The 57,671-nt window shown below is 47.5% G+C and carries 55 protein-coding genes (1 of these 55 running past the window's edge); 29 read left to right on the forward strand and 26 right to left on the reverse strand.

Annotation, left to right across the window (positions count from 1 at the left end; genetic code table 11):
• The 3 genes from ACQY6Q_RS12700 to ACQY6Q_RS12710 form a co-directional block, all read left to right on the forward strand.
• The coding region (locus ACQY6Q_RS12700) for a zinc-binding dehydrogenase (protein WP_427981930.1) at window positions 1-635 on the forward strand (635 nt) is incomplete at its 5' end.
• Between the two features lie 83 nt (window positions 636-718).
• On the forward strand, window positions 719-1,771 hold the full coding sequence (locus tag ACQY6Q_RS12705) for a polysaccharide pyruvyl transferase family protein (RefSeq protein WP_427981932.1): 1,053 nt from the start codon (window positions 719-721) through the stop codon (window positions 1,769-1,771).
• Window positions 1,772-1,783: 12 nt separating this feature from the next.
• Entirely contained in the window at window positions 1,784-2,893 is a 1,110-nt protein-coding gene (locus ACQY6Q_RS12710; RefSeq protein WP_427981934.1) for a glycosyltransferase family 9 protein, read from the forward strand.
• Window positions 2,894-2,933: 40 nt separating this feature from the next.
• Here the strand turns inward: ACQY6Q_RS12710 and ACQY6Q_RS12715 are convergent, their stop codons facing one another.
• Window positions 2,934-4,709 (reverse strand): polysaccharide deacetylase family protein, encoded by a 1,776-nt coding sequence (locus ACQY6Q_RS12715; protein WP_427981936.1) that lies wholly within the window; start codon window positions 4,707-4,709, stop codon window positions 2,934-2,936.
• A gap of 120 nt (window positions 4,710-4,829) precedes the next feature.
• Here ACQY6Q_RS12715 and ACQY6Q_RS12720 point away from each other — a divergent pair, with 120 nt between their 5' ends.
• Together ACQY6Q_RS12720 and ACQY6Q_RS12725 are read left to right on the forward strand one after the other, a co-directional pair.
• Window positions 4,830-8,000 carry an ABC transporter substrate binding protein gene (locus ACQY6Q_RS12720; RefSeq protein ID WP_427981938.1) on the forward strand — a complete coding sequence of 1,057 codons (3,171 nt, stop codon included), beginning with the start codon at window positions 4,830-4,832 and terminating at the stop codon, window positions 7,998-8,000.
• Window positions 8,001-8,045: 45 nt separating this feature from the next.
• Entirely contained in the window at window positions 8,046-8,804 is a 759-nt protein-coding gene (locus tag ACQY6Q_RS12725) for a class I SAM-dependent methyltransferase (protein WP_427981940.1), read from the forward strand.
• Between the two features lie 394 nt (window positions 8,805-9,198).
• Here ACQY6Q_RS12725 and ACQY6Q_RS12730 read toward each other — a convergent pair whose 3' ends face one another.
• From ACQY6Q_RS12730 to ACQY6Q_RS12775, 10 genes are all read right to left on the reverse strand, one after another.
• Window positions 9,199-9,612, reverse strand: a complete 414-nt coding sequence (locus ACQY6Q_RS12730; protein ID WP_427981942.1) for a GNAT family N-acetyltransferase — start codon at window positions 9,610-9,612, stop codon at window positions 9,199-9,201.
• Entirely contained in the window at window positions 9,609-10,802 is a 1,194-nt protein-coding gene (gene fabV, locus ACQY6Q_RS12735) for an enoyl-ACP reductase FabV (protein ID WP_427981944.1), read from the reverse strand. The genes ACQY6Q_RS12730 and fabV overlap by 4 nt, the downstream gene beginning before the upstream one ends.
• Window positions 10,803-10,895: 93 nt before the next feature.
• On the reverse strand, window positions 10,896-12,533 hold the full coding sequence (locus ACQY6Q_RS12740; RefSeq protein WP_427981946.1) for a diguanylate cyclase domain-containing protein: 1,638 nt from the start codon (window positions 12,531-12,533) through the stop codon (window positions 10,896-10,898).
• Window positions 12,534-12,710: 177 nt separating this feature from the next.
• Window positions 12,711-14,183, reverse strand: coding sequence for a dihydrolipoyl dehydrogenase (locus ACQY6Q_RS12745; protein ID WP_427981948.1), 1,473 nt, complete (start codon window positions 14,181-14,183; stop codon window positions 12,711-12,713).
• A gap of 76 nt (window positions 14,184-14,259) precedes the next feature.
• Window positions 14,260-14,988: a glutathione peroxidase gene (locus ACQY6Q_RS12750; RefSeq protein ID WP_427981950.1), complete on the reverse strand. Its 729-nt coding sequence runs from the start codon at window positions 14,986-14,988 to the stop codon at window positions 14,260-14,262.
• A gap of 255 nt (window positions 14,989-15,243) precedes the next feature.
• The gene (locus ACQY6Q_RS12755; protein ID WP_427981952.1) at window positions 15,244-16,101 is read right to left on the reverse strand and encodes an ABC transporter permease; all 858 of its coding nucleotides are present in this window, start codon (window positions 16,099-16,101) and stop codon (window positions 15,244-15,246) included.
• A 2-nt stretch (window positions 16,102-16,103) separates the two neighbouring features.
• Window positions 16,104-17,345, reverse strand: coding sequence for an ABC transporter permease (locus tag ACQY6Q_RS12760; RefSeq protein ID WP_427981954.1), 1,242 nt, complete (start codon window positions 17,343-17,345; stop codon window positions 16,104-16,106).
• A 24-nt stretch (window positions 17,346-17,369) separates the two neighbouring features.
• Window positions 17,370-18,416 carry an ABC transporter substrate-binding protein gene (locus ACQY6Q_RS12765; RefSeq protein ID WP_427981956.1) on the reverse strand — a complete coding sequence of 349 codons (1,047 nt, stop codon included), beginning with the start codon at window positions 18,414-18,416 and terminating at the stop codon, window positions 17,370-17,372.
• Between the two features lie 18 nt (window positions 18,417-18,434).
• Window positions 18,435-19,544 (reverse strand): ABC transporter ATP-binding protein, encoded by a 1,110-nt coding sequence (locus tag ACQY6Q_RS12770; protein ID WP_427981958.1) that lies wholly within the window; start codon window positions 19,542-19,544, stop codon window positions 18,435-18,437.
• Between the two features lie 195 nt (window positions 19,545-19,739).
• Complete coding sequence (locus ACQY6Q_RS12775; RefSeq protein WP_427981960.1) at window positions 19,740-20,648, reverse strand: LysR substrate-binding domain-containing protein; 909 nt, start codon at window positions 20,646-20,648, stop codon at window positions 19,740-19,742.
• Window positions 20,649-20,766: 118 nt separating this feature from the next.
• Between ACQY6Q_RS12775 and ACQY6Q_RS12780 the strand changes: the two genes are divergently transcribed.
• Window positions 20,767-21,762, forward strand: a complete 996-nt coding sequence (locus ACQY6Q_RS12780; RefSeq protein WP_427981962.1) for an NADP-dependent oxidoreductase — start codon at window positions 20,767-20,769, stop codon at window positions 21,760-21,762.
• A 47-nt stretch (window positions 21,763-21,809) separates the two neighbouring features.
• Here ACQY6Q_RS12780 and ACQY6Q_RS12785 read toward each other — a convergent pair whose 3' ends face one another.
• Window positions 21,810-22,427 (reverse strand): glutathione S-transferase family protein, encoded by a 618-nt coding sequence (locus tag ACQY6Q_RS12785; protein ID WP_427981964.1) that lies wholly within the window; start codon window positions 22,425-22,427, stop codon window positions 21,810-21,812.
• A gap of 105 nt (window positions 22,428-22,532) precedes the next feature.
• Here ACQY6Q_RS12785 and ACQY6Q_RS12790 point away from each other — a divergent pair, with 105 nt between their 5' ends.
• The 9 genes from ACQY6Q_RS12790 (at window position 22,533) to ACQY6Q_RS12830 (ending at window position 29,556) form a co-directional block, all read left to right on the forward strand.
• Complete coding sequence (locus tag ACQY6Q_RS12790; RefSeq protein WP_427981966.1) at window positions 22,533-23,414, forward strand: LysR substrate-binding domain-containing protein; 882 nt, start codon at window positions 22,533-22,535, stop codon at window positions 23,412-23,414.
• A gap of 28 nt (window positions 23,415-23,442) precedes the next feature.
• Entirely contained in the window at window positions 23,443-24,387 is a 945-nt protein-coding gene (locus tag ACQY6Q_RS12795; RefSeq protein WP_427981968.1) for a chemotaxis protein, read from the forward strand.
• A gap of 147 nt (window positions 24,388-24,534) precedes the next feature.
• Window positions 24,535-25,188, forward strand: a complete 654-nt coding sequence (locus ACQY6Q_RS12800) for a substrate-binding periplasmic protein (protein WP_427981970.1) — start codon at window positions 24,535-24,537, stop codon at window positions 25,186-25,188.
• 78 nt (window positions 25,189-25,266) lie between these two features.
• A complete protein-coding gene (locus ACQY6Q_RS12805; RefSeq protein ID WP_427981972.1) occupies window positions 25,267-26,085 on the forward strand; it encodes a DUF2797 domain-containing protein in 819 nt (272 codons plus the stop codon).
• Between the two features lie 23 nt (window positions 26,086-26,108).
• Window positions 26,109-26,396 (forward strand): hypothetical protein, encoded by a 288-nt coding sequence (locus ACQY6Q_RS12810; RefSeq protein ID WP_427981974.1) that lies wholly within the window; start codon window positions 26,109-26,111, stop codon window positions 26,394-26,396.
• Between the two features lie 87 nt (window positions 26,397-26,483).
• Complete coding sequence (locus ACQY6Q_RS12815) at window positions 26,484-27,134, forward strand: DUF2796 domain-containing protein (protein ID WP_427981976.1); 651 nt, start codon at window positions 26,484-26,486, stop codon at window positions 27,132-27,134.
• Window position 27,135: 1 nt separating this feature from the next.
• Entirely contained in the window at window positions 27,136-27,852 is a 717-nt protein-coding gene (locus ACQY6Q_RS12820; protein WP_427981978.1) for an ABC transporter ATP-binding protein, read from the forward strand.
• Window positions 27,839-29,065: an ABC transporter permease gene (locus tag ACQY6Q_RS12825; protein ID WP_427981980.1), complete on the forward strand. Its 1,227-nt coding sequence runs from the start codon at window positions 27,839-27,841 to the stop codon at window positions 29,063-29,065. The genes ACQY6Q_RS12820 and ACQY6Q_RS12825 overlap by 14 nt, the downstream gene beginning before the upstream one ends.
• A gap of 11 nt (window positions 29,066-29,076) precedes the next feature.
• The gene (locus ACQY6Q_RS12830; protein ID WP_427981982.1) at window positions 29,077-29,556 is read left to right on the forward strand and encodes a DUF3299 domain-containing protein; all 480 of its coding nucleotides are present in this window, start codon (window positions 29,077-29,079) and stop codon (window positions 29,554-29,556) included.
• Here ACQY6Q_RS12830 and ACQY6Q_RS12835 read toward each other — a convergent pair.
• A complete protein-coding gene (locus ACQY6Q_RS12835; protein WP_427981984.1) occupies window positions 29,553-29,798 on the reverse strand; it encodes a DUF6868 family protein in 246 nt (81 codons plus the stop codon). The genes ACQY6Q_RS12830 and ACQY6Q_RS12835 overlap by 4 nt on opposite strands.
• Window positions 29,799-29,856: 58 nt before the next feature.
• The gene (locus tag ACQY6Q_RS12840) at window positions 29,857-30,753 is read right to left on the reverse strand and encodes a DUF2914 domain-containing protein (RefSeq protein ID WP_427981986.1); all 897 of its coding nucleotides are present in this window, start codon (window positions 30,751-30,753) and stop codon (window positions 29,857-29,859) included.
• A 299-nt stretch (window positions 30,754-31,052) separates the two neighbouring features.
• Between ACQY6Q_RS12840 and ACQY6Q_RS12845 the strand changes: the two genes are divergently transcribed.
• Window positions 31,053-31,799, forward strand: coding sequence for a gamma-glutamyl-gamma-aminobutyrate hydrolase family protein (locus tag ACQY6Q_RS12845; RefSeq protein WP_427981987.1), 747 nt, complete (start codon window positions 31,053-31,055; stop codon window positions 31,797-31,799).
• A gap of 11 nt (window positions 31,800-31,810) precedes the next feature.
• A complete protein-coding gene (locus ACQY6Q_RS12850; protein WP_427981989.1) occupies window positions 31,811-33,088 on the forward strand; it encodes an NAD(P)/FAD-dependent oxidoreductase in 1,278 nt (425 codons plus the stop codon).
• A 10-nt stretch (window positions 33,089-33,098) separates the two neighbouring features.
• Here ACQY6Q_RS12850 and ACQY6Q_RS12855 read toward each other — a convergent pair whose 3' ends face one another.
• Complete coding sequence (locus ACQY6Q_RS12855) at window positions 33,099-34,094, reverse strand: substrate-binding domain-containing protein (RefSeq protein WP_427981991.1); 996 nt, start codon at window positions 34,092-34,094, stop codon at window positions 33,099-33,101.
• Window positions 34,095-34,357: 263 nt separating this feature from the next.
• Here ACQY6Q_RS12855 and hemB point away from each other — a divergent pair, with 263 nt between their 5' ends.
• The gene (gene hemB, locus ACQY6Q_RS12860) at window positions 34,358-35,359 is read left to right on the forward strand and encodes a porphobilinogen synthase (protein ID WP_427981993.1); all 1,002 of its coding nucleotides are present in this window, start codon (window positions 34,358-34,360) and stop codon (window positions 35,357-35,359) included.
• An 86-nt stretch (window positions 35,360-35,445) separates the two neighbouring features.
• Here the strand turns inward: hemB and ACQY6Q_RS12865 are convergent, their stop codons facing one another.
• The 4 genes from ACQY6Q_RS12865 to purE all read right to left on the reverse strand — a co-directional run bounded on the left by ACQY6Q_RS12865 (window position 35,446) and on the right by purE (window position 39,160).
• On the reverse strand, window positions 35,446-36,345 hold the full coding sequence (locus ACQY6Q_RS12865) for a DMT family transporter (RefSeq protein WP_427981994.1): 900 nt from the start codon (window positions 36,343-36,345) through the stop codon (window positions 35,446-35,448).
• Between the two features lie 49 nt (window positions 36,346-36,394).
• On the reverse strand, window positions 36,395-37,468 hold the full coding sequence (locus tag ACQY6Q_RS12870) for a GGDEF domain-containing protein (protein WP_427981996.1): 1,074 nt from the start codon (window positions 37,466-37,468) through the stop codon (window positions 36,395-36,397).
• A gap of 104 nt (window positions 37,469-37,572) precedes the next feature.
• Window positions 37,573-38,649 (reverse strand): 5-(carboxyamino)imidazole ribonucleotide synthase, encoded by a 1,077-nt coding sequence (gene purK, locus ACQY6Q_RS12875; RefSeq protein WP_427981998.1) that lies wholly within the window; start codon window positions 38,647-38,649, stop codon window positions 37,573-37,575.
• 13 nt (window positions 38,650-38,662) lie between these two features.
• Window positions 38,663-39,160 (reverse strand): 5-(carboxyamino)imidazole ribonucleotide mutase, encoded by a 498-nt coding sequence (gene purE / locus ACQY6Q_RS12880; protein WP_427982000.1) that lies wholly within the window; start codon window positions 39,158-39,160, stop codon window positions 38,663-38,665.
• A 271-nt stretch (window positions 39,161-39,431) separates the two neighbouring features.
• Here purE and ACQY6Q_RS12885 point away from each other — a divergent pair, with 271 nt between their 5' ends.
• On the forward strand, window positions 39,432-40,226 hold the full coding sequence (locus ACQY6Q_RS12885) for a hypothetical protein (protein WP_427982002.1): 795 nt from the start codon (window positions 39,432-39,434) through the stop codon (window positions 40,224-40,226).
• Between the two features lie 6 nt (window positions 40,227-40,232).
• Here the strand turns inward: ACQY6Q_RS12885 and gppA are convergent, their stop codons facing one another.
• Both gppA and rhlB read right to left on the reverse strand, forming a co-directional pair.
• Complete coding sequence (gene gppA, locus ACQY6Q_RS12890; protein ID WP_427982004.1) at window positions 40,233-41,720, reverse strand: guanosine-5'-triphosphate,3'-diphosphate diphosphatase; 1,488 nt, start codon at window positions 41,718-41,720, stop codon at window positions 40,233-40,235.
• Between the two features lie 25 nt (window positions 41,721-41,745).
• Entirely contained in the window at window positions 41,746-43,032 is a 1,287-nt protein-coding gene (gene rhlB / locus ACQY6Q_RS12895; RefSeq protein WP_427982006.1) for an ATP-dependent RNA helicase RhlB, read from the reverse strand.
• A gap of 191 nt (window positions 43,033-43,223) precedes the next feature.
• Here rhlB and trxA point away from each other — a divergent pair, with 191 nt between their 5' ends.
• The 6 genes from trxA to fre all read left to right on the forward strand — a co-directional run bounded on the left by trxA (window position 43,224) and on the right by fre (window position 48,428).
• Entirely contained in the window at window positions 43,224-43,550 is a 327-nt protein-coding gene (trxA, locus tag ACQY6Q_RS12900) for a thioredoxin TrxA (RefSeq protein ID WP_427982008.1), read from the forward strand.
• Window positions 43,551-43,750: 200 nt separating this feature from the next.
• Complete coding sequence (gene rho, locus ACQY6Q_RS12905) at window positions 43,751-45,016, forward strand: transcription termination factor Rho (protein WP_427982010.1); 1,266 nt, start codon at window positions 43,751-43,753, stop codon at window positions 45,014-45,016.
• A 38-nt stretch (window positions 45,017-45,054) separates the two neighbouring features.
• Window positions 45,055-45,957, forward strand: coding sequence for a hypothetical protein (locus ACQY6Q_RS12910; RefSeq protein WP_427982011.1), 903 nt, complete (start codon window positions 45,055-45,057; stop codon window positions 45,955-45,957).
• A gap of 32 nt (window positions 45,958-45,989) precedes the next feature.
• Complete coding sequence (gene ubiD / locus ACQY6Q_RS12915) at window positions 45,990-47,456, forward strand: 4-hydroxy-3-polyprenylbenzoate decarboxylase (RefSeq protein WP_427982012.1); 1,467 nt, start codon at window positions 45,990-45,992, stop codon at window positions 47,454-47,456.
• Window positions 47,456-47,728 (forward strand): 2Fe-2S iron-sulfur cluster-binding protein, encoded by a 273-nt coding sequence (locus ACQY6Q_RS12920; RefSeq protein WP_427982014.1) that lies wholly within the window; start codon window positions 47,456-47,458, stop codon window positions 47,726-47,728. The genes ubiD and ACQY6Q_RS12920 overlap by 1 nt, the downstream gene beginning before the upstream one ends.
• Window positions 47,729-47,732: 4 nt before the next feature.
• Window positions 47,733-48,428, forward strand: coding sequence for an NAD(P)H-flavin reductase (gene fre, locus ACQY6Q_RS12925; RefSeq protein WP_427982016.1), 696 nt, complete (start codon window positions 47,733-47,735; stop codon window positions 48,426-48,428).
• 55 nt (window positions 48,429-48,483) lie between these two features.
• On the opposite strand, the gene ACQY6Q_RS12930 is transcribed toward fre, so the two are convergent.
• From ACQY6Q_RS12930 to hemC, 4 genes are read right to left on the reverse strand one after another with little or no spacing between them, the layout of a single operon-like run.
• Complete coding sequence (locus ACQY6Q_RS12930) at window positions 48,484-49,653, reverse strand: heme biosynthesis HemY N-terminal domain-containing protein (protein ID WP_427982018.1); 1,170 nt, start codon at window positions 49,651-49,653, stop codon at window positions 48,484-48,486.
• Window positions 49,646-50,824 (reverse strand): uroporphyrinogen-III C-methyltransferase, encoded by a 1,179-nt coding sequence (locus ACQY6Q_RS12935; RefSeq protein ID WP_427982020.1) that lies wholly within the window; start codon window positions 50,822-50,824, stop codon window positions 49,646-49,648. The genes ACQY6Q_RS12930 and ACQY6Q_RS12935 overlap by 8 nt, the downstream gene beginning before the upstream one ends.
• Window positions 50,811-51,581: a uroporphyrinogen-III synthase gene (locus tag ACQY6Q_RS12940; RefSeq protein WP_427982022.1), complete on the reverse strand. Its 771-nt coding sequence runs from the start codon at window positions 51,579-51,581 to the stop codon at window positions 50,811-50,813. Before ACQY6Q_RS12940 ends, ACQY6Q_RS12935 begins: the two co-directional genes overlap by 14 nt.
• A 10-nt stretch (window positions 51,582-51,591) precedes the next feature.
• Window positions 51,592-52,524 (reverse strand): hydroxymethylbilane synthase, encoded by a 933-nt coding sequence (gene hemC, locus ACQY6Q_RS12945; RefSeq protein WP_427982024.1) that lies wholly within the window; start codon window positions 52,522-52,524, stop codon window positions 51,592-51,594.
• A 244-nt stretch (window positions 52,525-52,768) separates the two neighbouring features.
• Here hemC and ACQY6Q_RS12950 point away from each other — a divergent pair, with 244 nt between their 5' ends.
• Window positions 52,769-55,249: a class I adenylate cyclase gene (locus ACQY6Q_RS12950; protein WP_427982026.1), complete on the forward strand. Its 2,481-nt coding sequence runs from the start codon at window positions 52,769-52,771 to the stop codon at window positions 55,247-55,249.
• Here the strand turns inward: ACQY6Q_RS12950 and cyaY are convergent.
• The gene (gene cyaY, locus ACQY6Q_RS12955) at window positions 55,246-55,566 is read right to left on the reverse strand and encodes an iron donor protein CyaY (RefSeq protein ID WP_427982028.1); all 321 of its coding nucleotides are present in this window, start codon (window positions 55,564-55,566) and stop codon (window positions 55,246-55,248) included. The genes ACQY6Q_RS12950 and cyaY overlap by 4 nt on opposite strands.
• A gap of 80 nt (window positions 55,567-55,646) precedes the next feature.
• Here cyaY and lptM point away from each other — a divergent pair, with 80 nt between their 5' ends.
• The 3 genes in view from lptM to dapF are tightly spaced (at most 27 nt apart) and all read left to right on the forward strand, a layout consistent with a single transcriptional unit that may run on beyond the window.
• Window positions 55,647-55,775 (forward strand): LPS translocon maturation chaperone LptM, encoded by a 129-nt coding sequence (gene lptM, locus ACQY6Q_RS12960; RefSeq protein WP_427982031.1) that lies wholly within the window; start codon window positions 55,647-55,649, stop codon window positions 55,773-55,775.
• A 27-nt stretch (window positions 55,776-55,802) separates the two neighbouring features.
• The gene (gene lysA, locus ACQY6Q_RS12965) at window positions 55,803-57,056 is read left to right on the forward strand and encodes a diaminopimelate decarboxylase (RefSeq protein ID WP_427982032.1); all 1,254 of its coding nucleotides are present in this window, start codon (window positions 55,803-55,805) and stop codon (window positions 57,054-57,056) included.
• A gap of 4 nt (window positions 57,057-57,060) precedes the next feature.
• Window positions 57,061-57,671 carry the 5' portion of a diaminopimelate epimerase gene (gene dapF / locus ACQY6Q_RS12970; protein WP_427982033.1) on the forward strand. 220 nt of this gene lie beyond the right edge of the window, so the window shows 611 of its 831 coding nt (coding positions 1-611); it begins with the start codon at window positions 57,061-57,063; the stop codon falls past the right edge of the window.

Below are 57,671 nucleotides of genomic sequence, written 5' to 3' on the forward strand. Positions count from 1 at the left end.
ACGCCTTTAAGCTTCCCGATGAAATTAGCGACGACTTAGCGGCGATTTTTGACCCCTTCGGTAATGCTGTGCACAGCGCTTTGTCTTTTGACCTAGTGGGCGAAGATGTCTTGATTACCGGTGCAGGCCCAATTGGCATAATGGCGGCGGCTATTTGCAAGCACGTGGGGGCACGCCATGTGGTGGTCACCGACGTAAATGACTACCGCTTGGATTTGGCTAAACAAATGGGCGCGACGCGAGTTGTTAACGTGGCCAAGGAATCGCTAAAAGACACCATGGCTGAACTGAACATGACCGAAGGTTTTGACGTAGGCTTAGAGATGTCGGGCGTACCCAGTGCCTTTAGTTCGATGCTGGAGTTGATGAATCACGGCGGAAAAATTGCCATGTTGGGCATTCCCCCTAGCGATATGGGCATCGATTGGAGTCAGGTGATTTTCAAGGGTTTGGTGATCAAAGGTATTTATGGCCGTGAGATGTTTGAGACGTGGTATAAAATGGCATCTTTGATACAATCTGGCCTCGATTTAAGTCCGGTTATTACTCATCACTACTCGGTGGATGAGTTCCAACAAGGCTTTGATGCGATGCGCTCGGGGCAAAGTGGCAAAGTGATCCTCGATTGGTCGTGATTGTTATACACTAGTCTCTGCTTATCGGCTTAGCTCAAATGCTTGCTTGGTGCTGACTTACAGATAAATGAATTTGGTAATAAATGATGAATATAGTTTTTTCGACTACTCGCCAATGGAACCCCGGTGATGAGTTCATTTTAATGGGTACTGAGTACCTGTTGAGCAAGGTTGTAGGTAAATATAACCCGATAATTTTTAACCGTAATCCTCAGATTCGACGAGCTCGGAAATACGATTTCATCAAAGCCGTAGACAACGCTTTGGGTAAAGACTTTGCTGAGAAATTCTTGGATAACTCGGTAAAAGAGCGCTTACCTATGGACTACGCCGATATGGCGGTATTCGCCGGCTCGCCAGAGTGGCGCGGCATTCGCACACGTAAGCTTTATGAGTCGATTCGCGAATATAAAATTCCCACGGTTTTTCTAGGTTTAGGCACCAGTGGACCATTTGAGTACAACGCCGAGCAGTTTTCAGAAGATGAGCGTTATGCTTTTGATAATGCCAAATTGATTACTTGTCGCGATGAGGTGTGCCATGCCGCACTGGCCCCGATTGGTGCGCATTACTTGCCTTGTCCGGCTCTGTTTTCAAGCCCGACTTTCCGTCAAGTTAAGCAGGTGAAAAAAATCGGTATTCTTTACGGTACCAATAGCGCGGTGGCTTGTAATAATGTTTCTGATGATACCTATCAATTTATGATGCGTAATTACAAGGCGATGATCGAGCAATTATCGGCTGACTATGAAATTGAATTTGTCGCTCATTACATCGACGAATTGTCTGACTTTAAGAAAGACTTCCCAGGTCATACTTTACGTTATTCCTTCGACGCTAAGGATTATCGAGACATCTTCAGTGAGTACGATTTAATGGTGGGGTATCGCGTTCATGGTATCGGTATGTGTGCCTCACAGGGGACGCCTGGTGTGATGATTGCCCATGATCCGCGCGCTAGCACGGTGAAAGGTTTCTTAGCTGATATGGTGACTTTGGATGCCAGTACCGACGAGTTCATGGCGGTAGTGCGTTCGGCCATTGAAAACGTGGAGCAACGTAGCCAAGCCCTGATTGAGCATCGCCAAGCAACAGAAGCGAAATACCTTGAGCTACTAAAAACCGCTTTGGCTTAATTCGGATACGCCATGGCTATTAGTGACTACTTACACGGCGTTCGTCGCTCAAGAGATAAGTTTAACTTTGCACTTGGGCGCAGCTTGTTCGACCGCAACTTGCCGCCACTAGAAAGGCTAGAGTCTTGCGACAGTGTCTTGATCGTGCGTAGTGACGGAAAGATAGGCGACAGCTTAGTGGCGTCGTTTATCTATCCAGAACTAAAAAAAGCCAATCCGAATATGACCATTGGGGTGCTTTGCACCGCCAACACCGCGGCGATGTATGAAAGTAACCCCGCTATTGACCATGTTCATCATTATCCTAAACGCGCCAAGCTGTGGCAGGTGAAAAAACTCATCTCCCGGCTACCTTATTATCAAGCGGTAATATTTCTGCCCGAAACGGTAAAAGCACGAGACTTCTTGATGCTAGGCTGCTTAAAGGCGCAGCTTAACATCGGCATTGCTCAAGGCGTTGGTTTAATTAACTGCAACATTCGTGAGCAGGTGTTGGGTAAACCTAGTCAGCAATATTTTATCGAAGCCGCTAAGCGTTTAGGCGTTACGGTGGAAGATGCCAATTATCGCTATACTTTGCCAGCGGAAACCGAGCAAGCCGTATTGGGTTTTTTAGCTGAAATGCGTGGCCAATATATTGCGCTTAACCCTTTTGGCAATGCTGGTAAGCGCTCATTTACCGAGGAGCGACTTATACAAGTGGCTGCGGGCTTAAGAGAAGCCTTTCCGGAGTTCTCTTTAGTGATTCTGGCTTCGCCCAGTAACCAAGCTTTGGTAAGCCGAGTCGCCGAGCCCTTGGCCGGAGTGCATTGCTTAGCACAAACTCAAAGCATCGACCAAAATGCGGCGCTGATTAAACACAGTAAGTTGTTTATTAGTGTGGATACCGCCACCGTGCACTTAGCCCGTTGTTTTGCGAGTCCTATGGTGGCAATTTATCGTCCCGACCCCGCCAATTTCGCCATGTGGCAGCCTAACTATCAACCCACCGAAGTGGTGTTTTCTCGTGAACCGAGCAATTCGCAGGAAGAAGTCAACATCGGTGAGTTTGACTTGGCCGAATTACTGCAGAAGTGTCGCCAGCTTTTAGCTAGGCTTACTACCGAGTCGGCGCAAGCTTAATATTACCAAACCCAGTTTGCTAAGAGGCTAAAGCTGGTTGTTATTTGGCTTTTCTTAGGGTGTAGTTGCCCTTAATTTTTCGCCATAGGCCAAATCTACTGGTACTGGGGAACATCACTATGCGGCGGATCTGCTGCAAGTCTTCATGCATCGCTACAGGGCCTGAATCGGTGGCTACGGTAAATTGATAGCCTGCCTGTTTCACTATCTCTTTGCTTTGCTGGTTGTGGTTACCGTAGGGGTAAGCAAAGGTGTTTAGCTGCCGCCCTAGCAAGTTTTCTAGATCCAGTTTGTTTTGCTGTATTTCATGGCGTTGTTCTGCGTCACTCAGTTCAGCCAATTTAGGGTGGTTAAGGGTATGTCCACCAATTTCAACGTAGCCGCTTCGGTCGATATCGCGCAGGGTTTCTGGGCTCATTAGCTCAAAGCGTTGTTCGGGTTTGCTGGGGTGCTCTACATCCCAACGGTTGTGATCAGTACCACTGACAGCATAGATGACTGCTTTGAACTGGTATTTTTTAAGTAAGGGCAACAGCAAGTCGTAATTGTCCTGATAGCCATCGTCAAAGGTCAAAATAATATAACGTTTGCCCGGATTAAAGCGATGCTCTAGGCCTATCTCGGCTAATTCACTGAAGGTAATCGGAGTTAAACCCATGCGTTTAATGGTTTGGAAATGCTGCTCTAGGCGCTCAGTGGTCACGTAGGTACCATAGGTGCCGGCCAAGCTGTCATCTTTAGTCACGCGGTGGTACATGATGATGGGGATTTCCCTTTGCTTGGTATAAACATAGGCCCGTTGATAGAGCTTGAGCACTTGTTCACATACACCATCGAGATCGTACTCGGCTTTGACAGCTGTCACCAACTGGTCACTCACTGGGGCCTGCTGCTGAATTTGGGCTAATTGTTTGGCCAAGCTCGAGTAATCTATATCGAGTTCGGTTCTGCCATCATCGGCCACATCGCCAAAGTTACTAGCCAGCGCTGCTGGCAGGTTGGCTTCGGTGATATAGCCTAGAGCCTTCGCTTCACCCACGGCAAAGACCTGTTTTTGGCACAGTAGTGCTTCCATGGCCACGCGACCGGCTCCTATCACTAAGTCGGCTTGTTGGATGGTTTCTCGAATATTGCTGCTGTAACCACAAAACTCGACCTTGGACTCAAACTCAGCAAAGCGGGCATCGGGTTGACTGCCGCTAATCACTTGTACACGATAAGCATCTAAGTCGATGCATTGTTTCAATAGCTGGTAAACCAACTCACCTTTGGGGCCGGTGAGGCGGCCGATGATTTGAATCATTGGCTGAGGATTATTGGCAGCAGGCAAGGGATAGAACTCTTGGCTGTTGATGCCATTGCGCAGCACGCTCACCTGCTCTGCGGGTACGCCTAAGTCACGAATAATTTGTTGAGCAATATTTTCACATACTGCTAGAGCGTGGTAACCCAAGGCATGAAATTTTTTGCGCGAACGGTGTACGGGTTGCCGGCCGTGTACGGTGGTAACCATGGGGGTATGGGTGAGTTTGCAGGCGATGTAGGCAGACCAACCCGAGGCTCGGCTATGGGCGTGAACTAACTGAATTTTGTATCTAATAATTAAGTAGATAAGATAGAATACATGCCAAAATCGGCGCGGCAGACTACGTTTATTGAAACGCAACTTAAAATGTGGCCCTTGATGGGGGCAACTTAAAGTATCGGATACGTAAAATACTTGATGGCCACGTTGGCTGAGTCGGTTGCCAAGTTGAGTCGCGTAGACTTCGGCTCCAGTTACCTCTAGTTGCGATAGAGCCATCAAAATATTCATAAATATGATAAACCTTGCTGTAGTTTGGTAGCATATTCTACAGAACTGGAATGACTAAGCCTAGTGCTGGTAATCACGCGGGGCTGGATGATAAAAATGGATAAAAAATGACGAAGGTGGATGAATATTTTGCTGAATAATTTATTCATTCGGGGCTATTCACTCAGCGCTTTATTTAAGCTGCTATTGGTATTGTTGTGTCTGAGTAGCAGTTTTAACGCCCAAGCCCGAACCGCCCGTGTTTTAGTATTAAACTCTTATCCGGCAGGGCCACAATGGTATGCCGAGTTTGATCGAGGCTTACGCCAAGCGACAGCCGAACAGTCAGTATGGCTGTTTAATCGACAACTCTCACCCTCGGCGAACCCCGATGCAGGTTACCGCATGGCCCAAGATGAGCTGTTGAAGCAAGTTTTGCTCTATTACCAGTTTGATTTAGTGGTTAGCGTTGGTGAGCAGTCTTTGGCTCAACTGGTAGCTCTGCAGGACCAAGAGCTATTACAGGTTCCGGTGATCGCCGCTGGTGCCGATCTCTCTGGCTACATGGGGGCGCATGAGCGCTTGTTGAGTGGGATTCACGAACAGTTACCCTTGCGTGAAAACTTGTTATTAATTCGTCAATTAGTCCCCAATTTAGAAGCTGTTCACTTATTAACCGATGATAGCCCCATGGGCCAGCAGGTGCGTAATAACTTTACTCAACTCGCCAAGCAGTTTGCCATCTCCTACACCCTGTGGCAGGGCGGTAATTACGAAGAGGTTAAGGCCAAAACCTCGCAGCTTTCACGAAATCAAGCGGTGTTATTGGGCAATTTGCACTTGTCTAAGATCGGTCAAAAGCAACTATCAGAACAAGCGATAGCGTCTTTGTCTGAGGCTTCTCGGGCACCTTTATTTAGTTTGTGGGGGGATGCCATTGGTTATGGGGCGGTCGGGGGCTTTGTTAGCTTGCCAAATACGCTAGGCGAAGCGGTGGGGCAGATGCTTAACCAAGTGCTGCAAGGCACCGATATTCGTGATATTCCGATTGCTGCACGTGCTCCTCAGCACTACCTGTTTGATAGTGAACAACTGGCGCGCTGGAAAATATCACCGACCCATTTGGCAAAAAATAGCATATTGCTCAATCAGCGTGCTTATCAAACCTGGTTTGAACGTTACCGTTCATTGCTAATCGTGGCGGTTATCTGCTTTGTATTGGTGGCAGTGGTATACGCGATTTGGTTGCTTAACCGTCGTTTGAAACGTCAGGCCTTAGTTCAGCAACAACAGCTCGATAGGGTCTTCACCTATACTGAGCAGGCCTGTGCTTTGCTCGACGTTGACGGTCACGTATTGTTAATGAATAAGGCGATGCAGCAACTATTAGGTGAGCGGGCAGATTTTCTGGTCGGTAACTCTTTGCTAGATAGCCATATTTGGCAGAGCCAACTCGATCTAAAACAGCAGCTCAGAGAGGCCATCGCTCAAGGTTTAAATGGTGAAACGCAGCGCTTTCAGGCAGATTTTGTGCAGCAACAAGGCACATTGTTATATGACTTTTCGCTGAAGCCGCAGCTGCACCAGCGTGGGCAGCTGGAAGCGCTAGTACTTGAAATGCGTGATTTAAGCCCTCTACAGCAGCAACAGCAGCAACTAAAACGGAGTGAACGGCACTATCGAAGTTTGTTTGAACATAGTCCCGCGATGCTGTTTTTAGTGAATCATTTAGGGGTGATTGTATGTTGTAACCAGGTCGCGGCAGAACATCTTGGTTTTAGTCAGCAGCAGTTAAATTTGGCCCAATTACGAACCTTATACACCGACCAACAACTGCAGCTCAGTCTGTTGGCTTATTTGCATGGCATTGGGCAAGTCAAACAAACTCGCCAAGTGGCCTACCAAACCAACCAAGGTAAAATCCTTTGGTTCAAAGAGTCTTTTGTCAAAATGGCCGACGAAGATTTGTATATGCTGGTTTGTGAAGATATCACCACCACGCGAAGTTTGGCTAAAGAGCTAGATTTTCATGCTAATTATGATTCGTTAACCGGGATCTACAATCGAGGATTTTTCGAACGCCGCTTAGAGTATTTACTAGGTGATAAGCAGCCGAATGGACTGCAACATGCTCTGTTGTTTATTGATTTAGCCCAGTTCAAGGTGATTAATGATACCTTTGGCCATGCCTCGGGCGACCAAGCTTTGAAGCAGGTGGCGGGAGTGTTAAATCAGATGTTGCCGGAGCAGGCGATTGTAGCCCGCCTAGGTAGTGATGAGTTTGCTATTTTGCTTGAGCAAACCTCGTTGCAAGAAAGCCTAGCATTTGCCGACCAGGTCATCGACAAGCTTAGCGATACTCATTATGTTCATGACGAACGCATGTTTAGTTTCGGTTGTAGTATTGGGGTAACCTTATTCCAGCAGCAGCAAGGCTCTTCTCAGCAGGTGTTGGCGCAGGCTGATAATGCTTGCTTTACTGCTAAGTCTTTGGGGCGCAGCCGTGTCTACCTGTATCAAATGGATGACCAGATGTTACTGGAGAGACAAGGACAAATTGAATGGGTGACCCGGATCCAAAAAGCACTACGTGAAGAACGCTTCTTGTTGTATGCCCAAGCCATTGTGCCTGTTTCGGCCACCGATAGTGACTACTTACACTATGAAGTATTGATTCGGATGATTGACGAAGACGGTAGAGTGGTTCCTCCGGGGGCATTTTTACCAGCAGCGGAAAACTACAACTTGGCCGACCGCATCGACCGGGTGGTGATTGCTAAAAGTTTGCAATGGCTCAGTGAAAACCCTGGCCATTTAACGCGTTTAAATATGTGTTCGATGAACCTATCCGGCCAGTCTTTAGGCAATACCGAGTTTGTTGAATGGTTGCTGGCTACCCTTGAGAGTAGCGCTTTGCCGATGAATAAACTGTGTTTTGAAACCACCGAGACGGTAGCGATTGCTAATCTGGATGTGGCCACTCAGTTTTTCCAAAAAGTTCGCCAGTTGGGTTGTAAAATCGCGCTCGATGACTTTGGTTCTGGTCTATCCTCTTTCGGCTATTTAAAGCAGCTGCCAATTGATTACTTGAAAATTGATGGCATTTTCATTCGTGATTTAGAAAACGATAAAATGGATGCAGCCATTGTAAACAGTATCAACCAAATGGCTCAGGTGATGGGCAAGAAAACCATTGCCGAGTTTGTGGAGAATCAGGCGATTAATCAGATATTGGCCGAGATTGGTGTGGATTACGCTCAGGGTTACCATTTTGGGAAACCTGTTCCGATTGAAATGCTGGTATTAAAATAATGCCGTTTCTCGCAAATTTACTAAGTTTTTCAGGAGAGTCGTTAATTGAGTGCTGAAGCGCCCCGTTTATATTGCCTGCCAGATGCCGATTTGAATTACGCCGAGTCGTTACAACGGCGTTTCTCTATGCTGCGCGTAGCGGAGTTGCCAGAGACGGGCTTTTGCTTATTACTAGATGGCAATGGCTTAAGCCTGCGTTGGTGTGATGAAGCCAAGCTGGGGGCGATTAAAGTCGACTTTTTAGCGGGCAAAGCGGCCCATCGTCGGCATTATGGTGGTGCCGAAGCGGTAAGCAAGGCGGTAGGCGTGAAAAAGGGCCAGCGTCCCAGTGTGATAGATGCCACCGCCGGTTTAGGTCGAGATGCTTTTGTATTGGCTAATCTGGGTTGCCAAGTCACTATGTTCGAACGCTCCCCTTGGGTGGCCGCCTTGCTGGAAGATGGCTTGAATCGGGCTAAAGCCGATCCTGATATCGGGGAGTGGGTGACTCAAAGAATGAAGTTAATTCATGCCAATAGTATTAGCGATATCCAACAGCATCACTTACAAGCGGAAGTTGTTTACCTAGACCCCATGTACCCCCACCGCAAGAAGTCGGCACAGGTGAAAAAGGAAATGCGCATCTTTCAGCATTTAGTCGGGGCCGACTCGGATGCCGATGAATTACTGCAGCAAGCCTTAAACATTGCCAGCAAGCGGGTAGTAGTAAAACGCCCTAGTACTGCCACACCTCTTGCGGGGAAAGCGGCTGCCAACCAACTCAGCACCAAAACACATCGGTTCGACATTTACTCCATTATTTAGTGTGTTTTATTCAGTTAGCAAACAAAGCGCTTATTTTTAATGAAGTCACTAATTTTATTTGTTAATTTTCAAAAGATTGTACTATTTGAAAACACCGACTTGTTATCTGATAAAGGACCGTTTATTGGTGTCTAAGTCTTATAAAACATAGGTTTAGCTTGTAATTTCCAAGTAAGGTTCGGTTCCTTGATCTAGATCACTTATTTGGTGAATTTAAGTGAGCTTGATCGAATTTCTTGGGATAAAAGGGGAAAATACTTGCATCAAGAAAACGCTATCATTACTCTATTTCCATCGTTCCACGGACTGGCGCGATAAAGAAATAAGATCTGACCTTTGTTGACCGACAGAAAAACTGGAGAAGCTGATGCTTCTCCTTTTTTTCGCTCAAATTTTAAGGGGTCAGTGCTTGTTCCATTTTTACATAAGCCACACCATGTTTATCGAAAGTGTCACTGCAAACGCTAAAGCCCAAGCTTTGATAAAAGCCTATGGCACTGCAACGCGCATCAAACCAAAATCTTTCCAGTCCTCTATGTTGATGCTGCTCGATTAAGCTCTGTAATAGCTGACGGCCAAAGCCACGACCTTGATATTGTTCCAGGCAGGCAAACTTACGTAATCTTAACTGGCGTTGCTCGGTGAACAGTGAGGCCACAATCACTAAGTCTTCGTCTAGCCAGCCACCAAAGTGCTGAGCTTGTTGGTCTTCTGCGACTCGGCAAAATTCAATCGAGTGTTGCGGCCACAGTACTCGTTGGCGAATGGCCAGTGTTTGTTCTGCATTGATCGGACGAATCTGGATCATGGCTGTAATTCTTTTAAGGCAGTTTCGTCAATCGCTTGCTGATAGTCGACGCCATCTATGGCAAAGCCATTTAACTGTAAAAAGGCTTGTTTATACCCGGCGAAGTCGGTGACTTGTTTAAAGTTATCGCTGGTAATTAAGGGATAGCGCTGATCAATTTGCTGTTGCACTGGGTTGCTTAGCTCGTAATCGTCGATGCGCAGTTGCTGTTGCCGGTCCAGTTTAACTATGCCGTCCTCGGGGTATAAATGTTGGCTAAATAAGCGATAGCTTTGCTCTAGGCATTCTTCATGTAGGCCTTGTTCTTTCATTACCTTATAGAGTAGTGCGATGTATGGTGACATCACCGGAATGTAAACACTGGCTTTGGTGACCAAGGCCTTGCATACACAGGCGTAGGCGTGGCCCTGTAGCTGTTGGCTTAATTGTTGGTTGAGCTGTTCGGCGGTGGCGTGCAGGTGCTGTTTGGCGCGGCCAATGGTGCCATCTCGATAAATGGCGGCGGTACGCTCTGGGCCAACATAGGAATAAGCAATGGTGGTACAACCCTTGGCTAATACCTTGGCCTGTTGCAGGGCGTCAATCCAGTTTTGCCACTCATCTCCACCCATTACCTTACAAGTGGCTTCAAGCTCCTCGCTACTGGCTACCTCCACCGTTTGAGGCTCTAGTTGCTCGGTTTGTAAGTTAATACTGTAGCCATGCAGCGGCTTGTCGGTGGTTTTTAGTACTGATTGCCACTGCCCAGAGGCGGTGGTGCGTTTGCCGGTCGCTAGACTATAGATAACTAAGTCTACCTGACCCCCAAATTGGTTTTTGATGTAATCAATCACCTCGGCTCGCATGGTTGGCGAAAAAGCATCACCAATGAAATTTTTGGCGATCAGGCCCTGCTGTTCTGCGAGTTGGCGGAAATAGATATTGTTATACCAGCCCGCCGTGCCAAGGCCTTTTTCACTGGGGCCGCGCTCAAAGGAGAGACCAATGGTATCGGCATTGCCGGCAAAGGCGAGGCTGAGTCGAGAGGCTAAACCAAAACCTGATGACGCGCCCAGAATCAGCACCTTCTTAGCGCCTTGTATTGTTGGCTGTTGTTTTAGGTAGTGAACTTGTTGTTGCAGATTGGCTTGGCAACCTAGAGGGTGGCAGTTACGCGCTACATTGCCAGTGAGTTGGGGAGAAATAATCATCAGCTGATCCATTAAAACGGTGAATGAATAGTCTACAGCGTTTGGCGCTTGCTGAGGCTTAGTTATATCAAGCTGAGCCGAGATAGTGCAACTTTAGGCGAGTTGGATGTTACTCAAGGGTTTGCTTTTTTGTTTACGCTGAGCCTTTTGTTGATACATGGTCATGTCGGCTTTGTAGAACAGTTGCTCGGCATCTTGGCAATCATCGGTCGTAGCGCTACCAAAGCTAATACCGCTTTGCGCGGTGCCATTAAGCTGAATGATTCTGTCGGCAATCGCTAGCTTTTCATCAACTTGTTGACGGCTAAGCTCTTGGCTAAAGACCGCAAATTCATCGCCGCCAATTCTAAATAGCTGCACTTGGTGATTAAACACCAAAGTGAGGGCATCGGCTACTAGCTTAATTAACTTATCGCCTTCTTGGTGGCCTGCTTGGTCATTGATGGTTTTTAAATAATCGATGTCGATGAGAGCTAAGCAGAGGTAGGGAGCTTTTTCAAACGGGATCTTGCCGACATATTCATTAAATGCATAGCGGTTCTGTAGGCCGGTCAAGGCATCTGAGCGAGCGGCGTCGCGCTCTTGATGAAGTTGCTCGGCCACCTGCGCGGATCTGATGCTGATTTGTTTGAATTTGTAATTGAGCGCGAGCGACATCAACAGGGTATTGGCGATGGCGCACAGCACCACAGATAAATCTGCCGCGAGGATTAAGGAGGTGGATTTCGGGACAAAAGAAGAGGCTAGCAGGCTGGTAGGCACCAGCAAGATGAGAGTGGATAATACAAACAAACGCCCCTGTATTGCCGTTTTTTTGAAACTGTAGATGGCACAGACAAACGAGAGTGCAACCCATAACAAGCATATCGTATAAACAATCACCACTGTCCAATTTATCCAAATCACAATGATGGGCATGGCAATGATGCTAAGTAACATAACTAGGCGGTTGGCGCGCCATAACGACAGTGAAACTTGCTGTAAGTCGAGAAAGCGTGAATAAAACAACAAGCTACATAGCGGAATAAATAGTACTGGCAGCATGTAGAGCTTAGGGTTCTTGATGCCAAATAGGTCGGAGCCGATATGAAAAATCGAGGCCAAAGCAATCACAATGGCAAACACATAGGCGCTGAAGTAGGCAAAGACTCTGTCTTGTTGCACAAAGCCAATGGCGGCATTGTAAATGGCTAATACCAATACCGCCCCTAAACAGAAAGTAATGATACTGGCTCGCCAGTGATAAAGTTGGCTCATGCGAGGTTTGGGGCCAAAATTTAACTGCGGTTGTTCGGTATAAAAGTGGCTAGATACACGAGTGATTAACCAATAGCCGCCTAGGCTAGGAGTATCGATGTGGCGCGCATAGCTAAATAAGTATTCGTAAGGATGCAGGTAACCACTGCTTAAATGGCGAATTTGATTGCCTTCGGAGTAAAGGTAGTAATCGATATTTTCTATCGCCGGGCCATCAACGCTGGCAATCCATTCTTGGGGGTGAGATATATCAATTTTTTTGACCAGCCAATAACTACCGCCGTTAAGCGCCACGCTATCGACATTTTGCAGCTTGGTCAGCCAATTTTTGATGTCGTTATAGCGATGTGGTAATACTTGTTGATCTTCGGCTAAATAGATTTGCTGCTGGCCGCTGTAATCGTCGGCATGTGCGTTATGCATTAAGCCGATGAGCAATAGTATGAGGCGGAAAAAATTACTAAAGTGAGTCATGAGCGCTATTACTGAGCATCCTTGTTCAAATAAAGCTAGGGTTAGCATAGAGCAAACTGGCGGTATTGATAAGTTTTACTCTGTGTCTAGCCCATACTAACCTTTTAATATTTTTTTTGTCATTAAAAATGAAAGCCCCGCTTAATTGCGGGGCTGTTGTTATTTGGCTTATTGGGATTAGCTACCCACACCACATTCCATACAGGCATCAATCATTTCTGGGCCAAGGTGTAACTTGGCGTTGAGGTCGCGCAGAGCGGTACGTAAACCCTCTTCTATTACCGGGTGATAGAAAGGCATGTCCAGCATTTGCGAGACAGTCATCTTGGCTTGATGCGCCCAAGCTAACAAGTGAGCTAAGTGTTCGGCGTTGGGGCCGATAATTTCTGCGCCTAAGAAGCGGCCTGTACCTTGTTCGCCATACAGGTGAGCCATGCCCTTATTGACTAACATCACGCGGCTACGGCCTTGATTTTCAAAACTGACTTCACCCACTTCAAAACAGCCACAATTACCTAAGCGTTTTTCTATGTCACGGTAGCTTTCCCCTACCATGGCGATCTGTGGCTCACTGAATACCGCCGCAATTGGGGTGCGGCGTAAACCGGCGCGAACCTCATGGCTGCGGCCTGCGTTATCACCGGCGATTTTACCTTGATCGGCGGCTTCATGAAGCAACGGAATTTGGTTGCTGGCATCACCGGCAATAAAAATATGCGCTAGCGCGGTTTGCAAGGTGTAGTGATCGGCAACCGGTACACCGCGTTGGTCGAGCTTAATATCTAGTTTGTCTAAGCCAAGTTTGTCGGTATTGGGTCGACGACCAGTGGCTGCCACCAAGTACTCTACTTCGGTTTCTACGGTGTTACCTTGCTTGTCTTGGTAGCGAAGTCTCACCCCATTGTCACTGCGTTCAATGCTGTCAACTTTAGCGTCGGAGTCGAGGTAAAATTCTTCAGCAAATACCTTGTTGGCATAGTCGTTTAAGCTTGGATCGCTTAAGGGACCAACAATGCCGCCAATACCAAACATCAGGACTTTCACGCCTAAACGATGTAAGGCCTGACCCAGTTCTAGGCCAATCACACCGGGGCCAAATACCGCTACTGATTTGGGTAGCGTGTCCCACTCAAAAATGTCATCGTTTACCACTAAGCGTTCACCCAGCTCATGCCAAGCGGCAGGGTAAGCGGGCCGTGAACCACTGGCGATAACGATACGTTTGGCTGCAATCACCGATTCGCTAGCATCGGCATGTTTTACTTTTAAATGCTGAGAGTCGATAAACTCGGCATAACCTTCGAGTTTATGTTGCGGCTCAATGCCTTCAACAGACTCCAATACAAAACCAACAAAACGGTCGCGTTCTGATTTGACTCGTTGCATAACTGCATGGCCATCGATTTGTGGTTTGCCCAAGTTAACGCCAAATTGGGCAGATTTTTCATATTGATGAGCATTTTCTGCTGCGGCAATCAGCAGTTTGCTGGGCATACAGCCCACTCGAGCACAAGTGGTGCCGTAAGGGCCCCCTTCAATCATCAATACTGAGTCTGTGTGTTCTTTGGCTGCACGGTAAGCGGCTAAACCTGCGGTTCCACCGCCGATAATGGCTACATCTACAGATTGTGTTACTTCGAAATTGGACATGGTAATACCTTTGAAACAGCAATGATTGTTAAGGTCAGGCGAGTGATTGACTCGCCTGAACACTTGAGCCTTGGGTTTAAGCGAAGTGAGCTTCTAACTCGTCGCTACCGCCGATGTGCTTACCTTCAATGAACACTTGAGGCACGGTGCTACGGCCGCTAATCGCTTTTAGGCTTACGCTGGTGGCATCAGTACCTAAGATGATTTCTTCGTAAGCAAGGCCTTTGTCGATTAGCAATTGCTTGGCTTTGGCACAGAATGGACAACCTGGCTTAGTAATAATGCTAATAGCAGATGGTTTCTTTGCATCGGCATTAATGTATTCCAGCATGGTGTCGGCATCTGATACTTCAAATGGGTCGCCTGGTACGTTTGGCTCGATGAACATTTTTTCGATCACGCCATCTTTAACTAGCATTGAGTAGCGCCAGCTACGTTTGCCAAAACCTAGCTCGTCTTTATCGACTAACATGCCCATACCTTCGCTGAATTCACCGTTACCATCAGGAATAACAGTAATGTTGTCTGCTTCTTGGTCGGCCAGCCACGCATTCATTACAAAGGTATCGTTGACGCTGATACACACAATGTCGTCAACGCCGTTTTCTTTAAGTACACCCGCTAGCTCGTTGTAGCGTGGTAAGTGAGTTGATGAACAAGTTGGCGTAAAGGCACCGGGTAGGGCAAATACTACAACTGTTTTGTTTTTAAATAGTTGTTCAGTGGTCACATCTACCCATGCGTCGCCTTGGCGAGTATGGAAAGTTACATTGGGTACTGATTGGCCTTCGCGATTCTCTAACATAATATTTCTCCGTAAGATGTTAAGTACTAATAAATGGTGTTCGTTGTTTCGATGGGTTTAGTATCCAGTTTTTATAATGATAAGTAAAAACGATTGAATCTATAATAGTAATAGCCGTTGGCTATTGATTGTTAAGTGGATAAAATCAGCGTAATGCTTCAGTTAACAATAAATAGCCTTGAGCAATATTATTTAATTTTTTAGCTCAATTAAAATGAGCAAGGGAAGGTGCTGAGATTAACCGAGCTTGCTCGGTTAATCGTCGAGGTCGCCGGTTTGAATACGCTCGGCACGTGCCCGCAAGTATTCAATAGTAAACAGTAATAGCGCAGAGATTAGAATTAATAAGGTGGCCACAGCTAAAATGGTGGGGTTAATTTGTTCCCTTAATCCAGAAAACATTTGGCGAGGAATGGTGCGTTGCTCTGGACCAGCCAAGAACAGCACCACTACCACTTCATCAAAGGAGGTAATAAAGGCAAACAAGGCACCAGAGATCACTCCCGGTCTAATCAAGGGCATGATCACCTTGAAAAAGGTAAAGGTAGGGCGAGCACCTAGCCCCAGCGAGGCATTCACCAAGGAATAGTCAAAGCCTGACAAGGCAGCGTTAACGGTGATCAGCACGAAGGGGGTACCTAAGGCAGCGTGGGCTAAGATAACGCCTAAATAGGAACCAGCCAAGTTGAGTTGGCTGTAAAAAAAGTACATGCCCGCGGCGGTGATGATCAGCGGTACAATCATCGGTGACAATAAAATCGCCATCCATAATTTTTGCCAAGGCATAGCTGGATTGCTTAAACCAATGGCCGCTAGCGTACCTAATACGGTGGCGATTAAGGTGGCACAAATGCCAATCAAGAAACTGTTTTTAATGGCCAACAGCCACTTATCATCATGCCAAATTTCGGCATACCATTTTAAGGAGTAGGCTTCTGGGTCTAAGGCCAACATGCCGTCGGTGAAGGTAAAGAAGGGCTCAACATTAAACGACAGAGGAATAATGACTAAGATCGGCAACATTAAAAACGCTAATACCAGCAGCGAGCTAAAGCGCAGGCCGTAGTGGGCGAAGATGTGCCAGAAGGTAAAGTATTTAGGGTAGTTTTTCATAGTTAACCCAACTTGATGTTATTCACGCCGACAAAGCGATCGTAGAGCCAGTACAAGCCAATGATTAGCGCCAGTAATAATGAGCCTAGTGCTGCGGCCAACTCCCAGTTGTTTGAAGACTGCATATGGAAGGCAATGATGTTAGAGATCATTTGCCCTTCGGTACCACCCACGATGGCAGGGGTAATGTAGTAACCAATGGAGATAATAAATACTAACAAGGCACCCGCGCTGACGCCGGGCACGGTCATTGGCAGATAGATTTTGATAAAAGCCGGAAGTGGTTTCGAGCCCAACGACAAGGCCGCCCGATAATAACTGGGGTCGATATTTTTCATCACACTGTACAGTGGCAGAATCATGAACGGCAATAAGATATGAGTCATGGCGATGATGGTGGCAAATTGAGTGTAAAGCAGCTCTAGAGGCTGATCGATGATGCCGATTTTCATCAGGGTAGAATTGACTACGCCATTGGTTTGCAGAATGGCGATCCAAGAGGTGGTGCGTACCAGTAGTGAGGTCCAAAACGGCAACAATACTAATACCATTAAACGGTTAGCGATTTTACTTGGCGCGTTCGCCAAATAATAAGATAAGGGATAAGCCAGCAGCGCCGTTAACAGAGTAATGATTAAGGCAATCTTTAGGCTTTTCCAGTATAGCTTTAAATAAATTTGGGTATCACGCTGTTCTATCTCGCCATCGCTATTGCGTTGTAAATCTAAGGTGGTGAGATAATAGCTGTCGGTAAATGCCGGGCCAGCACGTTTAATGGCTCGCCATACGCTAATATCCTGCCATTTTTTAGAGTGACTGAGCAGCAGTTGATCGCCTTGCTGATTGAGTTCATCAACACTTTTACGTTTCAGTTTGCGCGCGCTAGATTTGATTAAACTAGAGCTGCCTGGTTTTAAGCGGTTAATTTCTTCAGCTAGCTTGCCCGATAAACGTTGTTCGGCCAGTTGTTGCAGTTCAAGGCTGAATTGCTTTAAGGCATCGCCATTGGGGAGTTGCTCGGCGGTCTCATCCCAGCGCTCTAACTCTACTAGTGTCAGCGGGATCAGTTGGCTCACCGTAGGATGGTAGACACTACGGTAGAGCATGGTGGCTATTGGCGAAATAAAGGTGATGAAGACAAATATTAACAGCGGCATAGTAAACAGCAGCAATAGGCGCTTTTTGCGTTTCATTAAGCGCCGGCTGTGAATGATTTCTTCTACACTAAGACTGTTGTTATCCATCTTCACCTCTAGTTTGCGGCTGGCTTATTTAAGTAGCCATTCGTTAAACTTCTCGCCTAAAGACTCGCCATAGTCGGCCCAAAATTCACCAGAGGCTTTAACCCCTTCATCTAGGTGAGAAGAAGGCAACTTAGGAATGACCGCTTCATCCACATAAGCGTAAGAAGAGTTACGGGTTGGACCGTAAGCGACTTCAGGCATGCCGCTTAAGGGTTTTGAACCAGTGGCGAAGCGAATAAACTCCATCGCTAGTTCTTTTTTCTTAGTACCTTTCACAATCGCCCAAACGTCTAAATCGTAGAGGTGAGCATCCCAAACCATTTCAAAGGGTTTGCCTTCACTTTGAATCGCATCAAAAATACGGCCGTTGGCTGATTGCACCATTACCGCACCGCCATCATTAAGTAGCTGTGGGGCTTGTGACCAGCTATCAAACCAAACAATGTCATCTTTAATTGAGGCTAATTTAGCAAAAGCGCGTGCTTGGCCTTCTTCAGTTTCGAGAACATCGTAGACTTCAGATTTTGGCACACCGTCGGCAATTAATGCCCACTCGAGGTTAACCTGAGGGCGTTTACGCAGGGCGCGTTTACCGGGGTAGGTTTTGGTGTCAAATAGGTCGGCAATGCTGCTAGGCTGGCCGCCTTGAATGGTGTCGTTATTGTAGGCAAACAGTACTGTCCAAACGATGTTACCCACACCACACTCATTGGCTAGCGCCGCTTCACTGAAGTCTTCGGCTGCTGGGGTGCCATCATCACCTGGTGGCAGTGTATCGTGCGGAATAACTTCTAACAGGCCTTCTGAACAGGCACGCTCTAAGTCAATTACCTCTACATCAATAACATCCCAAAGGATGTTGCCACTTTCCACTTGCGCCTTAATTTCGGCAATACCACCCGAGTAGTTTTCAAACAAGATTTTGTGACCGGTTTTTTCCATAAAGGGATCCAGCATGTGTTTTTGCTGGGCCGCCCCATAAGCGCCGCCAAAAGACACCGCGGTGAGCTGGTCTGCACTGGCGAAATTGCACAGTGATGCAAGGGCAATTGCTGGGAGTAGTCGTTTCATAGGTTCCATCCTTTAGCATTAAGATCGTTGGGGGGGAGTAAACACTAACCCGTCTTTAACTGACCAAGTTAGCTTACTGATTGCGCCAGCAGCGATATTAGGCGCATCGTGATCGTTTAGTACTTTTACCATCAGCTCGGTTTTGTCGCTCAACTTGAAGAAGTAACGAATAAAATCACCCACGTAGAGGCGGGTCATAAATTCAGCTTCAATACTGTTTTCGAAATGATGTTTGTCGCTTTCAATGAATAAGTTTTCGGGACGCACCGCAAGGACACAGCTATGTCCGACGTCAGGGCAGTCCATGGCTAGACCTTTAACAATGCTACCGTCGCTTAATTCTACCTTGGCTTGGTTGTCATTGCGTTCTAAGACCTTGCCCGCAAGATGGTTGTTTTCACCGATGAAGTCGGCCACAAAGGCGTTTTGCGGACGTTCATAAAGTACATCAGGAGCGGCACATTGCTGCACTACGCCATCATTAAACACCGCGATGCGGTCAGACATCGTAAGCGCTTCGGTTTGGTCGTGGGTGACGTAAATAGCGGTAAAACCGATGGACTCGTGAAGACGTTTGATTTCGAGTTGCATTTGTTCGCGAAGGTTTTTATCCAAGGCTCCCAACGGTTCGTCCATCAGTACAATCGAAGGTTCAAAAATCAGCGAACGAGCCAGTGCGACCCGTTGTTTTTGACCACCGGAAAGGTGGCCTGGATAGCGTTTGCCAAAGTTTTCTAATTCAACCAAGGCCAAAGATTCGGCCACTTTACGTTTAATTACTTCATTGGGTAGCTTGCGTACCATCAGCGGATAAGCGAGGTTTTCGGCGACCGTCATATGAGGAAACAGGGCGTAATGCTGAAATACCATGCCAATGTTGCGATTATAGGGAGCGACATTGGTAATGTTTTGGCCATTTACCAGAATTTGTCCGCTGGAGACATCTTCGAAGCCAGCCAACATCATGAGACAGGTGGTTTTTCCCGAGCCAGAAGGCCCTAATAGAGTAACAAACTCCCCTTTTTTAATATCTAGGTTGAAGTTTTTTACCACTAAGCTGCGTTGATCGTAGCTTTTTTTTACATCGACAAAACGAACATATTGATGGTCATTGACCGACTCACTCATATACAGATCCCTTTGCTAAGAGCTTAAAGCGCAGTTTGCGCTGAACGTCAAAATCCCTATTAACATTAGCTTAACAAACTATTCTGCAGAGAAAAGTGCAAATATTAAACAACTTAACGATGCAACCAATATATTCTGCTTAAGTTAACTGTTTTTGTAGTTGAAACAGTTGTTGCATCGCCGGCTGCTATAAATTTATCTTGGAGCTTGCGCCAAATGCTCGGTGATAAAGTCTACAGCCACCCTTACTTTGGGGATCTGATATTTAAGCCGTTGGTATAAAAGATAAATTCCATTGGTCTCTACAGGCGCTACAGTAACCTCGTGGTCGAGAGTCAGCCGCAGCAGGCTGCCCTCATCAAGCATTTGCTGAACCCCCCACTCGGGTAATAGCGCAATGCCCTCACCATTTTTGGCGGCATTTAACAGATGGCTACCATGGTTGCTGATGAGACGAATTTTCGGCTGTAACTCTTGCCAACCCTGTGGTCGCTTGACCAGCCAAGGCAATACTTTGCCTGGGCCTCGATAACGTAAGCTGAGGTGCTGATTAAGATCTAGCACCGAGTTAGGTGTACCGTATTTGGCGAGGTAAGCTGGAGAGGCGCACAAAACAAAATGGTTGCTGGTGAGCTTTTTCGCCACGATGCGCTCGTCGGGAGCTTGGCCACCGCGAATGGCAATATCGATGGGGTCGCGGCGTAAGTTGGTCAGTTGGTCACTAAAATGCAAATCCAACACTATATCGGGGTAGCGCTGAGAAAACTCGTTTAAAATTGGCGTTAGGCAACGTTCGCCATAACTGGGCATGGCGCTGATGGAGAGTAGTCCGCTGGGGTGAGCTTGTTGCTGTTTCAGTAGCGCTTCTGCATCATCCAAACTACTGAGAGCGGGTAAAATTTGTTGGTAATACAGGGCACCGAGTTCGGTCAATTTTACCTGCCGAGTGCTACGCTCAAGTAATTGCTGTTGCAACAGCGCTTCTAAGTCGGCAATGCGTCGCGATACCGATGAGGCCGGAACGTCAAAAGCAGCTGCGGTTTTGGTAAAACTGGCCGATTCTGCCAAGTGGGCAAAATAGTGAAGTGCGCGTAGTTTATCCATAGGGCTATTTTTGTCATAAAGACAAAAAAGTTTAGCTAATTTGGTCATTTATTGCCAGTTGTGGTTTTATTTATAATGTTTTTGATAACAATTACACCCGCTATTTAGAGGAAACATCATGTCTAGCTATCAAGCCGTTCATCTTGTAAAACGTCCCGTTAATGTGATCGAAGCCAGCTGTTTCGAGTTAAGAGAGCACTCACCAACTGAGCTACAAGAAGGGCAATTTCGAGTGAAACAAACTCACATGTCTTTAGACCCAGCAATGCGTGGATGGATGAGCGAAGACACCAATAGTTATATTCCACCAGTAGAATTAGGGGCGGTAATGCGCGCTAGCGGCATTGGTGAAGTAGTGGAGTCACGCCACCCAGATTTTCCTCAAGGTGCACGAGTGATGGGAATGTTCGGTTGGACGGAACAGGCCATCAGTAACGGTGCCGGGGTCAATTTAGTACCCGAAGGTTTGTCAGCAGAAGCGGTGCTAGCGGTATTAGCGTTGCCAGGAATGACGGCTGCTCAAGGCTTGCTTGGCATAGCTAAACCCAAGGCTGGAGAAACCCTGTTGGTCAGTGGCGCGGCTGGTTCAGTTGGTTCCTTAGTGGGGCAAATGGCCAAGGCTGAAGGCTTGCGGGTAATTGGCGTAGCCGGTAGTGATGAAAAGTGCCGTTGGTTGGTGGAGCAATTGGGCTTTGATGGTGCGGTTAATTACAAGTCTGAACAGCTTGCAGAACAAGTCGCCGAGCTGACCCCGAACGGTATAGACATCTATTTTGAAAATACTGGTGGGCCGATTCAACAGGTGGCCTTCGATAATATGAACACCTTTGGCCGTGTTGTGGTGTGTGGCATGATTGCTGATTACAACAGCGAGCAGCCTTCGGCGGGACCAAACTGGATGCAGATTATTAAGAAACGTTTGTCGATTCAAGGTTTCACCATGCCCGATCATTTTGATAAGGCGCCGCAATTAATGCAGCAGGTAGCAGGCTATCTACAAGCAGGAAAACTGCAATATCGAGTGCACGTACTAGACGGTTTAGCTTCGGCTATCGATGGTATTAACTTATTGTTTAGCGGTGAAAACCAAGGCAAATTACTGGTTAAACTGTAAGTATTGAGCCGAGCCCACTTAAGCCAAGTGGGCTTGGCGCTGATAGCCTAAGCGCAGACCTTAGTATCGTCATCTATCGCAATATAGTTTGCTTGGCTGGCAATTCGCTGACACCAGTCTTGAATTGCGCCAAAGCGGCTTAATTCAAAGCCTCCTTCTTCCGCTACATGGGTATAAGCGTATAGCGCAATGTCGGCAATGCTTAACTGCTCTGCAACCAAATATTGATGCTGCTTTAAGTGCTGTTCCATTAATTCCAGCGCCGCATAGCCTTGCTGTTGTTTATCGGCGAGTTGGGCTTGGCGTAGCTCATTCATGCCAGCATGGCTCAACCAAAAACGCACTGAGGCAATATTAGGCTCGTGGCTATATTGCTCGAAATTCATCCATTTTAATATCTCCGCCTGCAACCAAGGATCGCTTGGCCAAAAGCGCGTGCCCTGAGCCAGATAATATAAAACCGCATTAGACTCAGCCAAAGTACGGCCATCATCCCACTCTAATACCGGGATCTTGCCGTTGGGGTTAAGAGCTAAAAAGGCAGGAGTATGGGTTTCCCCGGCGACAATGTCATAGCATTTTACTTGGTAGTCGATATCAAGCAGATTGAGCAACAGGCGGATCTTATAGCCATTGCCTGAGGGAAGGTAGTCATGCAAAATCATAGTGGCTCCTTGCCGATGTGTTTGTTTGGCTAGTGTGGCAATTTACTGGCAACTTGAATAACGATAAATTTTAATACTAAGTATTAATCTTGATGATGGGTAACTATGGATATTGACGCCTTACGCAGTTTGCTGGCCTTTGTTGAAAGTGGCAGTTTTACCCGTGCCGCTAGCCAAACTTTTCGTACTCAATCGGCGGTCAGTGCGCAAATGAAAAAATTGCAGCAACAAGCGGCCAGTCCCTTGTTTATTAAAGAAGGCCGAAGCCTGCAGTTAACTCCTGCAGGGCAGGCCTTAGCTAGCTATGCGCGGCGCATTGTGAGTCTGCATGATCAAGCCTTAATGGAAATGAAGAACAGCCACACTATGGTTGAACTGCGGCTGGGTTGCCCCGACGATTACAGTGTCTCGGTATTACCACTATTTTCAGAGCTACTACAGCAGGCGCTGCCGAATTTGCGGCTGCGCTTACGCGCTGCTCCCAGTTATCAGTTACGCCAAAGTTTGGATGGCGGAGAGTTAGATTTAGCCATTCTAACCCGCAGTCCTGATAGCGATGAGGGCTATTTATTGCGCCACGATCAAGGGGTGTGGGTGAGTCATCCGCAGCGCGACCTGTCGCTACAGCAGCCTATTCCTCTGGCCTTATACGAAGCTGATTGCAAGTTTCATAGCAGTGCCATTGCCGGTTTAGATAAGGCTGAACGGCCTTATCGTTTGCTGGCCACCAGTGCCAATCATAGTGGACTCTATGGTATGGTAAAACAAGGTTTAGCGGTGGCGGCGATGGCGCGTTCGAGTAAAGGTGAATTACAAGAAGTGTGCGCTACCACTATGCCGCCGTTACCAGCAATTGATATTGTTGTGGCGCTGGCCACTCAGCCTCATGTGGCTTGTAGCAGCACTATAATTAAAGATGTTTGTGAACAGTTTCGCCAAAAGGATGTTGTGGTTGAGCCAACATTGGGCGAAGCTGTGTTTAACTGATCGTTATTTTTGACATGAAGGATGCATGATGAGTAGCGCTACTAGTCAAACCCAAGGTTTATTGCATTTTAGGTTATCGCAGAGCCAGCTATTTGCGATTGGAACCCTAAAAGTACGTGAAATTGTGCCTTATACACGGCTTACTGCTTTGCCTCACTCCCACCCCTACGTATTAGGCTCTGCTTCGTTGCGCGGCCAAACCGTATCGGTTATCGACATGGCTGCTGCCGTTGGCTACCGGCCTATTAGCAAAGAAGAGCGCGAATCGTGCTCAATTATTATCACCGATGTGAGCCGCCAAACCTTGGGTTTTTTAGTGCGTGGCATTGAGCGAATCACCGAATGTCGTTGGCGCGACATCGATCCACCACCTAGCTCATTGGGCAAAAATGCCTATGTTACAGGGGTTACCAGAGTAGATGACAAATTGGTGCAGCTACTGGATATAGAAAAGCTGATTGCCACCGTGTTCCCAGACGATGAAAGCAAGGTGCGTGTTTCTGTTAGTCTGCCTGACCAAGCCATTTTGAGCCAGTTGAAGATTATGCTGGTGGACGATTCGGCTACCGCAAGAAAGCAGTTAGCTGGAGCCTTAGACAGCATTGAAATTGATTATCAAATTGCCAGTGATGGGGCCACGGCGTTTAAAATGATGCAACAAGCGGCCGCTGCTGGTGAGCCGATTGATGTGTTGGTGAGCGACATAGAAATGCCGGGGCTTGATGGCTATGAACTGACCTTTGAAGTGCGTAGTGACCCAGGTGTGGCCGATGCCTATATTATTTTGCATACCTCTTTATCGAGTGAAATTAGCGTTGACCGGGCTCACCAAGTGGGGGCCGATGAAGCCTTAACTAAATTTGATGCGGGCGAGTTAATTGACGCGATGTTACGCGGCGCAGAGCGTGTTTCTCGAGCAGAAACAAGGAGCTCTTTGGCAAAAAAGAACGGAATCCCTGAGGGGATCATATAAGTTATTACTAAATCCGAGCCTTCAATAGCGCTGTTTGACTATGCTTACAGTGGGTATGGTCCGCGCTAGGTAAAAAATGTGAAATACTGTTGTTGCTTGCTATTTTATTGTCTTCACTTGGCGTCGTTTGCTGCAAGCACCACCATCATGATAGCGACCCAAGAATGGGCTAATTATACTAATCGTGACGGTAGTGGTTATTACTTCGCCTTATTCGAGCGGATTTTTCCGAGTTATCAGTACAGTGTCACTTTTATGCCTTATGCGCGCAGCCTTGCGATGTTAGAGCAGCAGCAAGTCGATTTAGTGTTTGGTGCCTCGGAGGACGATTTTGATGACGCGCGCTGTGGTGCTTCCTTGGTGGAAGTAGACCGCTCAGACATGCTGACTTCCCAGAGCTTAGCCAGCGGTTTTCGCTCCTCGCTAGATTTAAACGGTAAGTTTGTGGTCTCGCGGATTGGTTATGATTGGCGTGATCAGCTTCCCGCTGGCACGCGTTATAAGGAGTACGCTAGCCTTGAGCAGATGATTAAACTGCTTAAGCTAGATAGAGTGGATGCGGTGCTTGAGTATCGAGATGAAATCGAACAGGCTTTGCTTAAACTTGGCGGTGATTATCAGCAGTTAGTTATTATTGATAATGTGGTGGAATACGGTTCGACTTTTTGTTTTGCTGCAAATAAACGAGGCGAATATTTGCAGAAGCAATTTGAGCGGGTGATGTTGCAGATGATCGAAAGCGGAGAACTAAGGGCACTGATGCTTGATGCTCTAGGGGATGACCAAGACTATCCTTATTAGGGTTACGCCAAGCTTTGACAGCGGCTCGCTTTGCTTTAGACTGCTCAGCCCAACTTATACCGCAAAGGCTAGATCAGGATGCAGGGTCACTTATCAAAAATGCGCGCCGAATTGGGCGAGCAAATCCAATATTACCTTCCTATAGGCGAACAAGAACTACATCTTAACCCTTTGATAGGCAAAATCTTTTCTTTTGAGTTTACTGGCAAGATTAATTGTCGTAACTGCGGTAAAGCCAGTAAGAAAAGTTACTCCCAAGGTTATTGTTTTGTGTGCATGCGGAAGCTGGCTAGTTGCGATATGTGCATCATGAAGCCGGAAACTTGCCATTATGACCAAGGAACCTGTCGCGAACCAGAGTGGGGAGATGAGCATTGCATGATTCCTCATTTTGTCTATTTGGCCAATACCTCGGGCTTGAAAGTGGGCATCACCCGTCATACTCAGATCCCGACGCGTTGGATTGATCAAGGCGCCACTCAAGCTTTGCCAATACTAAAAGTGGCCACTCGACAACTCTCAGGTTTGGTGGAAGTGGAACTAGCGAAACTCATTGCCGATAAAACCAACTGGCGAGCGATGCTTAAAGGAGATGCGCTGGAATTGGATTTAGTGGCCGAGCGGGAGCGTTTGCTGCCGGAGATTGAGAGCGCCTTAGCCCAGCTAAAGGACCGCTTTGGTGAGCAGTCGATACAGCGTCTACCAGAACAGCCGGTGCAGGACTTATCTTATCCGGTGGCCAGTTATCCTAGCAAAATCAGCAGTTTCAACTTAGACAAAAATCCGTTAGTGGAAGGCCAATTACAAGGTATTAAGGGACAGTATTTAATCTTTAACAATGGTGTGATAAACATTCGTAAGTTCGGCTCTTATGAAGTGAAGATAGTAGAGTCATAGTAGTGGCAGGGTAACAGCTTAAGATGAATAAACCGACTTGGCACAAGGCGCTTACTTGGGTACTGATTGTATCAGTACTTTGGCTGGCTGCTATTTGGGCTGAGCACCAGCTTGAGCGCCTCGATCCCGGTCATGATGATCAGCACTGTCAGCTCTGCTTACAACTGCATAAATTAACTAGTGCTGTCGCCAGCAGCGCAGGGCTAATGGTGCCTTTAGTGCTGTTTGTCTTACTGGTGCTGTCTGCCAGTGCTTATCAATATCAAGTTCCAGCGCGAGCCCAAGCGCGCGCCCCGCCTGCATATAACTAATCGAGATACCATTTTGAGCCAAGCCCCAAGCTTTATCTAAGCTTGCCGCTTAAGGCTGTTTATATTTAGTTATACATGGAACTTACAATGAAATTACGCGCAATTTTCTTAGGCTCTGTTGGCCTATTCTCGGGTGCGGTTAGCGCCCAATCTGCTCACCAACATGGTGTGGCAGAGTTGTTTTTTGCTGCCAATGGCAGTGAGTTACAAATAGAGCTGCATTCTCCAGCCGACAACTTACTTGGCTTTGAGCATGCTCCGGTTAATCAGCAGCAGCGGCAAACTTTGCAAGCGGCTCAACAGACAGTGCAGCAAATAGAGCAACTGTTTGTGTTTAATCAAGCAGAGTGTGAGTTAAGCAACTTAAGTCAAGACTGGGGTGAATTAGCTGATGGCGACCACTATCATGATGCAGAATATGACCATGATGCCGGGCACGAGCAAGATGCAGAACATGACCATGATGCTGGGCACGAGCACGACGCTGAGCATGACCACGATGCTGGGCACGAGCACAACGGCGAGCATGATCATGATGAAGGGCATGAGCATGCAGCCCATCAGGATATAAACTTGAATTACTTGTTTAGTTGTCAAGATGCCGAGCAATTAACTAGCATCGAGCTACTTTGGTTCAAGGCTTTCCCTAATCTACATAAGATTCGAGTTCAGGGAGTGAGCGAACGTGGCCAAGTGGCTGTCGATCTTGGTCCCAATAATAACCAGGTGAAACTCTAAGATGTCTCAAGCTACTTCTCTACTGGCTTTAGATGAAGTGGTGTTTGCGTGGCCGGGTGAATCTCACCCGGCCATTCATATCCCCCACCTTAGCATCAAAGCAGCCAGCCATACCTTCATTCACGGCCCCAGTGGCTGTGGTAAATCTACCCTGCTGAGCTTAATTGCTGGAGTGATTAGCGCCCAGCAAGGGCGACTAAGCTTTATGGGGCAGGATTGCGCGGCTTTATCGGCCGCCCAGCGTGACCAATTGCGGGCTGACCATATTGGCTATGTGTTCCAGCAATTTAATCTTTTGCCCTATTTGTCGGTGTTGGAGAATGTGGCCTTGGCCTGCCAGTTCTCTCAGTTGCGCAAACAGCGCGCCTTGAGTCGTTCTGCCAGCGTGCTGGAAGAGGCGCGGCGTTTATTGGCGCATTTACAGTTACCCGATAAACAACTGCAACAGTCGGTGGGAAGACTTAGCATCGGCCAACAGCAGCGTGTCGCTGCGGCGCGGGCGATGATCGGTTCACCAGAGTTAATTATTGCCGACGAACCCACTTCGGCGCTGGATAAAATTAACCGAGAGCACTTTATGAACTTGTTAATGGCCGAGCTGAAACACTGCGACAGCAGTTTGTTACTGGTGAGTCATGACCAAGATTTGGCGCAGCGTTTTCAGCAGGTGGTGGATCTTCCCGCCTTGAATCTGGGAGGTGCTCATGAGTCTGCTTAATTTGGCGTGGCATAGCCTATGGGCACGGCGCGGTACCGCGCTGTTAAGCCTACTGACGATTGCGCTGAGTGTGGCGTTGTTGTTGGGGGTAGAGAACCTACGCACCCAAGCTAAGTCGAGCTTTGCTTCTACCATATCGGGTACCGACTTGATTGTAGGAGCCCGTAGTGGTCCCACTCAATTGTTATTGTATTCGGTATTTCGTATCGGTAATGCGACCAATAATATTTCTTGGGATAGCTATCAGCAGATCACTCAGCAGCCTACGGTAAAATGGGCGATTCCGATTTCTTTAGGTGACTCTCATCGAGGTTATCGAGTGATGGGAACCACCAATAGTTTCTTTGAGCATTACCAATATGCTAACAAGCAGCCGCTGCGCTTTGCTCAAGGTCAGGCTTTGGCAAATACCTATGATGTGGTATTGGGGGCAGAAGTTGCCCGTAAACTGCAGTATCACTTAGGTGACAAGATAGTGGTAGCTCATGGTTTAGCGGCGGTGAGCTTTGTTAATCATGAGCACTATCCCTTTGTGGTAAGTGGCATTTTGGAGCCAACAGGCACGCCGGTAGATCGCAGTGTGATCACCTCTTTAGCCGGCATTGAAGCGATTCATTTACCACCTCAGCAGCAAGCTTATAGCGAGCAGCAGCTAACTCCGAGCAGCATTACGGCGATGATGCTGGGGACTCAGTCTAAGTTGCAAATTTTTAGCCTTCAGCGACAAATTAATGAATATAAAGATGAAGCCTTGCTGGCGATTTTGCCTGGGGTAGCCCTGCAAGAGTTATGGGGTATCTTGAGCATTGCCGAAAGCGCCTTGCTGGCAGTATCAATTTGTGTAGTGATTACTGGCTTGATGAGCATGCTGAGTACCTTAATGGTAAGCCTAAAAGAGCGTCGTCGAGAAATGGCGATATTGCGTTCAGTAGGCGCTAAACCTCGGCATATTTTTGGTTTGTTGTTGCTAGAAGCTTTGCTGTTAAGTGTGCTAGGGGCTGTATTAGGTCTGCTTAGCATGTATCTTATTTTAGCGGCGGCGAAGCCCGTGTTGTTGAGTCAATTTGGCTTTTACTTGGTATTAACTTGGCCCAACTTACAGCAGCTTTATTTGTTGTTGGCGGTGGTGCTAGTAGGTTTTATCGCTGGTGTGTTACCGGCCTGGCGGGCGTATCGTTACTCTTTAAGTGACGGTATGAGCATTAGAATTTAGGGACTCAAAAAATGAAGTTAACGCATTACATATTACTGCTATTGCTAGTGAGCCTACGCTCATTCGCCGACGGTATCGATATTTGGGAACAGTTGTTGCCAGAGAACGAACGACAAATGGCCATGCCAGAGATTAATCATGATGCGCCCTTAGGGGAGGCTAGCCAGCAAAACCTTAACGTGAGCATCAATCCAGATCTAGACGGTCAGTCCTTACGGATCCCCGGCTTTGTGGTGCCCTTAGACAGTGAAGGTGAAGTGGTGAAGGAGTTTTTGCTGGTGCCATACTTTGGTGCTTGTTTGCATTATCCGCCACCACCGCCTAACCAAATTGTCTATGTGCGTTATAGTCAGGGTCTACAACTGGAAGATTTATGGCAGCCAGTGTGGGTTGAAGGCACCATTCATACTCAAATCCAAACAGTCGAAGGTGTGGCAACGGCGGGCTATTCAATTAATGAAGCGAAGTCCATCGTTCTATATACCGACTAATCGAGCACTATACTCAGGGCGATGTAAGGCACTAGATAGAACGCGATAATCGCTGTTTTATAGAGTGCCAAGCCTAGGTAGTGAAAGCGGTCGAACTTTTCTTCGCTCAATTTAAACCACTTGGAATGCAGCTTATAAGTCCAGTCATGGCCAAGGGTTAAAAATGCGAACCAGTATAATAATACGGCGATGTTGATAAGGGCTCCCCAGCCCAAAGCACTGCGGATTAGCTCTAATTCCATGGCACCTCCTAAGTTTATCTATGTAGCCGTTGCGAGAGATGTATAGACTCGTTGCTGACTATTGTACTGTAAAGTATTGCTCGAAAATTAATTGTTGCTGCTGAAAAATCGCTACTCGCCATTGTCCGCGGCTGTGGCTATTAAACAGCTTACTGGCATAGGTGCGCCAACGTGGGCCGCCTATCGCCAGTGCTACAGAGGCTTGTAGCTGCTGCTCTTTATACCAATGAACCTCCACCGTTTGCCCCTGCATTTGTCTTAATTCAACAAATAAATACAGCTTGTTGAGCTGTGCCAACGCGACATTATCGAGCCTATCTTGAGGTTCTCGCTGGTGTATGTTTGATGTTAATTGCGCTCGCACCAGCTGTTGGTTGAACCACGAGTGTTGGGCTGGTTGGTGAGTGTTGTTTTCAAGGCCGCCGCTGGTTGGTGCTGGCTCTGCAGGGCTGCTTAAGCTATCTGCATGCTGGTCATTAAGTGCGAGGCTGGTTGGCTCAACTGGCTTGGTTACGCTTAGTGTGCGCGTTTCATCTGGCTGTTGCTGGTTATTGTCGCTGGCAAGCTTGGCCGGTTCTGTGGTGGGCAGCAAGGCTTGATTGGCATTCTCATTAGCTGAGTCGTGGTTGTTGATGGTGATAATGGTTTGTTGTGTTGGGCTTTGTGAGGTTTGAGCCGCTTTTTCACTGCTCGCAGAGTTTGCCTGCGGTGGTGTGGGTGGAGCGCTAAGCCTAGTTTCAGTCTGTTCGCTTAATATCACGCTGGGTTCTACCGATTGAGCGGTTAAGGGCTGAATAAAATAAATGCTGGTGGCGAGCACGCTCAGCGATAGCAGTATTGCGCCAGTAATTTTTCGTAGGTCAAAAGGGGGTTTCGGCGCACTGACTATGGGCGGTGTCGAAGCTGTCGACTGGCTAGGGTTGAGTTTAATGGTAATTTTAATTTTTTCAGCCATGGGAGAGAAAGCACTACTGATCCGTTTGCTACTGGCAAAGCATTTTAGCCTGTAAGGCCAAACCCTGCTACGGCTTAGTGCTAAATATTAAAACTGAGCCAAAGTGTTCATTATAAGTCTTCCTTTCTTATTCTCAAATAATCAAAATTAAACTGAATTATTTTAAACTTATGATTTTTAGTCGCTTTTGTTTTATTTGGTATTTTGTTGTGTTTATGTGTGTTAAATATAATTTACATTGGTCGCGTGCTATGCCACCTTAGATTTATATCTTAGATGGATGAAAAGGAAGTTTGTCGATGTCTCAGGGTGAAAAAAAGCCACTAATTGGAGTGATTACTTGCCATAAGCCGCAAGGACTTTATCAGGTACAAACGGTTAATGAGTTTTACCTTAACGCGATAACCGACTTTGGGGCTGCGCCAATCATTTTGCCCCATCAATTGCAGGGGGAAAGCCTAGAGGCGGTGCTGTCGCAGCTCGATGGGGTGTTATTAACCGGTAGTCATTCCAACGTTGAACCACGCCTTTATGGTGCTAGCCACAGTGAGCCACGTCTGGATCCCGGTCGTGACCAGCTGGCCTTCGCCATTGTGGCTTATGCTAAACAGCATGACTTGCCGGTGTTAGGCATTTGTCGTGGTTTTCAGGAAATGAATGTTGCCTTGGGTGGCAGTTTGCATCACAAGGTTTATCAACTAGGTGGCTGCGTTGAGCACCGCGAGCCAGAGAACGACGACTTTGCGCTTAAATATGCCGAGCAGCATAGTCTAACACTGGAGCCTTTGAGTTGGCTCGGACAATGGCTCGACAGTGACAGCATCATGGTTAACTCGCTGCATAATCAAGGGGTTAATCGGCTTGCCGAAGGTTTAGTGGTGGAAGCGAAAGCGGAAGATGGCTTGATAGAAGCTTATCGCCTGCAAGACCACCCCTTCTTTTATGCCGTGCAATGGCACCCGGAATGGCAGGCTACGACCCAGCCCATTTCTCAGGCGATTTTTAGTCAGTTTGTTACCGCCGCGGCGGCTCATGTTAGCGAATAAGGAGAGCCTTGATGCAGCAACATACCGAATCTTATTACGCGGCTAGCCGCAACAATATGCGTGAGTTTCCCCAGCTACAAACCGAGCTGCGCTGCGATGTTTGTATTATTGGCGCCGGTTTTAGCGGCCTGTCGTCGGCTTTGCATTTGGCGGAAAAAGGCTTTCATGTGGTGGTACTAGAAGCCGCCAAGGTGGGCTTTGGCGCGACGGGACGTAATGGCGGACAAATCGTCAATAGTTATAGCCGCGATGTGGATGTGATTGAGCAGCGCTATGATCAAAAGACCGCTCAAGCCTTAAATGAAATGATTTTTGAAGGTGGCGAAATCATTCGTTCGCGCATTGACCAATATAAAATTGATTGTGATTACCAGCCCGGGGGAATATTTGCGGCCTTTAATGCCAAGCAGATGCGTGCGCTAGCCGAACAAAAAGCCAACTGGGAGCGTTTTGGTAATCACCAATTACAATTGTTGGATAAGCAGGACTTAGCTAAGCGGGTTGGCACTCAAGCCTATCAGGGTGGGTTGTTAGACATGAAGGGCGGCCACATTCATCCGCTCAACTTGGCCTTGGGTGAGGCTGAAGCGATCTTGAGTTTGGGTGGTGAGATTTACGAGCAATCTGCAGTACTTAGCTATCAGCCGGGTGAGCCCGCCACGGTGCTGACTGAGCAAGGCAAGGTGACGGCCAACTATATTTTGTTTGCTGGTAATGCTTATCTTGGTGAGCTAGAGCCGAAACTGAGTGATAAGGCGATCCGTTGTGGCACGCAAGTGGTGGCGACCGAACCCTTGAGTGAAGATCTATGCCAACAGTTATTGGCCGAAAATGACTGCGTAGAAGACTGCAATTACTTGCTTGATTACTACCGTTTAACGGCTGATCGGCGTTTGTTGTTTGGGGGTGGCGTGGTGTATGGGGCCAAGCCCTTGGCCTCGATTGAGAAGCAAATCAGGCCCAAGTTTGAAGCGCTATTCCCCCAGCTTAAAGGTGTGGCAGTGGACTATGCGTGGACCGGCAATTTCCTATTAACCTATTCGCGGATGCCGCAATTTGGCCGCCTAGATAACAATATTTATTATTTGCAGGGCTACAGTGGTCATGGTGTTACCTGTACCCATTTGGCTGGTAAACTACTGGCTGAAGTATTAAGTGACCAAGCACAGCGTTTTGATGTGTTTGCCTCGTTAAATCACTACCGTTTCCCCGGTGGGCGTCATTTACAGGTACCGTTTACCGCCTTGGGGGCGGTTTATTACAACTTACGTGACAAGCTGGGTATTTAAGTGCCCAGTGCTAGCCTTTAGGTGGCGCGACCGAGTCGCGCTTCACCAAGGTGGGAAGGTATTTATGCAAGCTCGCCACGGGCTCTTGATTGGCCAGCTTTAGCGCCATCTCAGCGGCTTCCATCGCCATCATTTCAATCGGATAGCGCATGGTGGTGAGTTTGGGGCGCAGATAGCGCGACAATAGCACATCATCGAAACCTACCACCGAAACATCTTCAGGCACGCGGTAACCGTTGTCGCAGAGTACCGAAATGACCCCAGAAGCCATGGCATCGTTATAGACGATGAGCGCAGTAAAATTGAGTCCACGAGCCAATAAGTTTTGTGCTGCTTGTTCGCCGCCAATTTCATTGGGCTCGGCGCTAGCTTGCTCATTTAAGCTTAAGCCTTGTTGCTGCAGTGCGTCTTGGATCCCGGCTAAGCGTAAGCGCGGGTCTTCAATATCGTAGTTACTGGTGATGCAAGCGATGTTACGGTGGCCCAGAGATAGCAAATAGCGGGCCGCGGCTTCTCCACCTGCCTGGTTGTCTAACCACACGCAGCGATGGGCGATGGCTGGAATATAACGGTTGATTAATACCAAGCCGGGCACTGCTTCAGCGTAGCCGATCAGCGCTTGTTCGCTTAAGGCCTTAGAGTGCACCACAATAGCTTCACAGCGTTGTTCTAATAGGGTTTCAATGGCCTGCTGCTCGGTTTCGGCGCTCACCAGCCCGTTACTGATCAGCAGTTGAATATTATTACTGCGAGCGATTTTTTCTACACCGCCTGCCAAGGTCGCAAAAAATGGATCGGTCAGTTCGCTGAACACCAGTCCAAGGGTTCGGTTGGTTTGGGTGACCAAGGCGCGGGCATTAGCATTTGGCCGATAGCCTAAGTCCAACATTATCTGCTTAACCAGTTTACGGTTTTTGGCGCTGACCTTGGGGCCATTGTTGACCACTCGTGAGACCGTAGCAACGGATACGCCAGCGGCGGCAGCAACGTCTTTGATAGTGGCCATGTATGCTCCAATTATTTAAATGATGAGACTGAAAAATATCCTCGCTAGACTCAATGATGAGCCCAAACCAAGACGCTAATTTAGCAAATCCAAGCTGCGGTGGAAACGTTTTCCTTTTGCTGCTCGTTAAACCGTGGCTCAAGGCTTGTAGCGAGCTTGCCACTGTTTGAATAGTGGGCAAAGTGGCAGCAGTACTTGCTCGTGTCGAGCTAGGCGCTTAAAGTAACCATAGATGCCTAAAGATAACCAGTAAGGAGCGCTAAGTGAGCGTATCAAGAGCTTTTCCTGCCACCCGTATGCGTCGCATTCGTCGTTTTGATTTTTCTCGTCGTTTAGCCAGCGAGAATCAGCTTTCGGTAGACGATTTAATTTATCCAATGTTTGTCATTGAGGGCGAGAATAAAACCGAAAAGGTGGCTTCTATGCCAGGGGTGCAGCGTTTTAGCATTGATCTCTTAGTTAAAGAAGCGGAACAGTTAGTCGCACTGGGTGTGCCCATGGTGGCCTTGTTCCCGGTAACACCGAGTGAAGATAAATCACTGTTAGCTGAACAAGCCTATGCTGAGGATGCCTTGGCGCAACGAGCTGTGCGCGCCTTGAAGCAGGCTTTTCCTGAATTAGGGGTGATGACCGATGTGGCTTTAGACCCTTTTACGACCCATGGTCAAGACGGCATCATTGATGCGCAGGGTTATGTGCAAAATGATGTGACCACCGAAGTCTTAGTGAAGCAGGCTTTATCCCATGCCGCTGCGGGTGCTGACGTCGTTGCGCCTTCAGACATGATGGATGGACGCATTGCGGCGATCCGCGAAGCACTAGAAGAAGCCGGTTATCACAACACCATGATTATGGCTTACTCGGCAAAATATGCCTCTCATTACTACGGCCCGTTTCGCGATGCCGTCGGTAGTTCGGCAAACTTAAAAGGTGGTGATAAGAAGACTTATCAGATGGATCCGGCGAATGGTCAAGAAGCCTTGCACGAAGTGGCCTTAGATATTGAAGAAGGTGCCGACATGGTGATGGTAAAACCCGCCATGCCCTACCTAGATGTGGTTCGCCAAGTAAAAGATACTTTTGCCGTACCTACTTTTGCCTATCAGGTGAGTGGTGAATATGCGATGCATAAAGCCGCCATTGAAAATGGTTGGTTGGCTGAGCGCCCGGTGGTGATGGAATCCTTGTTGGCCTTTAAACGCGCTGGCGCCGATGGCATTCTGACTTATTTTGCCAAAGATGTCGCTCAATGGTTGGCCGAGTAAGACCATTAGCGAGTCTCGTTGCTTAAGCGAAGGACCCCCGCTGACGGTGCGCACAATACCGCCAGCGGGTAGCAAGGCTTAGTTGGCTAAGCAAAGATTAATAAGCCACTGCCGATCACGACTAGGCCGGCACTAAACCACGCCGAGCGAGTGGGCGCTTGTTTGGTGACCAGCCACAGCAGTGGTAGCACTAATACCGGTGAGGTAGAAGACAATAAGGCCACCACAGAGACGTCGCCATAACGCAGCGCAAATAACATCAAGGTCATGCCTACGGCCATGGCTAAAAAGCCATTGCTGGCGATCATCAACAATAAGCGTCGGTTGAGCGGGCGTTGGGCTCGCGCTAGCTTATGGCCACTGAGCCAAAATAGCCAATGGGCGATAAATGCGCTGAGCATACGGATAGCCGAGCCTGCTACCGGATCGATTTGGCTATATTCTGGCTGGCTCATCAGTGGTTTTAACATCACCGTGCCGATGCTTTGGCACAGCGCCGCAGCAAGGCCAAGGGCTAAACCCACATAGACCGGACCGGATATGTTCTCCCAACTATGCTGTTCGGCGCGACGACCAAAGCTTACCGCCAGTAATACCCCGCCGAATAAGCAAGCCGCGCCCAACAAGGACCAGCCCAGTAATTGTTCATTGAATAGCCATACCCCAAACAAGGCTGAAAAGGCGGCATGACAGGCAAACAGTAAGCTGGCTCGGCGCGGGCCAAAGCGATTCATGCAAGCGAATAATGCGGTATCGCCAACAAATACCCCGATAAAGCCGGATAGGGCAAACCAGCTGGCTTGTTCCAAGCTAATGTTTTGCCATTGGTTGTTGTATAAGCTGGCACTAATTAGCATTAAGCTGACTAAGCCCATTCGCCAGCGGCTATAGGCAAAGGCACCCAGGTGGCGGCTGGGCGTGACCGAAATTAAGCTGGTGCCAGCCCATAGGCAGGCAGCCAACAAGGCAAGCCATTCATAGCTCAATGTGTGCTCCTAGTTTACGAGATTAATCAATAGCGAGGGTGGCGGATAGTTACTGCGAACTAGCCGGACTTGGCATAGACCAATGGCATATTAGCCTGTTACGCCCACAGCGCTTGGCAGCATACATGGCATCATCCGCGTCGATCAGTAATCTTGATAAATCTTTTCTTTGGGTTTCATAGGCTAAGCCCATGCTGATGCTAATGGTAAACGTGCCCTGCGGTAAGGTAAGTTGGCGACTGGCGACACTCTCTACCAGTTGTTGAGCATATTGCTGGGCGACTTGACGCTGACAATTCGGCCACAATATACAAAACTCATCACCACCGAAGCGAGCAAATAAGGTATTTGAGGGCAGCTGTTGACTGATACAGGCCACTAAGTGTTTGAGCGCCTTGTCGCCCACCAAGTGGCCATAATGGTCGTTGATGGCCTTAAAATTATCAATATCAAATAGCATTACCGCGATACTGGCTAGCTCTTGCTGCTGAATATCTAACTGGCGTTCTAATTCGCGACGATTAAGAATATTGGTGAGTGGATCGACACTGGCCTTCTTGGCTAATTCTTGGTGAGCACGTAAGGTGTCATTGGAAAAAAGCTTGGCAATAATGCTGAGCAAAATGGCACAGTTGATGAACACCATGGCCATGGTGGAGTGCTTATGCTGAATATCACTAGGAAACATCGGTTCCCCCGGCCAATAAAAGAGGCTAAAAAAAACTACGGTGATAAAGAATATGATGCTGCGTCTCAAAAGAGGTTTATCTTGCCACAATAGAAATGCCACCGGATAAACCACAATTAGGTGGAAGAACATCAGTGATTCAATGCCAAACCAGCGGGTCGAGGCAATGCCGATATCGATCACAAACATCACTAAGATCCAAGCCTTAGCCAGTTCGTTGTGTCCCAGGTAATTTAATAGGATAGTGGCGCAGAAAGCCAGCATCATCAAGCCGTTCACTAGCCAAAATTCAAGTGCCGATATCTGGTGTTCAAGACCTTGAATCACCACGTTCACAGTTAACAAAGGCAGGCCAAGCACGATGAAAAGGTTGGTCATACGAACGCTATGACGATGGCCTTTGGCTGTCCCAATGTTGAGAATTTTATGAAGCAAGCTGGTTCCTTCAATATCGGCTTGGGGCTTATTTGCCCGCAATTAAAATAGTTACACTGGTTGAGTTTTAAGCGGCATAAAGTTTTATACCGCTATCGGTGGGATTAATCTAGGTGTTTTATTAGCCATTCGATGGCGTCTGCGTAGACCGGGCTCATCAGCGGCTGCAACTGACCGAGGCTGGTTAACAATTGTTGGCGATCGGCGATGCTAATGTTGATGTGACCCACCTTGCGGCCTGGGCGCACTTCTTTGCCATACCAAAATACCTCAATACCGGGAACACTTAACCATTGGGTGTTGTAATCGACACCGATCAAATTAAGCATTACGCTTTGGGTTTTCACCAGCGGCTGCACCAGTGGCAGATCTGCCACCGCACGAATGTGCGCTTCAAATTGGCTCAAGCTAGAACCCGCCTGAGTCCAGTGACCACTGTTATGCACTCGTGGGGCTATTTCGTTAATTAATAACTTATCGCCAACTTGGAAGCATTCCATGGTCATTACGCCCACATAGTCTAAGGCGTTCATTAGTTTGGCTAACATGCCTTCGGCTTGGCTTTGCAAGTGAGCCTTACTTACAACCGGTGATACCGTAGCTAGCAGAATGCCTTGGTGATGCTGGTTGATCGCCAGCGGGTAAAAGGCCATTTCGCCATTGGCGTGGCGCATGCCGATCAGTGAGACTTCTTCTTCAAAGGCTATCGCTTGCTCGGCGATACAATGATCTAACCAAGCTTGAGGAATGGCTCGTTGTTCGGCGTTGCCGTCAAGCTTCAACCAATGTTGGCCTTTACCATCGTAGCCGCCCGAGCGTTGCTTTAATAATACTCGCTCGCCGAGTTCGCCAAACAATTGCTCCGCAGTATGTGGGCTTTTTACATCGACCCAAGGCGCGGTAGCGAGTTGTAAGGAATCAAGCAATTTTTTCTGGCTGGCTCGGTCGGCCAGTTGTGCCAGTGCTGGTCCGTTAAGAAAACGGGGGTGCTGAGTGAGTTGCTCGGTGGCCGCGGTACTTGGCCAGTGTTCACGCTCAACGGTAATAATATCGTCGTTGGCTATGTCAAAGGTTTCCGTTTCATCGGTCTCAACCGGACGCACTTCAATATTTAATGGCTGTGCAGCATGTTTTAACATTGCGCCAAGTTGTCCGGCACCTAAAATCCATATCTTATTCATGCTTAATTCCTAGTTACTCAGCCACTCGTGGGTCGGGGTTGGCTAATACTGATTCGGTTTGAGCTGTGCGAAAGGCTTCGATGCGCTCGGCTAATTGAGCATCGTTGGTGGCAAGAATTTGCGCGGCAAATAGGCCGGCATTATAGGCCCCTGCGGTGCCAATCGCCAAGGTGCCCACTGCCACGCCTTTGGGCATTTGAGCGATGGAAAGTAAGCTGTCCATGCCGTTTAAGGCTTTGCTTTGCACTGGCACACCCAATACCGGTAAGCGGGTTTTCGAGGCAATCATACCAGGTAGGTGAGCCGCGCCGCCGGCGCCGCCAATGATCACTTTAATGCCACGCTCAGCTGCACCAGCGGAAAAGCTCATTAATTTATCGGGAGTGCGGTGGGCGCTAACAACCTCAACCTCAAATTCTACGCCAAGTTGTTGTAGTACTTCGGCGGCGTTTTCCATAGTGGGCCAATCACTTTTTGATCCCATCACGATGGCAACTTGTGGTTGTGGCATTTGTATTCTCCTCGACTTAAATAGCACAGTGGTAACACGTTTTTAAAAGATGTCACCCAAATGTGGCGACTCGCGCGCGCAGTTTGCCAGCCTCCTAGGCTTAGGTCAATATAAGACCAATCGGACTTGGCTGGTGCCAAGCGGCCAGCGGGGGCCGTTGCTTAATGTTTTTTCTAACAAATACTGTCTTAAGTAACATTTTTAAAGGCAGCTTTTTATTTCTGAGCTAACTCTTGATAGCCTTAGATTAAAACGTGTTTGGACCATTGAAATGAGAACGCTGATTGTAGGATTGATGTTGCTAAGCGTGCCTTCGCTAGCGGCGAACATTCATTTGCGTTTACCCGCCTACGCGGATAATTCCCACCTTTATTACCATCAATTGTTAGAACGAGTATTACTGTCTGCTGGACATCAAGTCACTATTGAAGTGCCAGCGGATAATTTGCCGCAGAAGCGCGCCGAATCGATGTTACGCAGCGGCGATTTGAGTGTGATGTGGTTGCTGGCTTCAAAGCAGCGTGACCAAGACCCAGATTTGATAGCGATTAAACTCGGTTTAACTCAGGGCTTGGTTGGTCAACGCATATTGTTGGTTCCTCCTTCTGAAATCGATGCCTATCGCTCGGTCACGACACTCGAAGAGTTTAGGCAACTAAATAAAACTGGCGGTTTTGGTAAGCACTGGTTCGACGTGGCTATCTGGCACGCCAATCATCTGAAAGCGCAGGAAATAGATGGTGAATGGCGGCGCTTGTATAAGATGGTCGCCAAACGCTCGCGTGGTGTGGACTATTTTTCTCGCGGATTTACCGAAGTGGTCAATGAGGCCTCGCTGCATCCAGAGCTGGCCATCGAACCCCATTTGATTTTGCAGTACGACAGCGACTTCCAGTTTTATCTAAGCGCTAGCCAAACCGAGCTGGCGCAAACTCTGACAGAGGCTTTACAGCAGGCGCGCGCTAATGGTTTGCTACAAACCGCGATAAACGATTATTGGCAAAAGGATTTTGACTTACTTAACTATGCGCAGCGAACCAAGATTAAGCTGTTCACACCTAACTAAGCCCAACTAGCAGAGGGCTTCGATGATCTCTAGCGGATAACCGGCTTGGCGTTGCACTTCGGCTTCTAATTCTAGTTCGGCTGCGCGTAGCGGGTGTTGTTCGTTCCAGGTGGGCGGAAAACACAAGCGCCAGTCTAAGTCTGTTTGTAATAAGGTAATCTTAGGCACGCTGTCTTCAGTGCGCCGCATGCAAACAATAATCGCAATACGCAGCAAACGTGCCAGTACTTGTGCCTCATTGAGAGGTAAAGCGTGCTGTTGTTCTAACAATTGCGCTTGCCACTCGCCCCGTTGGTTAAGCAATAAATTAGACACTAGATGTTTTTGTGCGCTAGTAAAGCCGGGCAAATCAGAATGGTCAATAATATATGCAGCGTGCTGGGGGGCGCGTTTAAATTCGATGTTTAAGCCGACCTCATGGAACATTGCCGCCCACTTCAGTAAGCTTAAGGCGCGATTACTCAAGCTCGGAGACAACTGCTTGGCCATGGCTAAAGCGCAATTGGCCACCCGCTGAGCGTGCGGACGGTCGATTCGGTGACGTTTTACAAAACTATCGGCGGTGCGGGTTCGGACACTGCTGGTCTCTTCTTGGCTAAGCAGACTATAAACCAAGCCTTCACGTAGCGCACCACCGGCAAGGGTTAGCGATTTAATCTGCAAGCTTTCAAATAAGGCGATTAATATCGCTAGGCCAGAGGCAAATACGGGTTTGCGTTCTTCCTCTAAACCAACAATATTAAGATGTTCGAGATGGCCACAAGCAATTACCTGTTGTTGAATGGTTTTCAGTTTCTGGTAGGTGATGCGTTCATCCATGCCTTGGGCGGTAATCACTTCAGATAGGGCTTGAATGGTGCCAGAGGCCCCCACACTGCTTTGCCAACCGAGCCTGCGATAATCGCTGATAACCGGGTTAATCACTTGCTGGGCGGCAGCAATGGCCGCATCAAAGTTGGCTTGGCTGAGTTGCTCTTGAAAAAAGCGTTTTAACCAAGTCACACAGCCAAGGTCTAAGCTATTTAGCAGCAGTGCTTCACTTTGCTCACCAATCACCAGCTCGGTGCTGGCTCCGCCAATATCGATAACCAGACGCTTGCCGCTACCACTACTGGTATGGGCTACGCCGCGATAAATGATTTTGGCTTCGGTCTCACCACTAATAATGCGTATTTTATGATGAAGAATTTTTTCTGCCTGAGCAAGAAACTCTGCGGCATTGGTGGCTCGGCGCAGCGTGGCGGTGGCCACGATTTTGATTTGTTCGTCGGGAATGTCACGCAGTTGTTCAGCAAATAGGCTCAGGCATTGCCAGCCTCGAACCATGGCTGCTTGGTCGAGAGAGTCATCGGCGCCTAAGCCCGCCGCCAAGCGAACTTTACGTTTCACTTTGGCGATGGTTTGTATGCTGCCACTAAGCTCCCGCACGATTAACATGTGGAAGCTGTTAGAGCCTAAATCAATGGCGGCATAGAAGGGACATTCTTTAGACACTGTGTTCCTTACAATGACTTATTACTTAGTGACGCGGGCGCCGATTTGACGGGCCGTTATTCGCTCGACTGTTACCCCGTTTGCCACTGCGGCCGCTATTGGTTTTAGCACGATGGATGCGTTGCGCTTTAGGCAAGTCACGTAGTAAGGCTTCGCTATCATATTGGCTCACCGGAACGGGGTGTTTAATATACTCTTCAATTGCCGGTAGATTAAACACGTACTCTTCACAGGCTAGGCTAATAGCATGCCCACTGGCGCCAGCTCGGCCGGTTCGGCCAATGCGGTGCACATAGTCTTCTGCATCGTCGGGTAGGTCATAGTTAAACACGTGGGTGACTTCAGGAATATGCAAGCCGCGCGCAGCAACGTCGGTGGCCACTAGAATGTCTAGGTCTCCTTGAGTGAACTGTTCTAGAATTTTCACCCGTTTGCGCTGCGGAATGTCACCGGTTAACAAGCCAACGCGATGTTGGTCGGCTACCAAATGTCCCCAAATGTCTTCACAACGGTGCTTGGTATTAGCAAAAATAATGGCACGTTCTGGCCATTCTTCTTCTATTAGGGTTTGCAACAAGGCCATTTTGTCTTCATTTGACGGATAAAATAGCTCTTCTTGGATACGCGCGCCGGTCATTTGCTCTGGCTCAACAATCACATGCTCAGGTTCGTTCATGTGCTCAAACGCTAGCTCTTTCACTTTGAATGAAAGGGTGGCTGAAAACAGCATGTTTAAACGTGTTTTGGGTTCGGGCATACGACGCATTAAGTAGCGAATGTCTTTAATAAAACCAAGGTCGAACATGCGGTCGGCTTCATCAAGTACCATGGCTTGAATCGAGTTCAAACTGAAAGCACCTTGCTTGAAGTAGTCGATCATTCGGCCAGTAGTACCAATCAGAATATCGACGCCCTCGTCCAAGCTGGCACGTTGGCTGGCATAACCTTCGCCGCCATACACCAGCCCTAATTTTAAGCCAGTTGCCTTAGCTAATAGACGGGCATCGTTATGGATCTGGATAGCCAGTTCGCGAGTTGGCGCAAGGATAATGGCGCGCGGTTGATTTTGTTGGCGCGTTTCGGGTTCTGCTGATATCAACAGGTGATTAAACGTGGCCACTAAAAAGGCTAAAGTTTTCCCCGTGCCGGTCTGCGCCTGGCCAGCAATATCTTTACCTTTAGTTAAGATAGGCAAGCTTTGCGCCTGGATCGGGGTGCAATTGTGATAGCCGTGCTGCTCTAAGGCTTCTAGTACCTTATCCTGCAGTCCTAATTCGGCGAATCGAAGTTCTGTTAAATGTGTTTTGCTCATGGCGTAAGCATATCACAGCTATTCGGCACTACCAGCACCCATTTATCGCTAAATGTATAGATTATCCACTTATGTTAATTTGGAGTAGCTTAGATTGCCTTGGAATGAGCTTAGGCTTGCATTCATGGGTAGGATGATTTCAAATAGGCTGGTATATCGAGACCGATAAAGAAGAATATTTGGAGTAATAAATGAGCGAAAAATTAGTTCAGCTTAGTGATGACAGCTTTGACGCTGACGTAATTAATGCTAGTACCCCAGTACTGGTTGATTTCTGGGCAGAATGGTGTGGCCCATGTAAGATGATCGCGCCGATTCTTGATGAAGTGGCTGATGAGTACCAAGGTAAAGTGGTTGTGGGTAAACTTAACATCGACCAAAACCCAGCAACACCGCCTAAATTTGGTATTCGTGGCATCCCTACTTTATTGTTATTTAAAGACGGCAAAGTAGCGGCGACTAAGGTTGGAGCATTATCAAAAGCTCAGCTAACAGCCTTTTTAGACGAGAACCTATAGTCACAGTGTGAGCAGGTCGACATTCGTTGCCTGCTTTTGCTGGATCTTTCTCCACATTAGTGCTAATTTTAAATCCGAATTTTTCCTACGCCCGTTATTAGAGGCTACCCCTTGGCCGACTAAACAGTCGAGTAAGCATCTCCAATAAACCTAACTCATGCTGCTGTCAGCCTTTTCGATAAAACTGAATACTCACCATTATGAATTTAACTGAGCTAAAAAATACCCCTGTCCATGAACTGATTACGCTAGGCGAGTCAATGGGCTTAGAAAACCTGGCCCGATTACGCAAGCAAGACATTATCTTCTCGATCCTAAAAGCTCACGCCAAAAGTGGCGAAGCGATTTTCGGTCATGGTGTACTGGAGATTTTGCAAGACGGCTTCGGCTTTTTACGCAGTGCTGACTGCTCTTACTTAGCTGGTCCTGATGATATTTATGTTTCTCCTAGTCAAATCCGTCGCTTTAACTTGCGCACTGGTGACACGGTAGAGGGTAAAATTCGTCCACCAAAAGAAGGCGAGCGTTACTTTGCCCTACTTAAAATTGGCCAAGTAAACCACGACAAGCCTGAAAACTCGCGTAACAAAATTTTATTTGAAAACTTAACCCCGCTACATGCTAATGACCGTTTAAGGATGGAGCGTGGAAATGGTTCTACCGAAGACATTACTGCTCGGGTGCTTGATTTAGCCTCACCGATTGGTAAAGGGCAACGTGGTTTGATTGTTGCTCCACCTAAAGCCGGTAAAACCATGCTGTTGCAAAACATTGCCCAGAACGTGGCGTTTAATCACCCAGAATGTGAATTGATCGTATTACTAATTGATGAACGTCCGGAAGAAGTGACCGAAATGCAACGTTTGGTTCGTGGCGAAGTGATTGCTTCAACCTTTGATGAACCAGCCAGTCGTCACGTACAAGTGGCTGAAATGGTAATTGAAAAAGCAAAACGTTTAGTAGAGCACAAGAAGGATGTAATTATTCTTTTGGATTCAATTACTCGTCTTGCTCGTGCCTACAATACGGTTATTCCTTCTTCGGGTAAGGTGCTAACAGGTGGTGTTGACGCCAATGCGCTACACCGTCCGAAGCGTTTCTTTGGTGCCGCACGTAACGTGGAAGAAGGGGGCAGCTTAACCATTATTGCCACCGCTTTGGTTGATACTGGTTCGAAGATGGACGAAGTAATTTACGAAGAGTTTAAGGGTACCGGTAACATGGAATTACACTTAAGCCGTAAAATTGCTGAAAAACGTGTTTATCCTGCTATTGATATCAATCGTTCTGGTACTCGTCGTGAAGAGTTATTAACCGGAGCCGATGAGCTACAGAAAATGTGGATTTTGCGTAAGATTGTCCATCCTATGGATGAAACCGGCGCGATGGAGTTCTTGATTGATAAATTGGCAATGACCAAAACCAATGATGAATTCTTCGACGCGATGAAAGCACAGAAGAAGTAAGCGAAGACTGGCCGTGCAAGCGGCCAGTTTCATTTGGGATGATGAAACGCTTACTGTTAGTTTTCGGCCTAATTTTTCAACTCTCTGCTCAAGCCGAGCATCCGGGACCTAATCCCCAATCCGCCCCTCTTAACCAGCAAGTTCCTTTGATGATTTTGCAACGTAGCGTTGATAGCTTGATGCAAGATAAAACCGAATGGCTACAAGGGTTACTGCCTTATTTGCGCACCGAAGACCGCGAGGCTTTATTGTTTCGTAGCCTTCGTTATTTACAGCAAAATAATTATATTCCCAAGCAACACTTGCAATCCTGGTTAGCCGAGTTGGCACTGGAAAGGCCGCGTATTCTCGAAGCTGCGGTGATTGATGGCTATGAGGTAATACGGCCTACTTACGACTATCCTGCTTTAGCCCGTAGTTTGATCTTGAATCAGGTTTCAGCCGAGCGCTCGCAACTTTATCTTAGTCAGCTATTACGTGACGAATTCCAGTGGCCTTTGATTTTTCGCCGTAATAATCCCTTATTGCTAGGTCAACAATTGGATGTGATCCGTGCATTTAGCCGTTTGAGTAGCGAGCAGTCGGCGTATATTCAGCAACAGATGCCGCAGGGCCTGTATTTCCCGGATAACCATTTACGGGTGTCTTTGGCCATGGGCATTGGTAGCGATCAGGCGCTGGACGCCGTGCTGCGTTTACCGATGGATCAATACAGTGTGTCATTGTTGGAGTGGGCCAGAGAAAATTTAACAGGGGAGCGAGCATTGCGTTTATTAAAAACCGCGGCCGAGAATCCCGAATTACTGTATTTTGCTTACAGTGCCATTGCCCGTTTGGGACGCAGCTATCCTCCTGCGGCGCAATTTATACTGGCACAGTTTAGAGATTCCGAGCACCGAGAATTAGCTGCAATGGTGATGATTGAAATGCAGTCACGCTAATCATCGCGTATCTACATAGCTAGGTTATAACTATGAAATATAAAGATTTACGGGACTTTATCGCACTGCTAGAACAGCGTGGCGAGTTAAAGCGCATCAGCTTTGAAGTGTCTACCGAACTGGAAATGACAGAGATTTGCGATCGCACCTTGAAAGCGGGTGGGCCAGCTTTATTGTTTGAAAATGTTAAGGGCCACAGCATGCCGGTATTAGGCAATCTGTTTGGTACGCCTGAGCGGGTGGCCTTGGGCATGGGGCAGGAATCGGTGAGTGCACTGAGAGAAGTGGGTACTTGGCTGTCATATTTAAAAGAGCCAGAACCCCCTAAAGGTTTGAAAGAGCTATGGGAAAAGCTGCCTATTTTCAAACAAGTATTAAACATGCCAACCAAGAAGTTACGTTCCGCACCGTGTCAGGAAATTGTTTGGCAAGGGGATGAGGTGGACTTAGATAAGTTGCCGATTCAGCATTGTTGGCCCGGCGATGTGGCTCCGCTAGTGACTTGGGGCCTCACCATTACCCGTGGACCTTATAAAAAACGGCAAAATCTCGGTATTTATCGCCAACAAAAATTGGCCAAAAATAAACTGATCATGCGCTGGCTATCACATCGGGGTGGGGCGATTGATTTTAGAGAGTTTCAGGAGCTTCACCCCGGGAAACCCTATCCGGTTTCGGTGGCCTTGGGAGCCGATCCCGCAACTATTTTGGGGGCTGTGACTCCGGTGCCAGATACCCTGTCGGAATATGCTTTCGCTGGGTTGCTGCGCGGCGGGCGTACTGAAACCGTGAAATGTGTGAGCAATGATTTGGAAGTGCCGGCCAGCGCCGAGATTGTTTTAGAGGGGTATTTACAGCCGGGTGAAATGGCGGCGGAAGGCCCTTATGGTGACCATACCGGATATTACAATGAAGTGGATGAGTTTCCAGTATTTACTATTACTCACATTACCATGCGTAAAGATCCCATTTACCATAGCACCTATACCGGGCGGCCACCGGATGAACCGGCGGTATTAGGGGTGGCATTAAACGAAGTCTTTGTGCCGATCTTGCAAAAGCAATTTCCGGAAATTGTCGACTTCTATTTGCCTCCTGAAGGTTGCTCTTATCGAATGGCGGTGGTGACCATTAAGAAACAGTATCCTGGACATGCTAAACGGGTCATGCTGGGTGTTTGGTCATTTTTAAGACAATTTATGTATACTAAATTTGTTATCGTTTGTGATGATGATATTAACGCGCGTAGTTGGCAGGATGTAATATGGGCTATTACCACCCGTATGGATCCGAGTCGAGATACCACCTTAATTGAACACACGCCAATTGATTACTTAGATTTTGCTTCACCTGTATCAGGTTTAGGTTCAAAAATGGGCATGGATGCGACCAATAAATGGCCAGGCGAAACTCACCGAGAGTGGGGAGAGGTGATAGCAATGAGTCCTGAGGTAAAACAGCGGATAGATAGCATCTGGTCTCAGCTGGGTATTGATTAATGACTCGGACTTTTCAAGTCAGATTAGAACAACAGGTTTTTTCGGTCGAAGCAGAGCAGCCTATTCTTAATGCCGCTTTGAAGCAGGGAATAGCTTGGCCAAATCGATGTCGACAAGGAGCTTGCTGTCGTTGTTTGGCTCGCCGTATCAGCGGTGAGCTGGTTTATCATGGCATGGCTCCTATGTTGAGCAATGCCGAGCAGCAACAAGGTTGGTTTTTGGCTTGTATAGCCAGTGCAAAATCAGATTTAACGATAAGTTTAGAAGGGTGAAAGTATGAAACGCATTACGTGCAAGGTTGCATCGGTCTCGCCGATTTTAGATGACATATTTAATGTTGAGTTACAGCCTGAACAAAGCCAAGATTTTGTGGCTGGTCAGTACCTGCAAATTGTTATGGCAGAAGATGATAAGCGGCCCTTCTCGTTAGCCAGCTCGCCAGAGCAAAGCGAGTTATTTGAGCTGCATATAGGGGCGCCGGAAAATAATGCGTATGCTCGGCAAGTAATTGAAAAATTGAAAAATAGTGGCGAAATTGAGGTGGAAATGCCATTTGGCCATGCGGGCTTGGACGAAACTAGCCAACGGCCGATATTAATTATGGTTGGTGGTACTGGTTTTTCTTATGCTAAGTCAATTATCGAGCACATCATCGATACCGAGCAAGACCGTGAAGTGTATTTGTATTGGGGCGGACGTAACTTAGGTGGTTTGTACTTACATGAACTTGCCTACCAGTGGGCCGAGTTAGATCGGGTTAAGTTTGTACCAGTATTAGAAAACGCCGTATCGCAGTGGACTGGAAAACGCGGTCTAGTGCACCAAGCGGTATTAGAAGATTTTGCCGATATGAGTCATTTAGAGGTGTATATTGCTGGGCGTTTTGAAATGGCCGACGTGGCACGAACCGCCTTTACTCAGCAGGGTTTACCGTTGGCCCAGTTACATGGTGACGCTTACGAGTTTATTTAAGTCGTTGTTTGATTGAACAAGGCGAGCTGAGCTCGCCTTTTTTATAGCCGGTTTTTTATATCGCCAAGGCTTGGCGATAATAGTGGATAGCCTGCTCATGCTCATTGAGTTGTCGGTGCACTTCGGCTAGGCCCTGATAACTACTTAAGCTGGGCGCCAGCTGGATACTTTGCTGATAGAAGTCTTTGGCTTCTGGCCATTGCTCTTGTTGGGCATATAAGCGGGCGATTAAACATAACAGTTCGGCATTTTCTGGATGCTTGTGGCGTAATTTTAATAGCTGTTGCAGCAAGGGATAAGGATCGCTGAGCTGCAATTGGCTGGCTACACTGAGTAAATCACTGTCGGTATGACGATTAATCAAGTCACCTAATAGCTGGTAGGCGGCGTTATTATCGCCGGATTTAATTAAGGCTAAACAGGCGGCAGCAGCAATGCTCATTTGTTTTTTCTGCTTACGTGGCATGTTGTTCCAGTGAGCGGCTACGGCTTCAGAGCCTTGACTATTGGCGAGTTCGATAAACAACTGTTGATAGCCGTGCGATAACTCGGTTTGCAACTGCTGTTGGTCGATTAAACCTAACTTATTGGCCGAAGGCAGAAGGTCGATGTAACGCTGCCATAGTCCAAGAGCAGGCAATATGCTTAACAGCATCCGTTTTACGTTGGGTTGTTTAAAGCTGTCATGGGGCAGCTGCTCTAAACTGTTTAGCGCAGCAGCATAGTTTTGCTGCTTAAGCTGAAGTCGCGCCTGAGTCATTAAAACTGCAGCATCGTTATCGGCTATGCGAGTCGCTTGTTCTAAGTATTTATCACGTTTTTTATCTTGCCCTTGCTCCTGAGCAGCTTCGGCTGCTGCAAGGTAGTTGAGGGCCGGCGCATCACTGAAACCGGCGGCCTTACTCACCAGTTTTTCGGCATTTTGATAGTCGCCTCGCATCATTGCCAGCATCCCTTGTTGGGTATGGCTGATTGCTTTTTGTTTGCGTCGTTGGCCCCACCAGGCACCACTGCGAGAGAAACTTAGCCATAACCAGCGAGCTAGCCATAAGCTGAATAACAGCGCGCAGAACAGTAGAAAGCTAAGGAACAAGGCGCTGGTGACTGACATCTCGATGGTGTAATTATCGAAAGCGATGAGCACGTAGCCTTTATTTCCAGCCAACTGTGGGCCCAAGGCCAGGCCGATGGCGATGGCCAGCAGCAGAATAATGATTTTAACCATTACTGTCTCCCTCTAAAGAAGGCAACAGCCGTTGCTGACGTTCTTTGATGGCCTTTTCTGCAGCATTAAGGCTGCTTAACTGCTCTGGGACGCTATCGACAATTGTTAGTTGTTGCAGCTGTTGTAGTTCGTCGATCAACGCTTGAGCCTGAGTGTTTTGCATGAAATAACTGCTAATCCAAGTTGCGGCGCGTTGCAGTTTGGCTTTAAATAACTCGCCTTGGGAGCGGAATAGCGCTTGCTCGGCCTGCTGAATTTGTAATTTCAGGTTTTCTTTTAGATACCATGCGTGCTGTGGTTCCACCAAGGCTTCTACTTGTCCGTCACGACGCCGCACGGTAATAAAGTTTTCACTAAATTTACGCCAGCTTTTTAATAGGTTGCTTTGCCAATCGGCACTGTCACTGCTTAGATCATTATTCAGTAGTTCACTGGCTTGTGGTAAATCGATTTCTGCCAGTTTCAGTTGCTCGGTTTGTTGCAAGATACCTTCTAAGCGAAAAGCAATGCCCTCTTTATCGGTTAAAGGCAGCGCTTTAAGCACGCTAATGTCATTATTAATGGCTCGACGTAGCGGCAATAGATGAGGGTCTTGGGCGTGATTAATACTGGCATCGGCTTCTACTAATAATGCAATAGCTGTGGCTACATCGTGCTCTAACCATAATTTGTGAGCGGCTAATTGTAGTAGGTAGTTGGCCTCGTTAAGCCGCCAATGGTTAGCATCTTTTATATTAAGCAGCGCCAATTGTTGCTCTATGGTTTGGCGATGTTGCTCGGTGGCATCCAATTTAGCGCTTAGCGCATCATTCACTTGGCGTAAGTCATTCAGGTGTTGTTTGAGCTGCTCAATGCTGGCTTGATTGTTGGTTTGCACAGTCATGAGGTTTTGTTCTTTGGCGGCTAAGCTGGTATTTAACAGGTGCAACTGAGCGTTGGTATGTTCTCTAAACTGATGCCCATGCCAATATAGGCCCGCGGTAGTAGCGAGGCTGAGTACCATGGCAGCCACCGCTATGCGAGTGGCGGTTTTGGCTTGTGAAGCGCTTGGCTCGCTTTGTTTATTCGGCCGTTTACGGCTCGGTTTCGCCTTGGCATTTTCAGTTTCAGTGGTTGAATCGTTGGGGAGAGTAGCCTTATTTGGACTATCTTCTGATTTATTCTGGGTCATGTTGATTCCTTGCAGGTGGCGGCGTGTGCGCTAAAGCCTCAACACATGCCTGATCCGATGCACCATTACACAATATTATATGTTCAAATCCCAAACTCACAGCGTAATTCTGCAAGCGTTGGCTTGGCACTAGTAGGGTGGTTTGGCGTAGCCAAGTTGCTTGCCGAGTGCTACTCATAAGGGTAGTCAGGTGTTTCAATATTTCACCACTGGTAGCCACAATAGTGTTGATCTGTGACGGCCATTGTTCAAGTTGTGGTTGAGCGTAGTCTATTAAATGACGTTGATAACAACTCAGGTAGTTAACTTTTATCCCTTGGGCTTGCAGTTGTTCTGCTAGCCACTCTCTTCCTTGTTGCCCACGTAGGATGTAAGCGGTGTGTATATTGCCGAGTTGCTGTTGAATTAACTGCAGCATGCCTTCGCTGTCTTGGCGTTGTGGCACCATGGCTCTTATGCCGTATTGTTGCCAGCACTCTGCGGTGGCTTGGCCAACGGCTAAATAGTGAGGGCTTGCGGGCCAGCTCAGCCGATGTTGTTGTAAGTAGTTTTGGCAGGATTCGACGGCATATTGACTCACTGCTACCACTAGTCTATGGCTATCCAGTGAGGCAAATAATGTAGGTAGTTGACCCAGTTGTTCGCTTGGCTTGATTTCGAGCATTGGTGCGCCAATGGCAGAATGACCATTGGCTTGCAGCCGTGTGACACAGCGTTGATTATTCGGCTCAGGGCGGGTAACCAATACTTGATGCAAGCGCTTGTCCTTATTGTTGTTGGTATACAGCTTGTAAAATGGGGGCCGCTCCGGCGTCTAAAAGTTGTTCTGCTAGTTTTAAACCTAACTGTTCGGCTTGGGCTCGTGGGCCAATGATTTGTTTTTCTATGATTTGTGAGCCATCCGGTGCGCCGACTAAACCGCGTATTTTTAGCTGCTGGTCTTGTAGTTCGGCAAAACAGCCAATCGGAACTTGGCAACCGCCTTCTAAACGTCGGTTCATAGCTCGTTCGGCCATCACTCGACAGGCTGTATCGGCATGGTGCAGTGGTTGCAACAAAGCCTGTAAATCACTATCGTCATTACGACATTCAATGCCCACGGCTCCTTGGCCTCCGGCGGGTAAAATTTGCTCTGCCGCAATGAAATCGCGGATCCGCTCGACCATTTCTAAGCGTAATAAACCTGCGCTAGCTAAAATGATGGCGTCAAATTCACCCGCATCGAGTTTGGCTAAGCGGGTATTCACATTGCCACGTAAATCTTTAACAATCAGGTCGGGGCGTTGCGCTTTGAGTTGGCATTGGCGACGCAAGCTAGAAGTACCGACTACGGCGCCTTGGGGAAGGGCATCAATGCTAGCGTAGTGATTACTCACAAAGGCGTCTCTGGGATCTTCGCGCAGGCAAATACAATGTAGACCTAAGCCTTCGGGAAACTCCATTGGTACATCTTTCATCGAATGTACCGCAATATCAGCAAGGTCATCCAACATCGCGTGTTCTAACTCTTTGATAAAAAGTCCCTTTCCACCAATTTTTGCGAGAGGCGTATCGAGGATCTTATCGCCTCGCGTGGTTATGGGGAGCAGCTCTACCACAATACCGGGATGGTGACGTTCTAATTCTGCCTTTACAAAATAAGCCTGCCACATTGCTAGGGGACTCTGACGAGTCGCGATTCTTACTTTCTTCACAAACACTTACCCTTTTATTTTGTTGTTCGATAGTATCATCTGTTGCGAACATGCCCAAGTTTGCTGTCTGGCGAAAAACCAACAAAAGTTTGTTTTAGCTTAGGTATTGGGCTTGATTCATTGTATAAAATATCCTCACTATGAGTGTGCATATCTGTTTACCACTATTATACTAACTGTTAAGATGATCACACTTTAGTGATATCTAAATTACATTTAACATACGAGCATTAACACTAGGTAATTCAAGTTGCGAGATACTATTGCCTCTCTAATGGAGAAGGCGACCCTTTTTAATCAGCAGAGAAAACAGTTGGCATTGCAAACTATGCCCGCTGCAGCGCAGCAGGTATTTGAGCTGTTGCCCTTGATGCTGCATTACTCGCATCCTTGTATTCCCGGTTTTGTGGAAGGTGATGTGCCCAGAGGGGTCTGCCAGTTCAGCGCTAGTGCCCGTCATGCCATTTATTTGCAGCAGCATTTTTTGTGCACCCCAGATGAACCCACCGAACATGACATTCTTGGTTTGTATTCAATGGGCAGTACCGCCACAGTCGGGCAAACCGAGTCTAGTGATTTAGATATTTGGGTCTGCCACGCCAGTAATTTAGCCGCCGATAGACTGGCTCTACTCAACGAAAAATGTGCGCAAATCTCTTCTTGGGCTGCCCATCAAGGGGTTGAATTAAACTTTTTCATGGTGCAGGAAAACCAGTTTAAAACTGGTTCGATTAGTGAGTTGTCAAAAGACAATTGCGGCAGCGCACAGCACCTATTGTTATTAGATGAGTTCTATCGCACCGCTTTACCCTTGGCGGGTAAACACTTGGTTTGGTTTGCCGTTCCCAGTGATCTGGAACAAAGCTACGATAGCTTTGTTCAGCAGCAGTTTGAATCTGGAGCGTTTAACCATGAGCAGTGGTTAGATCTTGGTGGCTTAGATACCATTCCCGCGGAAGAGTACTTTGGCTCGGGTCTATGGCAGCTGTATAAGGGGATCGACTCGCCCTATAAAGCCGTGCTGAAAACCATGTTAATGGAAGCCTACTCAGCAGATTATCCTCGGCCGAGTTTATTAGCGGTAGAGGCCAAACGTTTGATTCAGCAGAATCAAGAATTTAGCTTCGAGCAGGATGCCTATTATTTAATGCTGAGTAAGGTGACCAAGTACCTTGAGTCTATAGAGGATTATGCGCGCTTAGATTTAGTGCGCCGTTGTTTCTATTTGAAGAACTGCGAATGTAATCCGCTGCCCAGTGACTTGCTTGAGGTGCGCTCCTTAACTTGGCAGCAGCGGTTCATGGCGAAGTTGGTCAAGCAATGGAAGTGGAACCAGCATAAAATTGAGCACCTTAATTTACGCCGCGCCTGGAAAGTGCAAGACGTGCGTTTGGCGCATAGCGAATTGCTAGATGCCTTGATGTTAAGTTATCGCAATTTGATCCGTTTTGCTCGACGCAACGACATCAGTGAATCAATTAACCCCGAAGACATTGGCATTTTATCGCGTAAGTTGTATGCAGCCTTTGAAAGTTTGCCGGGCAAAGTGACGCTAATCAACCCGCAAATTTCTCCCGACCTGTCAGAGCGTTACCTTAGCTTTATTCATGTGCCTAAGGGACGCAGCTGCGCCGAAGGTTGGTATTTGTATAAGCAACCTTTAACCGGTTTGGCTATTGTTGGCCAAGCGCCATTGGAGCACGCCAGTTATATTTCTAAGCTGGTGGCTTGGAGCTATTTCAATCAGCTGAAAACGGCGCAAACTCAACTGGGCCTGCATCAACATCACGGTGACCTTACCTTAGATACGCTGAATCAATTTGCCGAAGATTTGCGGCGCGCTTTTCCCGTAAATGTGGATGCCGCGAGTAACCTTGCGTTAACCCGTCCTTGTGAAATCCGCCATCTGGGCGTGTTTATCAATTTAGAAAAAGACCCTACTGCTAACTGGGGTGGGAAAGTTATCGAATTTGATGCACTTTCCACTGATGTATTCAGCTTTGGCCGCGAATCTGACTGCTTAGTGGGTTCGGTTGATTTAATTTATCGCAATACTTGGAACGAGATCCGCACTTTGCATTTTTCTGGTGATAGCGCCGTAGTGGATGCGCTCACCACCGTGTTAGGCAAAATGCACCGAGACGCGAATATTCCTGAGCACATAGACGTATTTTGTTATGCCGAAAATTTGCGTGAGCAAATCGGCGCAAACTTTAAACAGCTGTTAGTAGAAAGTATTAAAAACCGTTTACAACCTAGCGATAAACGCATCGTTAAAACTATTGTATTGGGTAGTGATAAATACGGTTTATTTATTGAAGACCGTGGGGTGTCGGTGAAGAAACTAGAGAACGGCGTGGAGTTTTATCGCCAACTTTCCAACAACAAGTTACAACGCTTGCCCTTGCAGTTAAATGCTGGCCGTAGCACCAAGGTGCCCAACGTGGTGGAGGCTCATGCCAGTGAAGGCTTGGTGCAATATTTCTTTGAAGATCTCGCTAAGGGCTTCAATATTTATATTGTGGATGAACACAATCGCATTGAAATGTATCAAGATTTTGAAGGCAGTAAAGAAGAACTAGTGCAAGGGATTAACCGTTTCTATACCTCATCGCGCGAGCAATACGGCACTCGCCATGAGGTGGTAAACTTTAACTTGCCACAGTTTTACGACATTGTGGTGGTAAATGGCCAATGGCAAGTTGCGTCTTATCGCAGTAATCAGACTTAGTTAAAGTTTAATTGCTCGCCGCTTTGTTTAGCGATTGACTCCACCAAAAACGACCAAAACTCTACCCCGCTTCTATTACATATCCACTGCTGTTGTTGTTGCTGCCATTCAAAGTGGTAGCCACCAAATTTAGTCGCTAGCCATAATTGATGCAGAGGTTCCTGTTTGTTAATCACCATTTTACTGCGGTTTTCAAACTCAAGAGTGAGCACGCCACCGTTGATATCACACTCGATGTCGAAGTCGTCACTATCCATGGTTTGTTCGATACGCTCAAAGGCATCGTCTACCAACTGGTGATATTGGCTATCATTCATCACAATCATCCTGTCCTATTGCTTTTCTTGCGTCGAATGCGGATTATAGAGGGCATTCAAAAAAGAATCATGGCTTAATCATGAACAAACAAGCAATCGCCGTTATTTTGCTAAGTATAGGCTTAAGTGGCTGTGGTCAAAAAGGACCGCTGACTCACCCGCAACCCGCGCCAGACAACGCGCCACAGCAAGTAACGCCAAGCGAGTAAGCTGGGCAACATAAAAAGGACAGATCATTGGATTTTTTTAGTTATCAAAACGAGCACTTATACGCAGAACAATGCTCGGTAGCTGATTTAGCGAACACCTACGGTACGCCTCTTTACGTATATTCGCGTGCCACCATAGAACGTCATTGGCAGGCTTTTGATAAGGCTGCGGGTGAACGTCCCCACTTGATCTGTTATGCAGTAAAAGCGAATTCGAACCTTGCCGTATTGAACCTGATGGCACGCATGGGTTCAGGTTTCGATATTGTTTCCGGCGGTGAATTAGCTCGGGTCATTCAGGCTGGTGGCGACCCTAGTAAGGTGGTGTTTTCCGGCGTGGGTAAAACTGAGGCCGAAATTGCCACTGCCTTAGAACAGGGCATTTATTGCTTTAATGTTGAGTCTGAGCCCGAGTTAGACCGCATTAGTAAAGTGGCCCAAGACTTAGGCAAATTAGCGCCCATTTCATTACGGATTAACCCAGATATTGATGCCGGCACTCACCCTTATATCTCAACCGGTTTAAAAGAAAATAAATTTGGTATTGCCATTGAGCGCGCAGCAGAGGCTTATGCTTATGCCGCAAGCTTGCCAGGTCTACAGGTGGTGGGTTTAGACTGCCACATAGGTTCGCAGCTCACCGAGATTGCGCCATTTGTCGAAGCGATTGATAAATTACTCGCCTTAATTGACCAGTTGGCCGAGCAGGGCATTGTGATTGAGCATCTCGATGTAGGTGGCGGACTGGGGGTAAATTACGACCAAGAAACACCTCCAGAACCGGCAGATTACGCGCAAGCTTTGGCCGAGCGTTTAGGCGACCGTCCACTAAAACTGTTGTTTGAACCGGGACGGGCAATTATGGCTAATGCTGGTATCTTGGTATCTAAGGTGGAGTTCTTAAAGATTTCCGAATCGAAAAACTTTGCCATTGTGGATGCGGCAATGAACGATTTAATCCGCCCGTCATTATACAGTGCATGGCAACGGATTGTGCCGGTGATTAAACGCCCAGAGCTAAGCGCTCGTAGTTACGATGTGGTGGGTCCGATTTGTGAAACCGGCGATTTCCTAGGCAAGGACCGAGAACTGGCAATTCAGCAAGATGATTACATCGCAGTGCGCTCGTCAGGTGCTTACGGTTTCACCATGAGTTCAAATTACAACTCTCGTTGTCGGGCCGCCGAGGTTATGGTTGATGGCGAACAAGCCCATTTGGTACGTGAGCGCGAAGAGCTGGCTTCGTTGTGGGCCGGTGAAGCCTTATTGCCTGAAGGATAAACCGATGCTGGTTAACTTTACTAAGATGCATGGTTTGGGAAATGATTTTGTGGTGATCGACAACGTCACGCAAAATGTATTTTTCAATCAAGAAGTGATTAGTCGTTTGGCTGACCGCAATTTCGGCATTGGCTTCGATCAATTTTTAGTGGTTGAACCGCCTTATGATCCGGAGTTGGATTTTCACTATCGGATATTTAATGCCGATGGTAGTGAGGTGGAGCAATGTGGTAATGGCGCCCGTTGTTTTGCCCGATTCGTGGTAAATAAGGGGCTTACCAATAAACGTAGTATTGGCGTGAGCACCAAGTCTGGCAAAATTGTGCTGCATGTTGAAAACGACGGGCAGGTAACGGTGAATATGGGCGTACCGATTTTTGAGCCTAGTCAAATTCCTTTTCGCGCTAAAAAGGCCGAAAAAACCTACATTCTGCGCGATGGCGAGCAAACGGTGTTTGCTGGCGTGGTGTCGATGGGGAATCCGCACTGCGTGATAGAGGTGGATGATATTAGCCAAGCCCCATTAGAAACAGTGGGTAAACGTTTAGAGAAACATGAGCGTTTCCCACAAAAAGTGAATGTAGGCTTTAGCCAAATTATCGACCCTAAGCATAT

It is taken from the genome of Agarivorans sp. (assembly GCF_050295395.1).
Taxonomy (GTDB): domain Bacteria; phylum Pseudomonadota; class Gammaproteobacteria; order Enterobacterales; family Celerinatantimonadaceae; genus Agarivorans.

Coding starts and splice junctions, on each gene's coding strand:
- ACQY6Q_RS12795 (WP_427981968.1), top strand. CDS start 23,443: ATGAGTAGCGCTACTAGTCAAACCCAAGGTTTATTGCATTTTAGGTTA.
- ACQY6Q_RS12930 (WP_427982018.1), bottom strand. CDS start 49,653: ATGGTTAAAATCATTATTCTGCTGCTGGCCATCGCCATCGGCCTGGCC.
- ACQY6Q_RS12775 (WP_427981960.1), bottom strand. CDS start 20,648: ATGGATAAACTACGCGCACTTCACTATTTTGCCCACTTGGCAGAATCG.
- ACQY6Q_RS12780 (WP_427981962.1), top strand. CDS start 20,767: ATGTCTAGCTATCAAGCCGTTCATCTTGTAAAACGTCCCGTTAATGTG.
- ACQY6Q_RS12785 (WP_427981964.1), bottom strand. CDS start 22,427: ATGATTTTGCATGACTACCTTCCCTCAGGCAATGGCTATAAGATCCGC.
- ACQY6Q_RS12755 (WP_427981952.1), bottom strand. CDS start 16,101: ATGAAAAACTACCCTAAATACTTTACCTTCTGGCACATCTTCGCCCAC.
- ACQY6Q_RS12815 (WP_427981976.1), top strand. CDS start 26,484: ATGAAATTACGCGCAATTTTCTTAGGCTCTGTTGGCCTATTCTCGGGT.
- lptM (WP_427982031.1), top strand. CDS start 55,647: ATGAACAAACAAGCAATCGCCGTTATTTTGCTAAGTATAGGCTTAAGT.
- ACQY6Q_RS12855 (WP_427981991.1), bottom strand. CDS start 34,094: ATGGCCACTATCAAAGACGTTGCTGCCGCCGCTGGCGTATCCGTTGCT.
- fabV (WP_427981944.1), bottom strand. CDS start 10,802: ATGATTATTTCTCCCCAACTCACTGGCAATGTAGCGCGTAACTGCCAC.
- ubiD (WP_427982012.1), top strand. CDS start 45,990: ATGAAATATAAAGATTTACGGGACTTTATCGCACTGCTAGAACAGCGT.
- ACQY6Q_RS12920 (WP_427982014.1), top strand. CDS start 47,456: ATGACTCGGACTTTTCAAGTCAGATTAGAACAACAGGTTTTTTCGGTC.
- ACQY6Q_RS12730 (WP_427981942.1), bottom strand. CDS start 9,612: ATGATCCAGATTCGTCCGATCAATGCAGAACAAACACTGGCCATTCGC.
- ACQY6Q_RS12770 (WP_427981958.1), bottom strand. CDS start 19,544: ATGAGTGAGTCGGTCAATGACCATCAATATGTTCGTTTTGTCGATGTA.
- purE (WP_427982000.1), bottom strand. CDS start 39,160: ATGCCACAACCACAAGTTGCCATCGTGATGGGATCAAAAAGTGATTGG.
- ACQY6Q_RS12840 (WP_427981986.1), bottom strand. CDS start 30,753: ATGGCTGAAAAAATTAAAATTACCATTAAACTCAACCCTAGCCAGTCG.
- ACQY6Q_RS12720 (WP_427981938.1), top strand. CDS start 4,830: ATGAATATTTTGCTGAATAATTTATTCATTCGGGGCTATTCACTCAGC.
- ACQY6Q_RS12765 (WP_427981956.1), bottom strand. CDS start 18,416: ATGAAACGACTACTCCCAGCAATTGCCCTTGCATCACTGTGCAATTTC.
- ACQY6Q_RS12845 (WP_427981987.1), top strand. CDS start 31,053: ATGTCTCAGGGTGAAAAAAAGCCACTAATTGGAGTGATTACTTGCCAT.
- ACQY6Q_RS12710 (WP_427981934.1), top strand. CDS start 1,784: ATGGCTATTAGTGACTACTTACACGGCGTTCGTCGCTCAAGAGATAAG.
- ACQY6Q_RS12830 (WP_427981982.1), top strand. CDS start 29,077: ATGAAGTTAACGCATTACATATTACTGCTATTGCTAGTGAGCCTACGC.
- trxA (WP_427982008.1), top strand. CDS start 43,224: ATGAGCGAAAAATTAGTTCAGCTTAGTGATGACAGCTTTGACGCTGAC.
- ACQY6Q_RS12825 (WP_427981980.1), top strand. CDS start 27,839: ATGAGTCTGCTTAATTTGGCGTGGCATAGCCTATGGGCACGGCGCGGT.
- fre (WP_427982016.1), top strand. CDS start 47,733: ATGAAACGCATTACGTGCAAGGTTGCATCGGTCTCGCCGATTTTAGAT.
- ACQY6Q_RS12790 (WP_427981966.1), top strand. CDS start 22,533: ATGGATATTGACGCCTTACGCAGTTTGCTGGCCTTTGTTGAAAGTGGC.
- ACQY6Q_RS12935 (WP_427982020.1), bottom strand. CDS start 50,824: ATGACCCAGAATAAATCAGAAGATAGTCCAAATAAGGCTACTCTCCCC.
- purK (WP_427981998.1), bottom strand. CDS start 38,649: ATGAATAAGATATGGATTTTAGGTGCCGGACAACTTGGCGCAATGTTA.
- ACQY6Q_RS12760 (WP_427981954.1), bottom strand. CDS start 17,345: ATGGATAACAACAGTCTTAGTGTAGAAGAAATCATTCACAGCCGGCGC.
- ACQY6Q_RS12850 (WP_427981989.1), top strand. CDS start 31,811: ATGCAGCAACATACCGAATCTTATTACGCGGCTAGCCGCAACAATATG.
- ACQY6Q_RS12810 (WP_427981974.1), top strand. CDS start 26,109: ATGAATAAACCGACTTGGCACAAGGCGCTTACTTGGGTACTGATTGTA.
- ACQY6Q_RS12800 (WP_427981970.1), top strand. CDS start 24,535: ATGATAGCGACCCAAGAATGGGCTAATTATACTAATCGTGACGGTAGT.
- ACQY6Q_RS12740 (WP_427981946.1), bottom strand. CDS start 12,533: ATGACTCACTTTAGTAATTTTTTCCGCCTCATACTATTGCTCATCGGC.
- ACQY6Q_RS12835 (WP_427981984.1), bottom strand. CDS start 29,798: ATGGAATTAGAGCTAATCCGCAGTGCTTTGGGCTGGGGAGCCCTTATC.
- ACQY6Q_RS12715 (WP_427981936.1), bottom strand. CDS start 4,709: ATGAATATTTTGATGGCTCTATCGCAACTAGAGGTAACTGGAGCCGAA.
- rho (WP_427982010.1), top strand. CDS start 43,751: ATGAATTTAACTGAGCTAAAAAATACCCCTGTCCATGAACTGATTACG.
- ACQY6Q_RS12745 (WP_427981948.1), bottom strand. CDS start 14,183: ATGTCCAATTTCGAAGTAACACAATCTGTAGATGTAGCCATTATCGGC.
- ACQY6Q_RS12805 (WP_427981972.1), top strand. CDS start 25,267: ATGCAGGGTCACTTATCAAAAATGCGCGCCGAATTGGGCGAGCAAATC.
- rhlB (WP_427982006.1), bottom strand. CDS start 43,032: ATGAGCAAAACACATTTAACAGAACTTCGATTCGCCGAATTAGGACTG.
- ACQY6Q_RS12820 (WP_427981978.1), top strand. CDS start 27,136: ATGTCTCAAGCTACTTCTCTACTGGCTTTAGATGAAGTGGTGTTTGCG.
- ACQY6Q_RS12910 (WP_427982011.1), top strand. CDS start 45,055: ATGATGAAACGCTTACTGTTAGTTTTCGGCCTAATTTTTCAACTCTCT.
- ACQY6Q_RS12705 (WP_427981932.1), top strand. CDS start 719: ATGATGAATATAGTTTTTTCGACTACTCGCCAATGGAACCCCGGTGAT.
- ACQY6Q_RS12750 (WP_427981950.1), bottom strand. CDS start 14,988: ATGTTAGAGAATCGCGAAGGCCAATCAGTACCCAATGTAACTTTCCAT.
- cyaY (WP_427982028.1), bottom strand. CDS start 55,566: ATGAATGATAGCCAATATCACCAGTTGGTAGACGATGCCTTTGAGCGT.
- ACQY6Q_RS12885 (WP_427982002.1), top strand. CDS start 39,432: ATGAGAACGCTGATTGTAGGATTGATGTTGCTAAGCGTGCCTTCGCTA.